The sequence below is a fragment of the Anaerobutyricum hallii DSM 3353 genome (assembly GCF_000173975.1).
GTDB lineage: Bacteria > Bacillota > Clostridia > Lachnospirales > Lachnospiraceae > Anaerobutyricum > Anaerobutyricum hallii.
This window is the reverse complement of record NZ_ACEP01000088.1, coordinates 1-57,671: the sequence shown is the minus strand read 5'-3', so window position 1 is coordinate 57,671 and position 57,671 is coordinate 1. Positions and strand designations below refer to the sequence as shown.

Below are 57,671 nucleotides of genomic sequence, written 5' to 3'. Positions count from 1 at the left end.
GAATCTGGGCGTGGTATTGTCATAAACTTTACCACAGCACAGAAATCCGGGAATTAAATCATCTTCTCCCCGTGGAATGTCTCACTATTAACTGGGGTTCATATTCCAATCGCATTATCGGACGTTTCTTTTCTCTTTTACCATCTTTTTGTTCCATGCGGTTTTTCTGATTCATAAGCATTGATACGGCGTAAGCTCCTTTTTCCCCGATACAGTGGTCGATCGTGGTGAGGGAGATTCCTGAAAAAGAGGCTACAAGGGTATTATCAAATCCGCAGACGGAGAAATCTTCCGGGATTCGGTAGCCGAGGCTTGTAATTGCATCCATAATTCCGATTGCCACAAAGTCATTGGTTCCGACAAAGGCAGTAATATTTTCCAGACCTGTCTCTTTAACGTCTTCTTTATTTTCTATAGCGTGTTTTGATGAAATATCTTCTTGCTTTATTTTTTCAATCTTCTCCACTTTCTTTTTTTCTTTCAAAATTTGTACTGCTTCACTATCTTCTTTCTTTTTATATAAAAGTTCTTCTCGTTTTTTGAAATATTTTCTTGTAAGTCCATATCCGGTGTCATAATGCTTATTTCCTGTGATAGTTTCCTGGTCTTCTCTTTTTCCTGAAACGACATGAATCATAGCCGGATCAAAGCCCTGTCTTTCATATTCTTCCTGCATTCCTTCCAAACGTCTGCGTCTTGGCACTTCTATAGAGGATAAAGGGGTAGTCATATAACCAATATCCCGATGTCCTAATTCTAAAAGATGTGCAGCAATAAGCCGGCCGGACTTTTTACTGTCTAATTCTAATAATTCTATTTTTAAGTCTGAATTATGGTCGTTAATGAGGACTAACGGAACCTTTCCATGCAAATGATTCAGGGAAGTTACTGCTCTTGGGGCATAGGTATAGATCACACCATAAAATCCCGTGTCTGCCGCCATATTCAGATAATATTCTTCCCGTTCTTTGGAGCGGTTTGTGTATGCAGTAAGAGTACACAATCCATGTTCCTGTGCTTCCTGTGTGATAAATTGAATTAATGTTGTGTAATACTGTGTTGCAAGGGACGGACACATAATCATAATTGTATCATTCGTTCCTGTCTTTTTTCGTTTCGCTCTTGCCTTGTACTCGTATCCCATTTCTTTGGCAGTACGCTTTACTCGCTCAATTGTTTCTGGAGCAAAATGGATATCTTTTCTGCCGCTTAATATCATCGAAACTGCCGACTGGGATACAAAACATGCTTTTGCGATGTCTCTTGTTGTAGTTCGTTTTTTTTCGTTCATTCTATACTTCCTCTACATTATATTCTCTGTAAATTTATTTTACTTTAAGCAAAAACATTTTCCATATCTTCATGACATACTCTCCACCTGCAGGACACCTCTGAAAAAGGATAAATCAAAACTGTATTTCTATCTTTATTTCTCTTTGTACCGCATATCGCTAATCATTTTTTAAAAATTAATCAGAATCACACCGCTCTCCCATTTTCCTTTTGATTAGTAATCAAACCAACTGGTTTTCTCCTGTTTTTCCATGCATTTTTACTAATCATTTTCTTGATTAATTGTACTATGATTTTGATTAGTAATCAACGGTTTCCGCCCATATTGACGGATGATTTTTTGTGAGTATACTGAGAAATATCAAAACAACAACACAGTATTTACCCGTCATTTTAATCACCCCATTACATAATAGACAGGTAAAAAAACATACAAAACAATACATATGGAGGTTATTTATCATGGCAAAAAAAATCAATTTAAACGACTACTTAGGTCACAGCATGGATTGCACATGCGGAAAAGAACATAAGACAAATCTTAAAATTGTAGATATCGATAAAGATGCCGTAAGCCGTCTTCCAAAACACATTGAAGCGCTTGGATATAAGAAACCTTTCCTCGTTGCTGATGTAAATACATGGGCGGCTGCCGGAGCATTGGCAGCTGAAAAGTTAGATGTGGCTGGTATTTCCTATAAAAAATACATTTTTAATGAGAAAGAACTGATTCCTGACGAAAAAACTCTCGGTTCTTTAATGATGGCATTTTCCAGAGATTGTGACGTTATTGTTGCTGTTGGCTCCGGAACGTTAAATGACCTTTGCAAATTCTCCAGTTTCCAGCTTGGGCTTGACTACATGGTATTCGCTACCGCTCCTTCTATGGACGGTTTTGTATCAATTGGAGCTGCCCTCATCACAAATTATGTAAAAACTACTTACCAGGCTCATGTTCCTCTGGCAGTCATTGGAGATACGGATATTCTCGCTGCCGCACCGATGGAAATGATTACGGCAGGTCTTGGAGATATTCTTGGAAAATACACCTGCCTTTTAGACTGGAAAATGGCACACATTATCACAGGAGAATATTATTGCAGCCATATTGCAGATATGGTAAAAGAGGCTGTAGAAATCGTTGTGGAAGAAAGTACACGAATTAAAGACCGCAACCCTGATGCTGTAAAGGCAGTTACAGAAGCTCTCGTATTAAGCGGTATCGCTATGAGTTTTGTCGGCAATTCCCGTCCGGCTTCCGGAAGCGAACATCATCTTTCTCATTACTGGGAAATGAAGTTCCAGGCAGAAGGCAAAAAACCAATTTTACACGGTATCAAAGTTGGTATCGGTATGATTGCTGTCACAAAAATGTATGAAACCTTGGAAAATGAACAGTTTGATTTTGCCTCTTTAAAAGAACGCTCCTTTGATTATGCCGCATGGGAGAAAAAGGTAAAAGACTGCTATCAGGATGCCGCTCCCGGCATTATCGCTTTAGAAGAAAAAGCACAAAAAAATAATCTGGATAAACGAAATAAACGACTTGCTATCCTTGAAGAAAAATGGCCGGAAATCTTACGCACTATAAAAGAAAGCCTGCCTTCCTCAGCTGAAATGGAAAAACTGCTCGCAAGTCTTGGTGCACCAATTAATCCGGCACAGATTGGCGTATCTTCAGAACTCGTAGAAGATGCGGTTATCCTTGCAAAAGAAGTACGCGACCGTTTCACCTTATTGCAGGTTCTCTGGGACACAGGATTACTGGATGAGTATGCAAAAATGATTGCGGCTTATTTTGGGGAGAAGGCTAACTGTTAAGTTTATTAAGAGACGAAACTAAGGAATCAAAAACCATGTCTTGTAAATATTTTCGCGCTCTGATATTATTTATATACATACAAAAAATAACATGAAGGGAGAATGTACAAAATGAGTAAATATGCAATTGGGGTAGATTATGGAACACTTTCTGTAAGAGCACTGCTTGTAAACATTGAAACTGGCGAGGAGGCCGCTACTAGTGTTTACGAATATCCACACGGGGTTATGGAGGAACATCTTCCTACAGGAGAAAGACTTCCTTCTGGCTGGGCTTTACAGGAGCCACAGGACTATGTAGAGGGATTAATTATCACAATCCGTAACGTCCTTGCTGAAAAAAAGGTACTTCCAGAAGAAGTAATCGGTATCGGCGTTGACTTTACTTCCTCTACTGTTATTCCAGTAAAAGCAGACCGCACACCACTTTGTCACCTTGAAAAGTTCACACATAACCCTCATTCTTATGTAAAACTGTGGAAACATCACGGAGCAGAAGAAGAGGCTCTTCAAATTGACCGTATCGCAAAAGAACGTGAAGAAAAATGGCTTCCTCTTTACGGTGGAAAGGTATCCAGCGAATGGATGATCCCTAAGATTTTAGAAACTTTACATCACGCACCAGATGTTTATAAAGAAGCAGACCGTTTTATGGAAGCTCTTGACTGGATTATCTGGCAGATGACTGGAGAAGAAACAAGAAGTGCCTGCGGCGCTGGTTACAAAGCATTTTATCGTCATGACAGCGGATATCCAACAAAAGATTTCTTTAAAGCACTCGATCCTGCTATGGAAAATATCGTAGAAGAAAAACTCGATGCTCCAATTAAGTCTATCGGTGAAACTGCTGGATATTTAACAGATTCTATGGCAAGAGAACTCGGTCTTTTAGCCGGCACCCCTGTTGGAACAGGTATCATTGATGCACACTCTTCTCTTCCTGGCTGTGGAATCGGAACACCTGGCACCATGATGATTATCGTTGGAACTTCTTCCTGCCATATGATGCTTTCTGAAACAGAAGCAGGTATCGCCGGTGTTGGCGGACTTGTAAAAGACGGTATTATGCCTGGATACTTTGGATACGAAGCTGGACAGTGCTGTGTAGGTGATCATTTTGCATGGTTTACTGATAACTGCGTGCCAGAAAGCTATGAACAAGAAGCACGCTCCCGCGGTATCTCCATCCATCAGCTTCTCACAGAGAAATTAGCTGGTTACAAAGCTGGACAGAGTGGTTTATTAGCACTCGACTGGTTCAACGGTGTTCGTTCTCCATTAATGGACTTTAACTTAAACGGTCTCATTATGGGTATGAACCTTCTTACAAAACCAGAGGAAATTTACCTTTCTTTAATCGAAGCAACTGCTTACGGTACCCGCATGATTATCGAACAGTTTGAAGATGCTGGTGTTCCTGTAAACGCACTCGTATTAAGTGGTGGAATTCCTGCAAAGAACAAGATGCTCGTTCAGATCTACTCTGATGTCTGCAACAAAGAAATCCGTATTTCTGGCACAGATCAGGCAAGTGCACTCGGTGCTGCCATCCTTGGTATCGCTGCTGCTCCAGAACGCATTACTGGATTTAAAAATGCAAATGAAGCCGCAGAAAAACTTGGAAAGGTTCGCGATGAGGTTTATAAACCAAACCCAGATAATGTAGCGGTTTATGATAAGCTGTATCAGGAATATAAGACATTACATAAATATTTTGGAACTGGAGAAAATGATGTAATGAAGAGACTTAACAAAATCCGCGAAGACAGATTAAGTGAATAGATCCTTACTGATTTGTGAGTCTGCAAGGCAGACGAACTCCTAAAGCTAAATAGAGCATATTTGTGACTTTAGTCGCGGCAGTTTGAATGTTCGCTTATGCGCTCGCATTCAACGCGCCGCGACTAAAATCACAAATATGGCTTATGAAGTTCGCTGGCTTCGTCTGTAGTTCGCTTAATGAATTAAATAGTAATTCTATTAGCAATAGCTTTCCTGTTTGTGTATCTTGCCTTTTTTCACTGTTTCCTTTTTATTTTCTTTCTTCTGGACAACACTCACTCTCCTTTTTGCCTGCTTCGCATTCATGACAAGCATCTGCAGACGGTTCTCAATATTTGCAAAGCTTACGTCCGGATCATAGTCGAGTGGAAGTATCTGTACATCTGGGTAGATTTCTTTTAATTTTTTGGTGATTCCTCGTCCTACTACATGGTTTGGAAGGCATCCAAATGGCTGGAGGATGAGGAAGAATTTGCAGCCATGTTTGGCATGATGCAGAATTTCTCCTGGAATTAATACACCTTCTCCAGCATCGAAGGTATGGTGAATGATTGGGTCGCTGTCTTTTACGAGTTCATCCATTCGGCAGGCTGGTTCGTAGAGCGGATGTTCTTTGGCAATGGAGTCTGTCAATTTATGGGCAAAGTCAAAGATGGTATCTGCGGTACGGTACCATACCTTCTGGTCAATCGGTTTATTTAAGTGATATTCTTTTATCTGGGCATCCTGATAGAAGTAAGTTTTGCGAATAACATCTGTCATTCTTGCCTCAATAATTTCAAATCCATTTTCTTCTAAGTATGCTTCGATATCGTGATTTGCTCCCGGATGGAAGTTTAGGAGGTACTCTCCGACAATTAATACCTGCTGTTTTAAGTAGGTGCGGTCATATCGAACTTTTTTCATGATTGTGATTGCCTTTTTAAAGCCCTTTCTTGCTCCTGCAATTCCGTGTTTTTCAAGGCCTTCGATTACTTCATCTAAGGCTTTTTCAAATGCGACATCTGCATCTCCTTTTGTCAGTTCATATGGACGGATTTTTCGAAGAAGTTCCTCTAATACATCGATCATTGGCAGGGCAAATGCAATTCTTGCTGCGGATAAAATGTTCATTTTAAAGCCAGGATGCATATCATGGGAATCGGCATCATCGTTGGTCAGTATTGGAACATCGGCATATCCAGCATCATCTAAGGCTTTTCTTAATAAAGCGCCATAGTGTGTCAGACGGCAGTCTCCCACATATTTTCCCATACCGATGGCAACTTTCTGTCCATCATATTTGCCACTTCTAAGTGCCGCTAAAGCTTCGCCGATAACAATCTGTGCCGGGAAACAAATGTCATTATGTACATACTGTTTTCCAAGACGGATAGCTTCTTCTCGTCCAATATCTAATGGAATGGCCTTGATTCCCTGTGTGGAAAGTGCCGCAGACATGACACGGCAGAACGCGTGAGAAGTATTTGGCACAAGTACAACTCTTTCTTTACGGCTTTCTTTTGTAAATTTCACTGGATATGGCTCTGCTAATGGTTTTACTTCATGGACTAACTTTTTCTCTCGGCCCATTTCTACCGTTTCTAAGAAAGAGCGGACACGGATTCCCAAAGGTCCTTGAATATCACTTTCATCCACCTTTAAAATGAGCGGTGTTTTACCGGAAATTTCTTTCATCATACGGACAATCTCATCGGATAAATACGCATCATGACCGCAGCCGAAACTTACAACCTGCACATATTCAAGATTCTCGCTCTGCGCTGCTAAAATCGCAGAAGATAACATTCTCGCATGATAATTATTTACCACATCAATACGACTTCGGTGAAGGTCTGTGCGATTCACTTCTGGTAAAGAATCCGCGGTAAGTACTGGGATTCCCGCCTTTGTAAACATTAGCGGGAGGTCATGATTTACCAATGCATCGTTCTGATATGGACGGGAGGCCAGTACTACGGCAAACTTTCCTGCTTTTTGTACATCTTCAAGGACTTTTGCTCCTGCCTTTTTCAGTTCTGTATCAAAACTCTTTTGTGCCGCATCTCCTGCTTTTATGGCTGCTAAAGTTTCTTCTTTTGTAATTCCAAAAGTTTCACTCATATACGCAACAAGCTGTTTCTGGCGGTCTTTTTTCGTATACCAGTGAAACAATGGTGCGTCATATGGCACACCCCATTTTTCAGATGGATTATCTGAGTTTCTTATGACGATTGGATATCCTTTTACAACTGCACACATAGACTGGCTGGTTTCTTCCGTATTTTCCGTTGGAACTGTTGTTACGGATGGCATGAAGATTCGGTCTACTTTATGCTTTACAAGATTTCTTATATGACCATGTACCAGCTTTGCAGGGAAACATACGGTGTCCGATGTTACTGCAGAAAGTCCATCCTCATACATTTTTCTTGTACTTTTATCTGAAATGCGTACTGTATATCCCAATGCCTGCCAAAAGGTTTTCCAGAATGGCATGGTATCCCAGTAGGATAATACTCTTGGCAAACCGATGACTTCTGTTCTCTGCTTTGTGCTTTCTTTTCCATGTTCTTTGATGTTTTCCCCGACATGTTCTGTAGAATGTTCATTTTTATATGTATTCGAAAGATTATGTGGATAATCTTTAAATAACAGCTCTTCTCTTATCTTATAAAGGTTTGGCACTGCATTTACCTTTTGCAGTTTTTCTTTTACCTGCCGGTTTACTTCTTTATCCTTTGGATTACCGATAACCTCTCCACGCTCACAACGATTATTTGTCACCCAGGAATTTCCGTTAGAAAACTTCACAATCGTTCTGTTACAGTGGTTTCCGCAGAATGGACATGGGGAATTAGCATCCTGTGTATAAGAAAAAGTATCTAAGTTCTGTAAATCCCAGATTTCTTCTGTTTCTGGACTTTTCTCGTATTTTTCCTTTGCAATAAGAGCCATTCCAATCGCACCCATAATTCCAGGATAAGGCGCTCTTACTACATCTCTTCCCACATACTCTTCCATCGCACGAAGAACCGCATCGTTCTCAAAGGTTCCACCCTGTACAACAATCTTCTTACCAAGAGAATCCAGATTGGAAACACGGATAACTTTCGTAAATACATTCTCAATGATGGAACGGCAAAGTCCCGCCATAATGTCTTCAGAAGTTCTTCCATTTCGCTGTTCGGTGATAATACCGCTGTTCATAAATACGGTACAACGGCTTCCAAGTACCGCAGGATTCTTTGAAGAAAATGCAGTCTTTGCGATTTCTTTTGTTGGGATATGCAAAGAAGACGCAAAGTTCTCAAGGAAAGAACCACAGCCGGAAGAACAGGCTTCATTTAAAAGAATATTGGTGATAACACCATTTTCCAGCCAGATTGCCTTCATATCCTGTCCGCCAATATCCAGAATAAATGATGCATCCTGAATATATTTCTCTGCGGCTCTCGCATGAGCAACCGTTTCTACCGTATGATTCTTTATGTCAAATGCTTTAGAAAAGAGCATTTCTCCATAACCTGTTGTTCCTGCTGAAAGAATTTCAAGCTCCGCCCCTGCCTCTTTATAACGCTCTCTTAAATCAATCAGTGCCTGCTTTGCTACCTTTAATGGGTCACCCTCATTTGGTGCATAAAAAGAATCTAAGATTTCTTCATTATCAGAAAGGAGAACAAACTTCGTTGTCGTACTTCCGGCATCAATGCCAAGATAACCTCGCACAACTTCTCCTTTTTGTGGCTTTTTCCATGTAATCTTTTTCTTTTCATGCGCTTTTTCAAAGGCAGCCTTCTCTTCCACAGAAGCAAAAAATGGTCTGGCTTTCTCTTCATTTTCTAAAGAAATATTTATACCGTTTTTCTTGGCTTCTTCTTTTTGCTGCTGAATTTGTTCTAACTTCTTCAATATGTCTGCTATGGCAACTTTTTTACTGCCCGCAAACATTTCCTTTAATGATAAAGCAGCACCTGCCGCAATCATTAATTCGGGATGTTCTGGAATTAAAATATCTTCTTTTTCTAACTGTAATCTCTCAGAAAATACACGAACCAAGACCGGATTAAAAGTCAGCGGACCACCTTCAAACGCAACCGGACTCTCGATTTCAAGTCCCTGTGCCAGTCCACCGATTGTCTGCTTTGCAATCGCATGAAATGCAGAAAGTGCCAGATCTTCCTTCGCTGCTCCCTGATTCAAAAGCGGCTGAATATCCGTCTTTGCATATACGCCGCAACGACCGGAAATGTCATACACATGCTCACCCTTTGCCGCAAGTGCGTTAAATTCTTCTACCGGAACTTTTAGTACAGATGCAATTTCATCGATAAATGCTCCTGTACCACCGGCACAGCTTCCGTTCATTCGCATATCGGAAACACTTCTCATATGGTCAGTCTCGCTCTCTTTAAAGAAAATCATCTTTGCATCCTGACCACCAAGCTCAATTGCGGTTCCGACTTTCTCATACTTTTTCTGAAGTGCAATCGCATTCGCTGCTACCTCCTGTGCAAACGGAACACCCAAACTTTCCGCAATCGGCTTTGCCCCGGAACCAGTCAGACACACTCTGACTTTCTGCGCTGGCATTTTTTCATCGAACTTTTTCAATATCTCAAGTACACTCTTTAACTGATCCGCATGATGTCTCTCATAATTAGAAAATACGACTTTATAATCACTATTGCCTGTCTGCATAACCACAATCTTTGTTGTCGTGGAACCTACATCAATACCGACCAGAACTTCAGGCTGCTCTGCCTTTCTTCTTTCGTCTTTCATAAATAAATCCTTTCGTTTTATAAACATTTACTATCGCGTGTTTAAAAAATTCTTTCTGAAAGATGTGCGTTACAATTTGTGGAAGATTTCGCCTGAATGAGGACGGCGTAGCGGGCTACGTCAACTGAACGAATGCAAAATATACCGCAAATTGGGGCGTGCAGATTGCAGGAATGATTTTTCAAACACACTCTAATATAAATCTAACTTTTTGGATATTCTCAAATGTAATTTCAGTTAAAATCACTGTCGTAAAAATTGTTATAAAAATAAATAGCAGATGCCACAAAACATTGTCTGCAACCTCCACTATCAGATACAACATTGTATTATACTACGCCTTTAGAAAATATGTAAGTCTTTTTTTGTAAATTCTAGTTTGCCGCAGGCAATGAGACGCTCCCAAAGAGAGACATTTCATTCCCAGAGGGCGTCTATTTTGCCTGCGGCAAATCAGGATTTAAATCAAGGTTATGATTCCTTCTATAATAAACACTGCTGCACAGGCTCCTACCGCTACCACTATCAGGCTCTTTCTCTGATAAGCAAGCACAATAGCAACCGCCAGTCCTGCAATAGCAGAGATAAGGTTTCCTGTCGCAGTAAAAATTGCCGGAATTGTCATCGCAGCTAATACCGTATACGGGATGTAGTAGAGGAAGGAGTTAAAGAATTTATTTTTTATTTTATGTTTTACAAGTACAAGTGGAATCGCTCTTATTAAATAAGTGACGATTGCCATTACTAACAGGTATGGTAAAAATATTTTAAAACTCATCTTCGCTCACCTCCACTGGGAATAATACAGCCGCAATGAGGGATGCGACTACGGTACAGATAATGATTGCAAAACCACCGGAGAGGTCTGCAAATACCGGGATGTATTTTAAGGCTACGCTGATTGCGACGGCAATGCATACTGCTACAAACACATGGCTGTCATCTCTTGCTTTTGGTACGACAACAGCGATAAACATTCCGTAAAGTGCAACGCCTAATGCGTTTGTGATAATGGCAGGCAAAATGTTTCCAAGTAAAGCACCGCCTAATGTTCCGAGTGTCCATCCAATGATTGGAATAATGGTAAGTCCCATAAAATAGTTTCGTTTAATTTTGCCCGGATTCTGTATGGCTACGGCAAAGATTTCATCGGTGATGGCAAAGCCGAGAATCCAGCGCCAGATTCCTTTGAAGTCGTCATCGACTTTCTGCGATAATGAAATTGCCATCAGCATATATCTTAAGTTGATGATGAACTGGGACAAAGCCATCTCAACTAATGTTCCAAGTTCTGCTATAATTGTAAGTCCTGCAAACTGACCGGCAGAGGTCAGGTTTGTAAGTGAGATTAATACTGCCTCACTGACAGTTAAGTCTTTGTCTACTGCGAGAATCCCGAATGCGAAGGAAACGGCGGCATAGCCGAGTCCGATGGGGATTCCGTCTCTGATTCCCTGTTTAAAGTTCATACTTTCCCCCAACAACGACAGAGACTGCCAGCTTTCGCCCTGCAGTCTCTGTTACTACGCATATTTTTATGCTTCTACATCGTCAATCGCTTTTCCAATATCATGACGCATATATTTATTCTCGAAAGTTACCCACTCAGTTGCTGCGTAAGCATTCTTTCTTGCTTCTTTTAAATCAGAACCTTTGGCTGTTACACCGAGTACTCGTCCGCCGTTTGTAACGATGCCTTCATCTGTACGTTTTGTTCCTGCGTGGAAGCAGTAATATCCGTCATGTTTCTTGAATTCATCAAGTCCGTTAATAACATATCCTTTTTTGTAGGATACTGGATATCCATCAGAAGCAAGAACAACACAAACAGCTGCGTTATCTTCAAACTGAAGGTCGATTTCATCTAAGCGGCCATCAATGCAGGCTTCCATAACATCGATGATGTCATTTGTCATACGAGGAAGAACAACCTGTGCTTCTGGATCACCGAAACGAGCATTGTATTCGAGTACTTTCGGACCGTCTTCTGTGAGCATCAGACCTGTAAAGAGGATACCGACAAATGGTCTTCCTTCTGCAGCCATCGCATCCATCGTTGGCTGGTAAATGTATTTCTCACAGAATTCTTCTACTTCTTTTGTGTAGAAGGGACTTGGAGAAAATGTTCCCATTCCACCCGTGTTTAAGCCCTGATCACCGTCTTTGGCGCGTTTGTGATCCTGTGCGCTTGTCATGCACTTGATGGTCTTTCCATCGCAGAAAGCGAGGACTGAAACTTCGCGTCCTGTCATGAATTCTTCGATAACCATACGGTTTCCGGCATCGCCGAACTTCTTATCTTCCATGATGGTCTTTACACCATCTTTAGCCTCTTCTAATGTATTACAGATTAATACACCCTTTCCAAGTGCCAGACCGTCTGCTTTTAATACAATTGGGAACTTTGCAGTTTCAAGGTAAGCAAGTGCTGCTTCGTCAGAATCAAAGTTCTCATATTCTGCTGTTGGAATGTTGTATTTTTTCATTAAATCTTTAGAAAATGCTTTGGAACCTTCGATGATTGCCGCATTCTTTCTTGGACCAAATACGCGAAGTCCTTCTGCCTCAAAGGCATCTACAACACCGCCTACTAATGGGTCATCCATACCGATAATTGTGAGGTCGATTTCTTTTTCTTTTGCAAATGCAACCAGTTTGTCAAATTCCATAGCTCCGATGTTCACGCATTCTGCATATTCTTCAATTCCTGCATTACCCGGTGCACAGTAAATCTTATCTGCCTTTGCACTTTTAGAAACTGCCCATGCGATTGCGTGTTCTCTTCCGCCGCTGCCTACGATTAATACTTTCATCGGACTTCCTCCATTTTATGTACAATATACTCTCAAAATTCTCAACATATCTGTTCTTAAAACAATTGTTAGTTTTGAAAATTCACTACGTCTCTTCCGTTATATTCTATTTTGAAAATATTACTATTTATCAATTGTAACAACTCTGCCGTCTACATGTACCTTTCCATTCGCAATCAGATTGATTGTTTCTGGTAGGATGTTCCATTCTGCCTGTTCCATGATGCGGCGCTGTAATACTTCCGGTGTATCTCCCTGTTCTACCATAACAGGCTTTTGCATAATGATTGGACCGGTATCGGTTCCCTCATCTACAAAATGAACGGTTGCACCAGATACTTTTACGCCGCGTGCCAATGCTTTTTCGTGAACATGAAGACCATAACAGCCTTTTCCACAAAAGGATGGAATTAAGGATGGGTGGATATTAATGATCCGGTTCTCATATTCTTTGATAACACATGGAGGTACAACGACAAGATAACCAGCAAGAACAACAAGATCAATGTCTCTTTCTTTTAAGGCCTCTAAGAGTTTCTGGTTAAACTCTTCTCTTGTCTCAAAGCTCTTTGGAGACAGAAGCAGTGCTTCCGTCCCATAGTTCTTTGCACGTTCTAATGCGTAAGCACCTTCATTGTTACTGATTACGACACGAATTTCTGTATTGGTAATCTTTCCACTGTCTACCGCATCAAGAATTGCCTGCAGATTCGTACCGCCTCCAGATACTAAAACTGCAACTTTTAGCATAATGTTACTCCCTTTTCTCCTGCTTCAACAGAGCCAACAACGTAAGCTTCTTCACCAACAGCTTTCAATGCCTCAATTGCTTTCTCTGCATCTTTTGGATCAAGTGCGAGCATCATACCGATACCCATGTTGTATGTATTGTACATCATTTCTTCTGCAATATTGCCTTCTTTTGCAAGGAGACGGAAAATAGCTGGTACTTCGTAGCTGTCTTTCTTTACAACAGCACGAGCACCTTCTGGAAGCATTCTAGGAATATTTTCGTAGAATCCGCCACCTGTGATATGACTGCATCCCTTGATTGTGATTCCAGCTTCTTTTACTGCTTTTAACGCTTTTACATAAATCTTTGTTGGAGTGATGAGAGCTTCTCCTAATGTTTTTCCGAGTTCTTCTCTGTATTCGTTTAATGCTTCTTTTTCCATAGGGAATACTTTACGAACAAGAGAGTATCCATTACTGTGAATTCCAGAGGAAGCAATTCCCACAAGGACATCTCCTGCCTTAATATCTTTACCTGTAATCAGGTCTTTTTCGTCAACGATTCCTACTGCAAATCCAGCAAGATCGTACTCATCTTCCGGATAAAATCCAGGCATTTCCGCTGTCTCTCCGCCAATCAGAGCAGCTTCGGACTGCTTACATCCTTCTGCAACACCGCTTACGATGGAAGCAATCTTTTCCGGAAAGTTTTTGCCACATGCAATATAGTCAAGGAAGAATAATGGTTCTCCGCCTGCACACGCAATATCGTTCACACACATGGCAACACAGTCGATACCTACTGTATCATGTTTGTCCATAAGGAAAGCAACTTTTAACTTTGTTCCAACACCATCTGTACCAGAAACCAGTGTAGGATTCTCCATTGTCATAAACTTCTTTAAAGAAAATGCTCCAGAAAATCCACCGAGGTTTGTAAGTACCTCTGGTCGCATTGTTCCCTGCACATACTTCTTCATTAATTCTACTGATTTGTATCCAGCTTCAATATCAACTCCGGCGTTCTTATAGTCCATGACAGACTCCTTTCTTTTATCCTGTATATATTTTTTATTACTAATTATTATAATTCCCCGCCAACGAATAGCTTTCCTTCCCTTTATCGAATACTACATCTGCTTTAAATACTCTTCGTATCCAATCTCTTCAAGCTTATCGGCTTTTGCTACTACCTGATTCTTTAACTTTTCAGAGTAAGCTTTTAATCTTTCTAACAGTTCGGGATCGGATGTTGCAAGCATCTTTGCTGCAAGGATTCCGGCATTGGCTGCACCGTTAATTGCCACAGTTGCTACTGGAATGCCTGTTGGCATCTGTACGATGGAGTACAAAGAATCTACACCACCTAAATCAGATGTCTTCATTGGAATACCAATAACTGGCATTGGGAAGATTGCGGCACACATTCCTGGAAGATGTGCTGCCTTTCCAGCTCCAGCGATAATTACTTTGTAACCTTTTTCTTCTGCACCTTTTGCGTAAGCGAAAAATTCTTCTGGCTCTCTGTGTGCAGAGATGATTGTCATATCAAAGTCGATTCCAAGTTCCTTGAGTACATCGGCAGCTTTTGCCATGATTGGCATATCTGAATCGCTGCCCATTACAATACCTACTTTAGCCATTGTTCTGCTCTCCTTTATAATGATTTTACTTATTTTACAAAAGCGTTCTTTAAATCTTCCTTCATATCAAGGACTGCCTGGCGGCTGGCATCTGCATAGTCCACTGGACTAAACTTTTCTTTATAAGGGTCTTTCTGGTAAGCACAGATAATTCCACGGCTGGAGTTTACGATAGCTCCAAGTCCGTCTTCATTAAAGAATGGTGCTAAGTCCTTACCTTTTCCACCCTGTGCACCATATCCTGGTACAAGGATATAGTTCTTTGGCATAATCTTACGAAGGGCTGCTCCCATCTCTGGATATGTTGCTCCAACTACTGCTCCAACGTAACTGTAATCTTCACCCATCACTTCTTTGCCCCATTCTGCTACCTTCTCGGCAACAATCTCGTAAAGAGGCTTTCCATCAATCTCTCTATCCTGGAATTCTCCGCTGGATGGATTGGATGTCTTTACAAGGATAAATGCACCCTTATTATTCTCTTTACATACTTTTAAGAAAGGCTTTACTCCGTCAGAACCGAGATATGGGTTTACGGTTACAAAGTCTTCTGTAAATGGGGAGTATATATGCTCGCCAATCTTTACAGTTCCAACATGACCAATCGCATAGGCTTCAGAAGTAGAACCAATGTCTCCTCTCTTGATATCTCCGATGATAACAAGACCTTTGCTCTTCGCATAGTCACAAGTCTTTTTGAAGGCTTTCATTCCCTCAACACCAAACTGCTCATACATAGCAACCTGTGGCTTCACTGCCGGAATCAGGTCATAAGTTGCATCAATAATGCCCTTATTGAACTGCCAGATTGCTTCGCAGGCACCTTCTAATGTCTCTCCGTATGCAGCAAATGCATCCTTTACAAGATGCTCTGGCACATAAGAAAGCATTGGGTCAAGACCAACAACGATAGGTGCGTCTTTTTCTTTGATTCCTTTTACTAACTGATTAATCATAACTTCCTCCAGAATTGTACTGATATCTTTTTCATTCTAGCATAAATTTTTTCAGATGTACACTCACGATATGCCAAAAAACGACACGATTATTGTTAGCCGCGATATACAACTTTACCATCACAGATGGTATACTTCACTTTTCCGTATAACTGTGCACCAAGAAATGGAGAATTTTCCGCCTTCGATTCGAAAGATTCTACAGTGCGGACTTCATCCGGTGCAAAAATTACAATGTCCGCTGCCTTTCCTTCTTCTAAAGTTCCACAGTCAAATTTATAAAGTCTGGCCGGGTTCACTGTCATTTTTTCAAGAAGCTGCATCATTGTAAGATAACCTCTTTTTACAAGACTGGTAATTCCAAGAGAAAGGGAAGTTTCCAATCCGACGATCCCACTTGGTGCTTTTGTAAATTCCCTTTCTTTTTCTTCGATGGCATGAGGAGCATGATCAGTTGCAATCATATCAATCGTTCCATCTGCCAGTCCCTCGATTATCTTTGTTCTATCCCACTCGGTACGAAGTGGTGGGTTCATCTTTGCCATCGTTCCATAGTTCGGCACATCTTCTTCTGTTAATGTAAAATGATGTGGGGTTGCCTCCGCATATACTTTCGCGCCTTTCTTCTTTGCAAGGCGAACTAAGTCAACCGAACGGCCGGAAGAGATGTGCTGAATATCTACTTTAGCTCCTGTCTCAAGGGCAAGCATTACATCTCTGGCAACCATCACATCTTCGGAGATTGCCGGTGCTCCGCCAATACCCATTTTGTCAGAAATGACTCCCTTGTTCACACCATTTACTTCATTCAGTGTAGGGTCTTCTTCATGAAGTGAAATCGGCATATCGACTCTTGCTGCCGCTTCCATCGCTTTTTTGATAAACCCTGCATTGGTCAGAGGAATTCCATCGTCCGTAAATCCGCAGGTACCCGCTTCTACCATTGCATCAAAGTCTACTAATTCTTTTCCTTCAAAATTTTTTGAAACCGCTGAGGCCTGTTTTACATGGATTGGAAGGCTCTTTGTACGCTCTAAAATATCCTGAAGGACTTCTGGTGTGTCTACAATTGGTTTTGTATTTGCCATGCAAACAACAGTCGTAAATCCTCCAGCTGACGCTGCACGACTTCCTGTTTCTAAGTCTTCTTTGTACGTAAAGCCTGGGTCACGGAAATGGACATGAACATCAACAAGCCCTGGTGCAACAACACATCCTTCAGCGTTTAATTCCTCGGCTTCCTCTGCCCATTCTGGATGTTCTCCAAAGCCAATAATTTTTTCATCTTCTACCCAGATATTTGTCACTTCATCTCTTCCCGAAGCCGGGTCCATGACACGACCATTTTTGATTACTAACTTCATTGTATCTCCTCACTTTATTTTTACTTATCTTTGCAAAAATCACACTACTACTTGATTGCAACCTGCAAAGATTGTTTTTTTCAATAATTTAAAATTATTTTTCAGCACGACTTAATAACTACTCTAATAACTTTAATTACTGTATCTGTTATTTTCCCTCAAAAGGCTCATTTAACTTCAACGTACCCTCTAACACAAATCTTCCATCTAACAGAATCGGAATCTCTACGCGTTCCTCTGCTACATCATTCATAATTGGAACTTCAACAGTCTGAGCAGTAACTGCTGCAATTCTTGAAAGTTCCTCATAAGGAATCGTAATATCCGTATGACAATTAAAATACGCCTTCTTCGGATCTTCTTTTCGAAAGACGGAACATTCGTTTTCTTTTGCCACGATTTCTTTGCCATCCGGGTTATACACACGGACATCCTCGCAGTAAGAGTAGCATGTATCGCCAATAGCGATATGCGGTCCCATTTTCTCTGCGATAAGAATTGGAAGTTTCTCCATGATGCCATACTTCGCAGCCATTACATAGGCTGTTGTATTCGTTCCAATCGCACACTCTCCCATCGGAAGCGTCTCTCTGTTGTATAAAAGATTCTCCTTGATAAACTTACGTCCATCCTCTTTATCTGGGAAGTTCGCACACTCATAGTCATCTACCATACCATCTTTAAAGGTAATCTTTAAATCTTTATAACAAAGACCATTTAAATACACTTCTGTCACATGTAAAAGTCCGTTTGTCCCCTTCAATTTCGGAGAAGTAAATACTTCGCCAACTGGAATATTTACATCGGCAAGACAGTTTTCAAACTTTGTCTCTTTCTGTGCATCTTTCAAATCACAAAGAGCAACGGTAAGATTTGTCATATTCCTTCCACGACCCATGATGTGTACGGATTCTGCCTGGTCAAGAATATTGATAATATTTTGCTGGATGCCTTTATATAATTCATTATCCAGCGTATTGACTTTACGGATTTCCTCAAAAATTTCCGGGAACTTTTCTCCAATAGATGGAACTGGATAGGCAATAATCGTAAAACTTCTTTCTTCCTGATTAATAAATTCATTTAACAATTCATTCGACAAAGAAGAATATTCTACAGAAAGGCTCTGCTGACGCTCACTCAGGCGATAGCTTTCCGGCTTATTGACCGGCTCAAATGGTTCTTCTCCAAACACTTCGAAACATGCTGGTCCTGCAAAACCTGCCGCTTCCTGTTCATACTCCTCATATGCCTTTCTCATACAGCTTATCTTACGATCAACCATACGCTTATCGAGATAAATCGCATTATCAAAGCGGTGGTCATAACCATACTGTGGATTTGGATCAGAGGAAATGTATCCAATACGGAGGTTCTGTCGCTTATTTAACGTATTTAATGCCTCTCTGTAAATAACCGGCTTCAATCCCATAGCTGCAAACTGCCTGATTGCTGCACGAATGACTCTCTCAAATCCAATTGGATAACGGATATTTACTGTATCTTTTTTAGAAACATCGACTCCCTTTAATTCAAATCCTCTCTGGTACCCTTCTGTAAATGTCGCTGCAATCTGCTCGATTTCTTCGTCTGAAAGTCCATTTAAAAATTCTGCAGTTTTCAGTTCTACTTCTGAAATATAATCTCCATAAGAATACAAATACCGCAAATCTCCTAAATCAGAATCCATAATAATAGAAGTTGCGAAATCAAGTGCCGGATCAACTAACTCTCTTACTCTATAACCTGCCCAGTCATCGGCATAATCATAGAGAAACCAGTAAATCGTATCTTTAATCTGCTTATAACTTACTGTCTCATCTTCAAACATACAGTAAATCTCTAAAAACAGTTCGTTTAAAATTGTAATCTTTTCAAGATTTTGCTCGAAAACAAACGCTCTCTCAGAACGTAATTCCGTATATAAAAAACTCAGAATCCGACCAAACTCTTCTCCTAATTCCTGTACTGCAAATGCAGGATTCGCAAAAGACTTTCCGTAATTCTGAGGTAAAATATCCTGATAGAATAATTCATTTTCACTCTTCATCTGCTCAAAAGAACAGGATTTCCACACATCAGAAGAAATGCATAAAAAATCTGACGCACATTTTTCTAAAAACTGTGCAGTCTTCTTAAAATAGCGGTGAACCTGTTCCTTCATACCGTTTTTCTCTCCGGCAGCAATCTCTCCAATTCTTTCTCTTGTTAATAAAAAACGTTCTTCTACTTCTTTATTGCTCTCTTTAAATAACTCTCTATAATCCATATAAGTCTTATCATCCTCTCTTTCTATACTTTTGCATAATTATCATCACATCATAATAAATGTAATTCCAATAAAAATCGCCACAATATTAATGCAGATTCCTGATATTTTGTATTTCTGGCTAGTTTTCGCATCATCGTAGCTCATTACGCCCCAGAGAACACAAAAAAATGCAAGAATCATGAGGATACAGCCAATTAATCCCCCAATAACATTCAGTCCTCCACCGGTCACGACAGACAATATTGTTAAAATCACAAAACCTATTAAAATGATAATCCCCATAACCAATGTAATTACAGCATTCTTTGAAACCTTTTTCTCAGAAAAGGAAATATTTCTTGTATTCATACTCTGGCCTTTCCTTTCACTTACTTTTCATCTTTTAATCTTCTTCTTTCTTTTTATTCTTTGCCTTCCATTTGTGATAAATAAATCTGATAATGCAATAGATGATCCAGCCAATCAGACCACCAACCGTATTCATCATCAAATCATCTACGTCAAACACACCAACCTTTGTGATAAGCTGTAATGTCTCTATGCAAAGGCTGAATAAAAAAGCATATATAATAATCCGGATACATCCGGTTTTCTCCAATCTCCATATCGGAACTAAAAAACCTATTGGGAAAAATACAAGCAGATTGCCAAATAAGTTTAGTAAAAATGCTCCGGCAGAAACATAATTCCTGTATATAATAAAACGGCGGATTTCCTCAAAAGGAACTAAGTTATAGCGATATGTGCTATAGCCATCCCCTCGTCCAAGCCGGTCGCTGAATAAGACAAAATATATTACGACACAGCCATATAAAATCAATAATAAAAGGCTTAGAGACCCTAACCTCTTTCTGTTTTCATTCATTCCTTTCCCAGCCTTTTTCCCTCAGAGCATATTTGAAAAATACTCTGGTTATTCTCGTTTCCATTCTTTTTGCTTTTATATTTCCTATAATACATTTTAAGGAACCGGTATGTAAACCGGTTCCCACCATTTTTAAATCATTATTTTCCCTTTTAATTTCAGGGCACGTGCTCCACTGACAATAGAAACCACGCCAACGCTGACTCCTACAATTACTGTGATAATTCCAACAACAATTCCTGAAGCACCAATCTGTCCCAATGTTTTAAAAATCTTTTCGTTCATACAAATCTCCTGTCAGAATATTACTTTACTCCATACTGGTCATAGTATGCATCAATGGCTGCTTTTAATTTATCATCAATGATGACTTTTCCTTTGTATGGTTTGTTGTAAAGATGTTCTACAACTTCTTCCATTGTAACGATTGCCGTTGTCTTCATTCCGTACTTTTCACTGATTTCTGTAAGAGCACTCTTCTCTCCCTGACCTCTTTCCATACGGTCAACAGAAACAACTAATCCTCCGACTTCTACATCGCCCTGCGCCTTAATAATCGGGAGTGTCTCCTGAATAGAAGTACCTGCTGTAGTAACGTCCTCGATAATGATAACTTTATCTCCATCCTGGATTGGGCTTCCAAGGAGAATTCCCTTATCACCGTGGTCCTTTACTTCCTTACGGTTACTGCAGTAACGGATATCCTTATCGTACTTTTCTGAAATAGCGATTGTTGCAGCAACACTTAATGGGATTCCCTTGTAGGCAGGTCCAAATAATACATCAAAATCAAAACCGAAATGGTCATGAATTGCCTGTGCATAATATTCGCCTAATCTCTTTAACTGAGAGCCAGTACGGTAAAATCCTGTGTTAACAAAAAATGGAGTCTTTCTTCCACTCTTTGTCACAAAGTCACCAAACTTCAGTACGTTGCAATCGATCATAAATTCTATAAACTCTTTTTTGTATTGTTCCATAACAACCTCCGATTTATCCTTTTGATTTCTATGTATTCTCGAAATTCTATTTATATCCTGTTTCAAGAATACATTCAGTTGTTCTGATTCTAACACAGTTTATTTGTATTTTCAACACGCTGGAGCGTGTTTGAAAAATGCTCTGGGAAAATGTATTCTGCAAATATGCTTATTTAATAAGTATATATTTTAGTCAATACATCCTATAATCTCGTTAATATCCTCGATATGGTATCTTTCCATATATGCCTTCATTCCGTCTAATACTTCCATTGTCGCACGAGGATTATGGAAATTCGCTGTTCCAACAGAAACCATTGTCGCACCTGCCATCATCATCTCGATGGCATCTTCTCCAGTGAGAATACCACCCATTCCGATGATCGGAAGCTTACATGCGTGGCTTACCTGATAAACCATACGAACAGCAACTGGCTTGATTGCAGGACCGGACATACCGCCTGTCTTATTCGCAAGCACAAACTTACGTCTGTGAATATCAATCTTCATTCCCGTAATCGTATTGATAAGAGAAAGTGCATCACATCCACCGGCTTCTGCTGCCTTTGCCATCTCTGTAATATCTGTAACGTTTGGGCTTAACTTCATAACGATTGGCTGTTTTGCCTTTGCCTTGATTGCCTTTGTAATTTCATATAAAGCATCTGGATTCTGACCAAAAGCGATACCACCCTCTTTTACATTTGGGCAGGATACGTTAATCTCTAATAAATCAACTGGTTCATCTGCGAGACGTTCTACAACTTCCACATAATCGGAAGTACTCCTTCCACATACATTGACAATAATAGATGCTCCTTTTTCTTTTAAATGAGGAATATCTCTCTTACAGAATAAATCGATTCCCGGATTCTGAAGTCCGACAGCATTCAGCATTCCACCATAAGTTTCTGCCACACGAGGGGTAGGATTGCCCTCCCACGGTACATTCGCCACACCTTTTGTTGTGACTGCGCCAAGTGCTGCAAGGTCTACGAACTGTTCATATTCTGCACCAGAACCAAATGTTCCTGAGGCAGTTGTCACAGGATTTTTAAATGTCTTTCCCGCTAATGTTACTTCTAAATTCATGCAAACACTACCTCCTTTGCATCAAATACCGGACCATCTTTACAGATTCGGGTATTGTTTACGTTTGTGTGATGGTCTTTTCCCTTTGTCTTGCAGATACAGCCAAGACAGGCGCCAATTCCACATGCCATTCTCTCTTCTAAGGAAATTTGTGCTTCCATTCCGTGTTCTTCGGCATAAACTGCGAGAGCTTTTAACATTGGCATTGGTCCACAGGCATAGATTACCTTTCCTTCAACACCATATTTTTCAATGGCATCAATAACGGTTCCCTTTGCTCCCTGACTTCCGTCTTCTGTTGCAACTTTTACATCACAGACAGCCTCAAATTCGTCTTTTAAGAAAGTGGAAGTTCTGTAACCAAGTACAACTGTTTTTTCTACATTAAGCTGTTTTGCAAGCTCTAACATTGGAGGAATCCCGATACCACCACCGATGATAATCGCCTTTTCCTCTTTTAAAGCAAATCCATTACCGAGAGGTCCCATAACTTCTAAGGTATCTCCCTCTTTCATCTCGGAAAATTCTTTTGTTCCCTCTCCGGCAACACGGTAAACTACTCTTAAAGTTCCCTCTTCTTTATTAATACCACAAATACTGATCGGACGAGGCAAAAGCTTACTCTTGTCGTTACAGTACATTGCAATAAATTGTCCTGGCTTTGCTAATGCTGCCCCCTTAGGGAAGGATAATTCCATGTCGAATATCCCCTCGTCAATCTGCTGCTGACGAACAACTTTTGCAGTTTCTTTTATCATCTCCATCTCTTTTCCTCCTTCTAAAAATAATGTACTCCCGAAAATTTCCCCGCAAAATCGAGTGCTGAAAACTTCCAAACAACCTACTTCTTATCTTACCATAAAATCTGCCGCACTGGCATATGAATATCTAATTTTATGAAAAGAAAAAATTTCCGTCAAAAAAGCAGATAAAACAATACTCTATCCGCACACTATTTTATGCCGTTTCATTCTTTAAAATATAAACCGGCAGCGGCGGATTATTGGGTTTATTATAAAAAGCTTCCACAAGTACAGTATATTTATCATCCGTCAATTCTCGAAGCCATGCAAGTACCTGCTTCTTCTCTTCAAAGCCACTGTCTCCCCCGCTATAAATAAGCAGGGAAATCATGCCTCCCTCATGAAGCAGATTCAGTCCCTTTTCAAGGGCCTCGATTGTTGTATCTGCCTTTGTGGAAAGGCTGTGATCCCCTCCAGGAAGATAACCGAGATTAAACATGATAAGAGAAACACTGTCTTTTTGAGCATACTTATCCATATGTGCATGACTGTCTAAAACAACTTCTGCCCTATCAGAAAGCCGTTCTTTTAAAAGCCGTTTTTTTGTCTGCTCTATCGCCATTTCCTGGATATCCATAGAAATTACTCTGCCCTTTTCTCCTACAAGCTTCGCCAGAAAAACGGTATCCTTTCCGGTTCCTGCTGTTGCATCAATGCAAAGAAGGGGTTCCTTTATCATCTGCTGTATCCGTTCATGACAATATTGTGTGATTGGCGTTCTTCTCTTCATTTTAATCTTGACTCTCCAATTTTTATTATATTACTATTTAATTCAAGTAAATTTAGCTACTGTCAGCCCTCAGGAAGATACCTGCTCCATATTTGTAATCTCGGAGCAAAGGTTGGATGCAAACGCATAAGCGAACATTCAACCTGCAGCGACTAAAATTACAAATATGGAGTAGGTATCTTCCTGAAGGCGTCTGTCCTTAATAAATTAATCTTTATTTAACGAAAAGGAAATAAGCAGCAACAACAATACCTAAAACAATACGGTATACACCAAATGCCTTAAAGTCATTCTTCTTAATATATCCTAACAGGAACTTGATTGCTACGATAGAAACGATGAAGGCAACTAGCATACCAACCACAAGGATTGTCACTTCCATTCCTGTATAATGGAAACCATATTTTACAAGTTTTAAGAAGCTTGCTCCAAACATGACCGGAATGGATAAGAAGAAAGAATATTCTGCTGCCACAAAACGGGAAGTTCCAAGAATCATCGCTCCAATAATTGTTGCTCCTGAACGGGAAGTACCTGGAATAAGAGCAAGTACCTGAAAACATCCGATAATCACTGCAATCTTATATGTTAAATCAGATAATTCTCCTACTTGTGGTTCTCTGTGTTTATTATAGTTCTCAACGATAATAAATAAAATACCGTATAAAATTAAAGTAAAGGCTACGGTTGGTGCATTATAAAAAAGTGCATCAATTTTATCATTAAAAGCAAGACCAATAACTGCTGCTGGAAGACACCCCACGATTACCTTTCCCCAGATATCAACGGTCTCTCTCTTTTCTTTTGCAGACTTCTTCGGACTGAATGGATTCAGCTTATGGAAATAAATCACACATACCGCAAGAATCGCACCAAGCTGAATGACTACTAAAAACATTTCCATAAAGTCTTTGGGTACATTCAGCTTAATGAATTCATCCACAAGAATCATATGTCCTGTAGAACTGATTGGAAGCCATTCTGTGATTCCTTCCACAATTCCAAGCAGGATTACTTTTAACATTTCAATTAACATTTATTTGTTCCTCCTGTAATATTTATCGCTTCATTCTACCATAAGTTACCGTATTTGTCCCCCTATTGCCGTAGAAGATTTTTGCTATTTTCTAAAAATTATATAACTTTATAGAAAGATAGTGCACTGCTACTCTAATTCTAAAAGTCCCTGTTCCATCAGATATTTGATAGAAAACAGCCTCGGTTTCTTACTGTTATCAAATCTTATTTTTATCTTATCGTCTTTTAACTCAAGAATCGTGCCTTTTCCAATATTTTTATGAACCACTCTTCTTCCCTTTTTGAACTCCTTTTTATCATAACGAAGTTCGCCGATATAGCGGGATATCTGTGCGTCCTTCTGATAAAGTTCCTTTAAAGAATATAGGAAAAGATAGGTTTTAGCTCTTGTAACAGCAACATAAAAGAGCCTTCTCTCTTCCTCTAAATCTGCATCTTTTACTGCTTTTTTATGCGGAGTTGTCCCCTCATTAATATCCATAACAAAGACGACCTCATATTCCAGTCCCTTTGAGCTGTGCATTGTCGTGAGTGTCACCCCGCTTTTTTGCTGCTGCCGTCCTGCCTCCATCTGCTTTTCTAATTCCTCCCCATAAGAGTCTATGTAGGAAAACCATTCTTCAAAACTATGATATTCTTTCGCACTTTCCTGAATCTGGTTCAATACTTCCTCTAAATCATCTGGATTCATCCTTCGAAACTGTGCATATTCGTTCATATAGTCCTCATAACCAATCCCGTTACGAATATATTGTATGGCAGCATATGGTTCCATTTTTCGGAGCAGGCACAAATCCATCTCCAGCTTATCAATCTTTTCATAGAGCCATTTTTTGCCGAAGGTTTCCTGCTTTAACTTTTTCAAATCTACCTGGGGGTCAGTAAGCATACTTCTTGAAATATAACGTTTTGGGCGATTCATTATTTGTAAAAATAACTTTCTGTCTTTGTTTCCCATCGCAATCTTTATATACGTTAATATATTTCTTGCAATCCAGTGATCAAATATATTTGGAATCACATCTCGCATCTGAAATGGGATATTATACTCCATCAAGCGGCCGACAAGAAGTCTTGGCTGTGTATTTGTTCTGAAAATGACTGCCATTTCTTCTAGTGGAATTCCCTTTTTATGATAAAAACGTATTCCTTTTAAAATATCAGTGCATTCTTCTCCAGCATCTTTTAAATATCGGAATGTAATCGGTACCTTTTTGCCGCGGGCTGCCTGCATATTTTTCGGAAAACGCTTTGTGTTATGGCTAATGAGATGTTCCGCACTGTCCACAATCTCTGCACTACACCGGTAATTCGTATTTAAAATTACTTTTTTCGCATCGGGATAATCTTTTTCAAATCCAAGCATGATTTCCGGCCTGGCCCCACGGAAACGATAGATGGACTGATCATCATCTCCTACAATAAACAGATGATCTCCTTTTCCTGCTAACATCCGCACAATCTCATATTGTACTTTATTAATATCCTGAAATTCATCAATTAATATATACTGAAACTTTTGCTGCCACATGGCGAGGATATCTTTCCTCTCTTTTAAAAGTTCATAGCAAAAGACCAACATGTCATCAAAATCTATGAGATTCTCCTCTCGAAGTCTTCTCTCATACCCCTCATAAATCTGAGCAAATAGCTCATCAGAGCAATTACTGCTGTGATAGTAGGAAAGGGACATCATCTCTCCTTTTACATAACTGATTTCGTTAATGATGCCGGAAAGGAATTCCTTCTCATCTTCGATTTCCAGTTCCATATTCTCTGTTATCTCTTTGATATAACGCCGCTTTACATCTTCACGGATAATATTTCCTGCCGTATATCGGTATGCATAGCGAAGAATCATAAAGAAAATTGAGTGAAAAGTACCAAATGTTACCGGTGCATTCTCCATCCCATCAAAGGCAAAAAAACGCTTTCTCATTTCTTCTGCCGCTGCCCTTGTAAATGTAATAACTAATATATTCGATGGATGTACCCCCGCATTTTCAATAAGCCATTTTACGCGATAAGTAATTACAAGTGTCTTTCCTGAACCCGGACCGGCAAGAACCATTAACGGACCTTCTTTATGTGTGATCGCTTCTTCCTGTTCTTTGTTAAAAATTGCTGGCACTTCTCCTCCTCCTTTCTTTCTGTATGTACTCTCGGAATCTTTTTATATTATAAGGATTCTAAAAGTAATCCGAGATAACTCATCTATTTTTTAGAGTTTCTCCTGCTTTAAATGTATCTCTCTGCAGGAGTACATTATCATTAATGATAAAATAAATGTTTGCAAAATAAAAGGGTGTCTCTCAACACCCTTTTATCTTTAATGCAGTTAAGTTAAAATACTCTTCTGCCATTCTTTGCTATTAATGTTTTGCAACGCTCTTAAGATATGCTTCAACTTCAGCTTCTGTTGTCAAAGACATTGCCTTAGCTGCAACAGCATCTGCTTCTTCTTTTGTCCAGAGAGAGATTCCCTTTCTGGTTGCTAAGATAGAAGTCGCACTTACACTAAATTCATTCATTCCAAAGGAAATTAATAATGGAGCAAGTAATGGGTCTGCTGCTGCTTCACCACACATACCAACCATGATTCCCTCTGCTCTTCCGGCTTTGATAACACGTTCGATAGAACGAAGTACTGCCGGATTGTAAGCGGAATAGAGATATGCAACCTCTGCATTACCTCTGTCTACTGCCATAGTATATCCTGTAAGATCGTTTGTTCCGATACTAAAGAAGTCTGCTTCTTTTGCAAAAACATCTGCCATTAAGCTTGCTGCAGGTGTCTCGATCATAATACCAACTTTGATATTCTCATCGTATGCAACACCTTCTGCCTTCAGCTCCTCTTTCAGTTCTGCAATCATGTTCTTCACTGCACGAAGCTCATCTAAACATGTAACCATAGGAACCATGATACGGATATCTCCATATGCGCTTGCTCTAAGCAATGCTTTTAACTGAGGACGATATAAATCTTCTCTCTTTAAGCATAAACGAATTGCACGGAAACCGAGGAATGGATTCTCTTCTTTCTCAAGAGCAAGATAAGGAATCTCTTTATCTCCACCCACATCCAAAGTACGGATAATAACTGGTTTGCCCTCTAAAGTCTCAGCTACCTTCTTATATGCTGCAAACTGCTCTTCTTCTGTAGGAATCTGAGGACGATCCATGAAAAGGAATTCTGTACGGAATAAACCAATTCCCTCGCCATCACACTCTACTACTTTAAGGGCATCTTCTGGCTTACCAATGTTTGCACAAAGTTCAACCTTAACACCATCTGCAGTTTTTGTCTCCCTGCCAACAAACTGAGCAAGGGCAGCTTTCTCTTCTAAATATGCTACTCGTTTCTGTTCATACTCTGCCTGAAGTTTCTCATCAGGATTAATATATGTCTGACCTTCTGAGCCATCTAAAACGACCTTATCTCCGTTGGAAATCTTTTCTGTGATTCCCGGTATACTGAGTACAGCCGGAATTTCAAGAGCCCGCGCAAGAATTGCTGAGTGGGAAGTCTTACCACCAACCTCCGTAAGAATACCTGTAACATTCTTAGGGTTGATTCCTGCAGTCATAGATGGAGTTAAGTCTTCTGCTACGAGAACAGTTCCCTCTGGTACATTCGCCAGATCTACATCTTCTACATCCAGAAGTATCTTCAATAATCTTGTCTTTATATCACATACGTCTGTTGCTCTCTGCTGGAACATCTCATCATCAATAGAAGAAAACATCTGCATATAATAATCACAGATTTTCTCTACTGCTGCTTCTGCACACATCTTATCATCTGCAATGCTTGTCTCCATCTGCCCAGTCATCTCTGGGTCCATAAGGAGAAGGACATGTCCTTCCAGAATCTCTGCTTCTTTCTCCCCTACTCTTTCTTTCATATCATCTGCCATTGCCTGTGTTTTTGCAATACACTTGTCAAGGGCTTCTGCTAATCTCTTCTTTTCAGCGTCAACATCACTGACTGCTTTATTATCGTATGCAAGGGAAGGCTCTTTTACAATAACAGCGGAACCAATACCGATTCCTGCTGATGCACCAATACCAGTATACATTATCTTCACCTCAAATTTTGATTTACAATTATTCTCCTAAACCGGATTCAATCATTTCGATAGCAGTCTTTAATGCTTCTTCTTCGTCAGCTCCATCACACTGGATTTCTACTTCAGAACCGCATTTGATGCAAGCACCGATAATGTTAAGAAGGCTCTTTCCGTTTGTTGCTTTACCGTTGAAGTTGATTGTTACGTCACTGTCAAACTTAGCCATTCCTTTAGCGAATACTCCTGCCGGTCTCATGTGAAGTCCCTGTGGGTTGTTGATTGTAACTTTCTGTGATACCATAGTTAATTTCTCCTTTTCTTAATAGGTTAATATAAATTAAATAATAGCTAAAGAAAACAGGATACTGTGCTGCTGGCTGATGCATTCGGTTAGTATTATACCCTGCATTCATACCTCCCCTTGTTCCTTTAGTACTCATTATTTTACCATTTTTTATATACACTGTCAATATAACAGCGCTTAGAGCGGTTTGAAAAATACTCTGGATTACCCGTAACTTTTTTCTTGTAATTCCATTTAAATCCTTGTAGATAAAAAGATATATTCTTTCTTTCCTGCCTCATCATCAGGATAAAGTTCTACATATTTTTTAGCTGCCTCATACGCCCTATCGTACTCCTGCGCCTTCTCATAAATAACAATCTTTCCGTACATAAAACCGGCCTTCGATTCGCCGCCCTGTTCGATTCCTTTTTGTATATATTTGAGAGCATTATCATAATCTTTCTGCTCTACATAAATCTCGCAGATTTTCTCTAAAAAATCTGTGTCATTTGTGCTGTTCCATCCCTGTTCATATACTTTCACGGCAGCCTTCGCATCTCCAGATTTTGCAAGACATTCACCCTTTAATATATAATACTGTGCATTTTTGCTATCATTATTTATGAGTTTATCATATATTTTCTCTGCTTCATCATATTCTTTTAATTGATAATGACTCTCTGCTAAATAGCAGGTCATATCCAAATCAAGCTTACCTGCAAATACAGACTGAAGTTTTAACGCCTGTCCAAGATAAGAAATCGTTTTCGAATAATCTTCCTCTTTAAAATAAAGCAATGCCTCTTTACGGTATTCTACTTTCTGCTGATAGTTATGCCACTGAAAAACACCAATTCCGGCAAGTAAGATTACAGCAGCGATTACAACACGAATTATAATTTTACGCATAGAAAACCTCATTTCTCTTTCAACGAAAGAAAGGATGCCGCAGCATCCTTTCCAAAGAACTATTATTTTCTTAAACCTAACTGTTCGATTAAGGTTCTGTAACGTTCGATATCTTTACCTTTTAAGTATGCAAGAAGATTTCTTCTCTGACCAACCATCTTTAAAAGACCACGTCTTGAATGATGATCCTTAGGATTTGCTTTGAAGTGGTTCTGAAGGTCGTTGATTCTTGCTGTAAGAAGTGCTACCTGTACCTCAGGTGAACCTGTATCTCCTTCTGTTCTTGCATATTTTGTCATAATTTCCTGTTTCATTTCCTTTGTAATCATGTTACAATTCCTCCTATTATTATAATCACCTTTACGAAGATAAGGTCGGAGACTCCATACCCTGGCAAAGGTTCTAGCAAAAAGCATCTTTCATAGATTAGCATACTCTTGTTTTTTTGTAAAGTTTTTTTACGAATATTTTTCAAGAAGTTTTTGAAAATATTCCGGAAGCGGTGCTTCAAACTCTACATACTCACCTGTTCTTGGATGAATAAAGCCAAGTACTCTGGCGTGAAGGCACTGTCCGGTAAGCCCCATCGCATTCTTCGGCCCATAGGTTGTATCCCCCAAAAGAGGATGCCTTATACTTGCCATATGCACGCGGATTTGATGGGTTCTTCCCGTTTCCAACTGACATTCTATGTGATTAAACTGATGGTTCAGATGACTGAGCACTTTGTAATGTGTCACTGCACGCTTACCATTCTTCGGTTCCACCGCCATCTTCTTTCTATCTGCCGGACTTCTTCCAATCGGTGCATCCACTGTTCCCTCTTCCTGTGTAAAATTATTGTAGACAATCGCCTCATACTTTCTTGTAATGGAATGTTCTTTTAGCTGCTCTGCCAGACTTTTATGCGCCATATCATTCTTACATACAACAAGAACCCCTGTCGTATCTTTATCAATACGATGGACAATTCCCGGACGAAGTACCCCGTTAATTCCGGAAAGATTATCCCGGCAATGATATAACAGCCCATTAACTAATGTTCCCGTATATCGTCCCGGACACGGATGGACAACCATATCTTTTGGCTTATTGATTAAAATAACATCCTCATCCTCATAAATGATATCTAAATCCATCTTTTCTGGAAGAACTTCTAATTCCTTTAACGGAGGCACACAGATAACAACATTGTCCTCCACTTTAAGACGGCAGCCTGGCTTTTCTTTTTTATCGCCAACAGTTACCCGGCCTTCTTTTATAAGTTTCTGAATATAAGAACGCGAATGCTCTTTTAACTCTCCGGCTAAAAACTGATCAAGGCGCATTCCCTCCTGTTCTTCCATAACGGTATAATAATATTTTTGTTCTATATTTTGTTTTTGATTCTGCTGCATCATTTCATTTCTTTCTGCCATTTTCCCGTCCTGCCCTATTCCTGCTCTTTCTTTTTAGAAAATACTCTGTTAAGATCTTCTTCCTGATAGAAAAACAGTATCAGCACAACTAGCATAAATGCGGCAACCGTTACATAAATATCTGCCACATTAAATACTGGAAAGTTAATCAGGCTAAAATAAATAAAGTCTACTACATATTTCCGAAACACTCTGTCTATCATGTTACCAACCGCTCCTGCCCCCACAAAATACAGGCAGGCTTTCAGTGGTATAAAATGTTTTTCTTCCGGAATCTTCCCTGAAATCCACAGGAGACCGACAAGTACTGCTAATGTGATAATCAAAAAGAACCACTGTTTATTCTGCATAATGCCAAAAGCCGCTCCCCTGTTCTCCACATAGTATATTTCTAATACATTATGAATAATCTTAATACTTCCTATCGGTTTTAATATTTTTACCGCCCACAACTTTGTAAGCTGGTCAATCAGTAGTAATACAAAAAAAATGACTACTGACTTTGCTTTTTTTCCCATGATAATTTTATTCCTCCTGTTATTCTAGAGCGTGCAGGTTGCTGGAATGATTTTTCAAACACGCTCTAAAACCGTAAGCATCTCTTCTGGTGTTACATCCTGATAAATTGTAGCTTCACCCACCTTGTCTAAAAGGATAAACTTAATCTTTCCATGTTCCATTTTCTTGTCATGTCTTGTTTCTTTTACAATATCTTCTGCTTTAAGTTCTTCTGGTAATACCGGAAAATCAAAATATGCATATAATTCTTTTATTTCTTTATTTTCTTCCTCACTAATATAACCTCTTTGGCAGGATATATCCGCTGCCAGTAAGGAACCTACTGCGACACACTCTCCATGTGCAAGAGAAAAATTCATTAACTTTTCGATAGAATGACCCAATGTATGACCAAAGTTAAGCAATGCACGCACACCATGTTCCTTCGGGTCTTCCTCAACAACTGCCCGCTTAATCTCACAGCTGCCCTCGATCATATAAGCTAGTGCCTCATCTTCCCTTTTTGCTACTGCCTCTTTATTGTCTTTCATCCATTCAAAATATGCTTTATCGCGAATCAATCCATGCTTGATCACTTCTCCCAAGCCGCTGTGGTACTGTCGCTCAGAAAGTGTTTTTACCGTGTTTACATTAATATATACCAGCTTTGGCATATAAAATGCACCAACCATATTTTTATAGGCATGATAATCTACACCAGTTTTCCCTCCAATACTGCTGTCTACCTGTGCTAAAAGACTGGTCGGAATCTGCACGAAATCAATTCCTCTAAGATACGTTGCCGCTGCAAATCCTGTGAGATCTCCAGTAACACCTCCTCCAAGTGCAAGAAGCATATCTTTTCTGTCAAATTCATGCGTAATAAGAAAATGATACAGACTATCCACTGTAGATAAGTTCTTACTTTCCTCTCCTTCCTGAAAAATGTACACTTCTAACTTCGCACACTCTTTCTCTAAAAGACTGCACACTTCCTCAAGATAATAAGATGCAACCTGCCTTTCTGTTACGATGCAAAGTTTCCGTTCTTTTATTCCAAAAACAGAAAGTTCTTTTACTAATTGATTAAAATTATTCTCAATTACAATATCATATACCTTTTTACCCTCTGCAGTTACTTCTAATCTTTTTGTTTCCATTGTTCCCTCCAGAATAAATATTTACACAGAGAGGGGATATATGAACGGCCTCCACTCCGTCCATATATCCCCTCTGTCTTTTCTCGTTCAACTATTCTTTTATCATCTTTTATGTATTCGCTTTATGTATCTGACATCTATGTCAGCTTAAAACTTCGTAAGTTCCGGGGACAACATATCCTCGCTTACAATCTCGTCTCTTAAATCTCCAGATACTTCAATATTACCTGGTGCCACAATAAAGATATTATTAGAAATCGCTTTAAGAGAGCCATCTACTGCGAAACTTGCTCCACCGATAAAATCAATGATTCTCTGTGCCTGTCCGATTTCGATTCCCTCTAAGTTCACCACAATTGTCTTGCCTTCCTTTAAGAAATCTGCTACAATCTGTGCTTCATTAAATGTCTGAGGTCTGATTACTTTCACACTTTCACCTTCTTCTTCTTTTCCATGAAATGGGATTACTCTGCTCTGACCGTCCTCATCGTCTTCCTGTAATTCTGTAAGATCTTTCTTCTTACGTCTTAAGGAAAGAATCGGTTTATGAGGTTCTTCTTCCTTATCTTCCATCTCTTCTTCGTCATAACCTTCTTCTTCGGTTACTTCGTTATATTCCTCATCAAATGGTTCCGTCTCGTCATCAGCATCATTTAACTTCATCATGTTTAAGAACTTTTCTGCGAACTTCACCCCATGTACCTCCTGTTATTTATTATAATTCCGCGCCCCAAAGATTCCGGTACCAACTCGTACCATTGTTGCACCTTCTTCAATGGCTACTTCATAATCATTGGTCATACCCATAGACAAAATGTCCATAGATACATTATCAATGTTTTTCTCTCTAATGTCAACAAATAATTTGTGTAATTTCTTAAAATAACAGCGATTTTCTTCTGGATTTGCCACAAAAGGAGCACTTGTCATCAGTCCTCTGATGTGGACATGTGGAAATTTGCTGATTTCTTCTACAAGACTCATCACCTCTGGACCGTCGATACCAAACTTCGTATCTTCCTGCGCGATATTTACCTGTACAAGTATCTGTGCGTCCACACCTTTTTTTACCGCTTCTTTCTCAATCTGTTTTGCCAAATGAAGGGAATCTACAGAATGAATCAATTCTACTTTATCAATAATATATTTCACTTTATTTGTCTGTAAATGTCCAATCATATGCCAATGTACCGGTTTTGAAATATTCTCATATTTATCACACAGTTCCTGTACATAATTTTCTCCATATTCAAGCTGTCCTGTCTCTAAAAGTTCCTCAATATCAGAGAGAGGTTTCATCTTACTTACCGCAACAAGCGTAACTTCCTCCGGTTTTCTTCCTACACGTTCACATGCTTTTTTTATGTTGTTTTGTACATTTTTTAAATTTTCCTTCAGCATCAGTAAATCACCTGGCCTTCCTTCACTGTATCACTATTTAAAATAATTCTATCATAAAGTTCTATTTTACTGCCGGAAGTAGAAACAATGCAATAATCTCCATTCCTTTCAACCATATCCACCAGAGCAAAAACCGCATAACCCTTATTTACCATATATACCCCCAGAATCTCTACCTTATCGCTGTCTTTTATGGTATATATCTTTTGTTTATCCGTCTCAGATATAATAATTGCGGTCTTCAAATCTTTCGATACAACATAGGCATATTTATCATTTGTTTTATAGACAATGGCTGAAGTCTGTCTTAATACTTTTTCTCCCTTTTTGTTTGTTTCCATAATATTAAGCTGGTCTTTTTCAGCAGAATTGCCTCCGTGCACAAGAAAACTTTTCGGGATTCTGTAAACACTCTTTTTCACAAGAGAACTGGACGGAATTTTCAATCCATTCGTTTCTGATAATGTAAGTGATACAGACAGATACCGCTGATTTAAATAGCGCTGTATATAATTATCAAATGACAGTATCACATAATACTTTCCATTCTGTTTCAGGCAGCGGTAGGATGTTGTTGTCGTAAAATTATCTTTTTGAAACGTAACCTGTATGGATGAATTATCCTCTGCTCTTTTTTTGAGGCGGTTATAACCATTTTGTCCAACCGGCACCATCAGCTGCCAGTCCTGCCCTTTTATAAAACGATATACCGGAGAACCGGCTTTTTGCTTCTTATTCGTTCTAAGATCACTCATCTTCGCCTTACTAAGAAATGTTTCTTCTGACACCTGGCTCTGCTTTAAATTCTCCTGCCCATCAGACACAAAGGAAACCAGTCCCTCCTGTGCAGAGGTTACTTCAACGTAAGAATCTTTCCCATATTTTTCTTCCAGTTCTGCTTTATGCTCTGTCAACATCGCATCCGTATAATCTAACAATGTATTGTTTATGTCATTCTGCGTTTCATAGGATAGGGAAAAATGATTATCCGTATATCCCTCACTAAAAATTTTTAACTTTTCTATGATCTGTTCTTTTTCATCAAGACTCATTGTATTCTTTTTTTCGAGTACTTTTTTTAAATAATCCTGAATCTCACCGGTAGTATCTATCATATATACTACACCGTTTTTATTTACCATCGCACCATCCTGGACATAGTAATTAATATATCCATCCTGCGCTGTATTGACCAGATTTTCCTGGCGAAGAATTACTCCGGTCCCTTCTATGTTATCCACAATATCGCTTGCACTCACCTCATAAATAGCAAGCTTATCTTTTCCAATATAGGTAAGCATATATGCCATCAGATATACTACAATAACAAGAAACACCAGTGTTCCAAGATTGATGTGTATATGTAGCTTTCCCTTTTCTTTTCCGGCCATATTACATCTCCCATCTATTTAGCGCCGCGCCATTTAGATAATCACAGCGTATCCCCTGAACATACTGCCGTTCTTCCATAAGTGCTTTCCACTCATCTGTAAGCTTCCACCAACTGTTTCCCCAATTTGAAAAGGCAGAATCTTTTTCCGGTATTCGGCTAAATAGTCTCTCTACAACAATATCTTTTCTTAAAAGAGAGATAAATTCTGCCAGGCGTTCTATATACTCCTGTTTTGAACATATCTGTATATTGCCCGCTTCATATTCTTTATATAATGCACATTCCTTTGGAATATATAAAGAATGTAACTTTACCATAGAAACTGGCAGTGCAGATAATACTCTTGCAGACTCTCTGGCATCCTCCATCGTATCTCCTGGAAGATTCAAGATCATATGCACACAAACTGGAAAATGATATGGCGCAATCAATAATACAGCATTAATAAATTCCGCCAGACCATGTCCTCTGTTCATAGCCGATAATGTATGATAATTCACTGTCTGAAGTCCTAATTCTATCGAAACTTCAATACCCGTCCGCTCACGGAAATTCTGAAATGCTTCCAAATAATCCTGTCTTATGCAATCCGGCCTTGTTGAAAGAGAAATTTCAACGATATTCTCCATTCCAGCGGCCTCTTCCATATATTGAAGCAAGGCAGGCAGCGGCAAAAACGTATTTGTATAATTTTGAAAATACACAATAAACTTATGAGCATGATACCTTTTCTCTACTTTTTCCCTGGAGGACTGTAACTGCTCTAACACAGGCATCGTACTTTCTTTTGCTTCAAATCCTGTTCCTGCATCTGCACAAAAGAGACATCCGCCTCCCTCTTTTCTATTCGGACAGGTAACCGGAAGATTTACCGGAAGCTTATATACCTTTTCTCCATATTTTTCTTTTAAATACTTTGAATATGCGTAATAATATTGTTTTTCCATTTTAGCTTAAACCATAAAAAGGCAGCCTCATAGTATTATGAGGCGCCTTAAACCTTTTCGTATCTTATTCAAATTCCAGATATCCGCCATGTATGTATATTACCGGACGGTTCTGTATCAGATAACATCGGATTATAATGCGTGAGAAACGTATTTCTGTACAGATTCCGGCATATTTTCTTTATCTACGGAAGCGCTGATTACAAAACTTACTCCAAACTTCTCGGATAAAGCATCCAGTTTTTCAACTGCATAGTCAAGGTTGTCTTTGATACAAGCTGTTGTAAGGAAACTGTCAAGATAAATCTTATCTAAGTCATGATCCTGAGAGATAATTCCTGCGATAAATCCGAGGAACATATCTGTATCTGTAACATTAAATTCAGGAACTACGATAAGACGAATCTGATTGCTAAGCTCATACATATGCTTATTGTTCTTATCAAGGTAAACGATCGTGCCTTTTGTCAGCTTAATGTCATCATTTACCTGCTGAATTAAAATTTTAGTTTTTCCTTTTCCTTTCGCTCCTGCAATAATATCAATCATGTGAATATCCTCCTTTAGATATGTTATTGGACCGTAGTCCTTTCTTTTGTAATATGAAAGGCTCGTGCCACTTTCTTATATGCTATATTATAATTTATATCATATAAAAGCACAACCTTTAATTTGCAGTTTTCTCTAACAACTGTGACATAGATGAGTACAGCATATCTTTTGTTTCTGCTCCAAGTACTACAGAAAAGAAACGCTCTCCCTTTTTATTCTTTGTCATTAGGATCAGGCAGGACTTAGCCATGGAAGTAGTTCCTGTCTTTCCACCATACATAACAACGCCCTCCGGCACTGGGAATTCATTCAACAGATAGTAGTTTGTACTCTGCATATACTCATTAATTTGTGTTTTCTTCGGCGTAGTGTATGTCATTGTATAATCTTTAGAAGATACCGTATCAACAAAAGTATCATACTTTACAGCTTCTTTAAATATCAGATAAAGATCATACGCCGTTGTATAATGATTATTATCATGAAGTCCATTCGGATTTACGAAATGGGTATGCGTCGCTCCTAATTCTTTGGCCTTTGCATTCATCATGTCAATAAATTTAGATTCGGAGCCAGCCACATACTCTGCAAGTATCACTGCACAGTCATTCGCTGATTTGATAAGCATTGTATGAAAAACCTGCCCTACCGTAACAGTGTCTCCCTTCGTAAGTGTACTGATAACCGCTCCATTCTCCGTCAGATTAATATCATGTTTTAACGTAATTTCATCATCCATATTTCCATGTTCTAATGTTAATAAAGCTGTCATGACCTTTGTAATACTCGCTGGATACAATCTATCAAAACAATGATAAGATTCTAATACTTCATTGGTGCTGTCATTGATGAGCAGATCCGCATAATCATTACTCTGATAATTTGGATCGGTCGCTTCTGAATCAGATAACACTGCCAGATCCGATGCCATGCCTTTAAGATCTGACCCCACCTCTTCTTTATTTTTTGCATAATAAGAGGCAAAAGAATCTGTAATCTTAAAAGGCGCTGTACTGCATCCACTACATAATGCTGCTGCCAAAACCAAAATGCTTATTGTGCATATTAATTTCTTTTTCATAGTCACTCTTTTCTTTTTGTCCTATCTGTACATCTCACGCCACTCAAGATCTCCTCTTTCAAGTGCCTTAACTAATAATTCGGCAGTTGCAAGATTCGTTGCAAGTGGAATATTGTGTACATCACATAAATGCATAACATTGAAGATATCTGGCTCATGAACCTGCTGGTTCTGTGGATCACGCAGAAAGATAACCATGTCTATAAGGTTATGTTCAATCTGTGAAGCCATCTGCTGTTCTCCGCCAAGCGGGCCTGCCAGATATTTGTGTATTGTAAGGTTGGTCACTTCCTCAATCAGTCTTCCGGTCGTTGCTGTAGCAAACAACTCATGCTTATTGAGAATTCCTCGATACGCAATACAAAAGTTCTGCATCAGTTTCTTTTTTCCATCATGTGCGATTAATCCAATATTCATATATTTCCCCTCCTAGTAATGTCTTTGTAATCCTATATTTAGTACAATCCCTATACCTGCCATATAACTTAAAAGTGATGTTAATCCATAGCTTACGAATGGTAACGGCAATCCTGTATTCGGAAGAAATTCCGTTGCCACTCCAATGTTTATAAATGATTGAAAGCCTATAAGCGCCGCCATTCCCGAGGCAATGAGCCGCCCGCTCATATTCTTTGCCACATATGCCGTCTTTAAACATTCTATCACTATTATAGCCAATAATGCAATAACAATAACACTTCCAACAAAACCGGTTTCCTCTCCTACTACCGAGAAAATAAAGTCCGTCTGCTGTTCCGATACAAAACCGGTATCTGCTACAGTAACATCGGCTATGGTATTATTATTTAATCCCTTTCCGTACAGCTTTCCTGAACCGATTGCCATAACAGAATTATCCTGCTGATACGCTGATGTGGATGAGTATTTTGACGGTTCTAAGAAAGTCATAATTCGGGTAACCTGATAATCATGCAGTAAGATCTGATTCGGTGTCTGAATATACCATATGAATAAAAATCCAAGTGGTATCATTACTGGTATAATGATCTTCAACCATTTCTTAATTAAAGCCATTGAAAATCCACCTACAAAAATGACAGACAGTAAAATAAATGTAATGTCTAATGTTGTAGACAAGTTCGGTTCTATTACTACCAGAAAAAGAGGCAGGGCACATAAAAGAGCAAGTTTAAGCAGTACTTTCCACTCCATGAGATCTTCCTCATGCTCCTGTATGTATACCGCCACAAATATAATCATAATAATCTTAGTCAGCTCTGATGGCTGCAGTCTGGTAAATCCAAGATTAATCCATCTTTGTGCACCATTTACACTAACACCGACAAGCTTTACGAGAACAAGGAGTACAATATTAATCATATATAAAACTCTGTTGAAACCACATACAAAATTAAAATTTACAACAGACAAAAACAACATTACTCCTGTACAAAATATAAGTCCAACTAGCTGCTTGCTCGTGTAGCTGCTGTCCGCACTATTGATAAACAATACTCCCATTCCACTCAAGATGAGAACCGCGCCTATCAATACCCAATTATAATTTTTAAATTGGTATTTCTGCTTTAACATGTTTGTCCTCCTGTATTCGCTACCTTGGAGACCGCAACTCCTTAATCGGAATATTAGCATAAATTGCCGGAACATTTCCGTGTCCGCCATCCGATTCCATCTGCGTTATCTGAATATCTAATCCGTCTGTATCAATCTCCATGTACTTCGAAATCACTTTTATTATGTCGTTTTTTATTAATTCCATCGTTTCCGGCGAGCAGTTTGCACGATCCGACACTAAAACGAGTTTCAACCTGTCCTTCGCCGTATTTCCCGATGTTTTTTTTCTAAGAAAGCCATCCATGAACCCCATTAGATTCTCCCCCTTTAATAGCCACGCTTAAATAAGTTTGCTATTTTTTTCAGAATGCTTTCTGTCTCGAATTCCATAATTGGCACTTCTTCTCCAAGCACTCTATGACAAATATTAGCAAACGCTTTTCCAGCCTGTGTATCAGAACCAACAAGAGGTTCTCCTTCATTTGTTGCAATAACAATACTCTCATCATCTGGGACAACCCCAATTAAATCAATAGCCAGAATATCAACAACATCTTCTACAGACATCATGTCTCCACGCTTGACCATATCCATGCGGATTCTATTGATAACTAATTCAATCTTTTTCAGCTCTTCTGCCTCTAAAAGTCCGATAATCCTGTCTGCATCACGAATTGCTGAAACTTCCGGAGTCGTTACAATGATTGCTCTGTCTGCACCTGCAATCGCATTCTTAAAGCCCTGCTCAATTCCTGCCGGACAGTCAAGAAGAATATAATCAAAGTCTTTTCTTAATTCATCTACTAACTTTCTCATCTGCTCTGGACTTACTGCACTTTTATCTCTTGTCTGCGCCGATGGAAGCAAGAAAAGATTAGAATATCTCTTATCTTTGATTAATGCCTGTTTTAAACGACAGTTTCCTTCCACAACGTCTACAAGATTATATACAATGCGATTCTCAAGTCCCATAACCACATCGAGGTTACGAAGTCCGATATCTGTATCAATCATAACAACTTTCTTTCCAAGTTTTGCAAGCCCCGTTCCAATATTGGCCGTTGTAGTGGTCTTCCCAACTCCACCTTTTCCAGATGTAATAACAATTACCTCACTCATCTCTGTTCTCCTTTATATTCATTAACTAATACTGATTTCGCTAATCAACGACCTCGTAATCGTCTCAATGAAAATACTGTCATTCTCCACGAATGCAAGCTTTGCCAGCAGTTCCTGACGATTCTTCTTTTTGGCATTCTTCTTTGTATTTTTCACCCTCTGATCCGGCGAGCGCGCAATATAACTGCCAATCTGAATCTGCATTGGTTCCATCATAAGTGCCGCTACAAAAGCACTATTATCCTCTGGATAGCCTGCATGTACCGTTCCTTTAAGGCAGCCTAATACAACAACATTGCCACCTGCAACAATCTGCGCCCCCGGATTAATATCCCCAAGAATTACTATACTTCCATCTACTTCTATCTTCTGTCCGGAACGTAATGTTCCACGGTAAAACTGTCCATTCTTTGCAATGCGGTTTTCCGGAAAAGACTCTGCTTCCTGACGTTTCTTTTCCTTCTTTTCTTCTTCTCTTATCTCATTAAGTACCTTTGCGAACTGCGTCTCATATACTTTTGCACCATCAATCACACAACTGATATTCAGTCCGCTGTTTTCAGATATTGTATCAACCAAAAGATTCTGTTCTCCTGACGTGAGCTCACGTCCTGTAAAACTGACTGCAATCGGTTTATTTAAATCGAAAAAATGAGTAGATTCCTTAAACTTGTTCCCGACTTCCCGAAGAAGTTCTTCAAAAGGAAGTGTCGGATTCAATACAATCTGAAATCCATATTTATTCCCTTTAATAATGACGGAACTTTTCATATCTCCTCCTGTTTTCTAACATGTGCTCCCGGAATCTTTCTGTACTTGAATTTGTGAGAGTACATCATTAATCATTACTTCCATCTGAACCTGTAGGCAGTAATGCTGTTGTTGCTTTTTTCTCTGCCTTGCTGGCCTTTCCAAAATAGTACTTATAGATATCTCTGGCAATCTCTGCCGCATTTGCTGAAGTATAACCATTTGGCACTACTACAGTCATGGTAATATCTGGATTGTCATATGGAGCATAAGATATAAATAATGCATGGTTCGGACGCTTTTTATTTTCCTGTGCCGTACCAGTTTTACCTGCTACCTTCATACCCTGTTTCTCATACAGATATTTGATAGAACTGTCCTTACCATTTACCACTCCAATCATACCCTTTTTGATCAGATCAAATGTGGAAGACTTTATGTCTAACTTCTCTTCTGTTCTCTTCTTATATGATGTAATTACACTGCCCGAAGAATCTGTTGTCTTCTCTATAAGAGAGAGGTCTATTAAATTCTTATGATTTACAAGAGAAGTTACATATCTTGAAATCTGACTTGGTGTATAACTGTGTGTACCCTGTCCAATTGCAGAACGAATCGCATCTTCATCAGAAATATGTGGTTCGTATTCTGTAATCTCTACTCCGGATTTACGATTAAAACCGTACATAGATGCATATTTCTTTAACTTTGTCAGACCTCTCTGGCTATTATACGTTCCATTCACTGTACCAAGATTATATCCCATCTGATAGAAGAAGAAGTTACAAGATACTGCGATTGCCCCACTTACATTAAGAGATCCATGTGCATTCGGATAAATCCAGCATTTAGCTGCCGGTGAAATCTTATCAAAAATCCCTGTACACTTCACATATGTAGAGGCATTCGCTACCCCCTCTTCTAAAACTGCTGTGGAAGAAATTGGCTTAAATGTAGATCCAGGTGCTGTCCTTGACTGCGTTGCCCTGTTTAGCATTGGAGAAGATAAATCCGTATTAAGCGATGCATAATAGGAAGAGTCAATTCCATTCGCAAGGCGGTTATTATTATAACTTGGATAAGAAACCATTGCCTTTACCTCCCCTGTATCTGGATCTGTGATAACAACGGAACCAGAACATGGATCAAGTGCGAGCTGAGCCGGCGTAATCTCTATATTCTTTATCTTCTTATACATAAAGTTATAGGCAGACATTTTACCTGTATACAAACTATTATAGTCCTTATCTTTCTTTTTATCAAGAACTCCCTGATCATACAAAAGCAGGCAGACCTTCTTGCCGCTTAAATTGCCGTTTTTAATCATATACTCATATAGAATTTTATCAAAGTCTTCCTCAGATTTCAATGCATCAACAATATAATTTATCAATTCATCATAAATTTCATCTGCATCATAATAATCGGACTTTATGTTAAAAGAACTGATATTAATCCACTCATTATTAATCGCATGTCTTAAAAATTTACGGAACGTAATCTTCTCATCTTTCCAGTCAAGGTATACCTGATCATTCTCGTCAATTGAAGAAGCAACAAGAATACCATCGTTCTCAAGCATCTTGTAAATATAGCTTACATAGTCTTGTTTTTCTTCACTTAAGTTCTTACGGATTGTCGTGCCGCTCTGCAAATCTTTTCGAAGAGTACTAAGAACCGTTTCCTGCTTTTTCCTGTAAATCTGATAGACATCTTTTTCATTCGTTTTGGCCTTTTTCCTTGAAAGCTTGGAAATATTAATAATATTATTATCAATAAGTGCATAATACACATCTTTTATTGGAACTCTCTTTTCAGAACCTGCTGTGTCTGCTGTTGTCAGATGTGCAAGCAGAATTCCTGCAAGACGTCTCTCTAAAATATTATATGCATATTTTTGTAAATCTGCATCAATCGTCAGATAAACATTATTTCCGGCAGATGCCTTTGTTGTCTTTACTGTCTTAATAACCTTACCAAGATTATCTACCAAAACATCTTTCTGGCCTTTCTTACCCTGGAGAGTACTTTCCATTGTTTTTTCAATTCCGGTTTTTCCTACAACATCGTTTGCTTCATACTTGCCGCCATTGCCATTCAGTTCTTTTAATTCACTTTCTGAAACAACACCTGTATATCCTAAAACAGAAGAAAAATATTTGGCATCATTATATTTACGAAGAGAGTCTGCCTTAATTGAAACTCCCGGATATTCATCATCATGTTCTGAAATTGCCGCGATACTTTTATCGCTGATATTCGTTGCTACGGTAATCGGCGTTGTCTGAGAATAACGATTCATAAATACATCATATCTTACAGACATAATCTTTAATGTATCCTCTGTAGAATAACTATCTGCGATTCCAAACATATTACCTGTTCCCTGCGGTCCGTTCTTTCCACTTCTTAAATATTCATATACCTCTTCTGGTGTAGAATTCAAATACTTCTCCGCTTTCTTTTTCTCGTCTCCTGAAAGATTATCAATATTGGTAATACCATAAATATCTTTTTTAAATCTGGCCAGCGAAGAACCTGATACCGTAAACTTCAGTTTTCCCTTACTGTTTACTGTCATAGGAAGACTGTAGTTTATCGTATCTCCATTCGTTTCAAGCACCTTGATCAGCTTGTAGATTACTTCGTTCTTAACATCATTCTCTGTTACTTTCTGACCATTCTTCCCATTCGCATTCGTTCTCTCACGAGCAATTCGGCTTGTCTCGTCCGTATTTTCCAATGTCACCGTATAAGCCAGCTGGTTATAGGCTAACGTTTTTCCATTACAGTCATAAATATTACCTCTTGCACCACTGATTTCTATCGTCTTTTTTATTTTGTAATTAAAGTTTGCTAAATGTTCGTCACCCTGTATAATCTGCAAAACAAAAAGACGATAAATAAGGAGGCAGAATAACACCATCAGCAGTACTCCCATGATTATAATACGATTTGAAAGCAGCTCTATAATCTGTCCTCTTAATTTTGTTTTATCTTTTTCCTGCTTTTTCTTGAACTTAAACAAAATCTGCACCCCTCTTTTCGTTCTTTTCCAGCCAATCATTTATCCTTAATAAAATCTGGTAGCATACAAGCCCTACCGCTACGGTATATACCATTTCCGGGAGAATAATATTCTTAAGGTAGTAAATAATCCGCAAATGATTCTGTAAAAGTCCGCAGAGAATATACATAATAAATCCATAAATCAAATCATTCACTCCGATTAAAACGAGAGGAAGAATATTATCATCAGAATAATAAATCCGATTAAAAAATCCATCTACGAAACCGAATACCATATATAAAAAGGCAAATCCACCGATTGTCGAACCGTAAAAAATATCCATCAGCAGACCACTGAAGAAGCCAACAATCATTCCTGGTTTCTGTCCGCGCATTACCGCTACTGAGGAAATAAGAATAAGTAAAATATTTGGCGTGATTCCTGCTAACTTAATCAACTCAAACACAGATGTCTGTAATATAAAACAAATAAATACCAGCACTGCTGTCACAATTCCTCGTTTCATAATAAATCCCTTCTTACACAAATGGCGGAAAGAGAAATATCTGTACGATACTCTTATTTCCGCCTGATTTATCCTTTAATCTGCACTGTCGCTGTCTGCGGGAACTTCTTTTAACTGTGTGATGACCAACACATCCTCGATATGCTGAAAATCCACAAATGGAGTTACCTTAGCAGACTTTGTAAGATTGGAGGAGTCTGTGGAAATCTTGCTTACTGTTCCGATTTTGATTCCCTCTAAGTACTTAGAACTGATATGTGACGTAATCAGCTCCTCTCCCTCTTTCATATCTGCATCTTTACTAATATAGGTCACATCAATTGTGCCATCTTTTTGCACAGACTCGCTGTTTCCCTGTACAACACAGGTGTCTCCTGCCTGTGAAGACTTTGCACTGACACTACTGCTATCATTAATGATAGAACATACTTTAGCATAGGTACGGCCAGTCTCTGTCACAATTCCTACCAGCCCGCCATCCGCTATAACGTTCATATTCACCTTAATTCCATCTTTGGAACCTTTATTAATAACAAATGTGTTATACCAGTTGCCGCTTCCTTTACTGATGACTCTTGCGCCAACCTTCTTGTACTGAGAATAGGCCTTGTCTATCTTCAAGAGCTTCTGCAGATTATTTAATTCTTTTTCGTTGGTACTTAAAGTTTCGTTTTCCTGTGTTAACTCTCTGACTTTTTCATTAAGCTTTGCATTCTCTTTTTTTAGTTCTTTCATACTCTTAAAAGAGCCAGCATGATCGCCTACCCATACACCAAAAGAGTTAATTCCGTCCTGCATTGGGATTACTACTGTTTCTGCAACCGCAGAGAGAGGTTTCACTGCATCTTTTAATACTGCACTGACTGACAGAAGCAATATGCAGATGATTGTCAGAAAGACAAGCATCGTTTTGGGTGAAAACTCAAAATTATGACGATTTTTCATAGTACCACTCCCTGATTAGTGAAAATCAGAATCCTGTAAATTATGAGCCAGTCTTTCATAATCCGGATTTTCCATGATCATTCCAAGTCCTTTTACTACAGTAAGTTCTGGCTCTTCCATCTTCATAATAGAAAGACCTGTCTCCTGCTGAATAAGAAGATCAAGATTCTTGATATGTGTAGAACCACCAGTCATACATACACCATCATGCATGATATCCATAGATAATTCTGGCGGAGTTTTCTCTAAAATAAACTTGATTGCATCAATGATAGAAGAAAGGCTTTCTGACATTGCCTCAAAAATCAGATGATTTGTAACAGTTACCTTATTAGGAAGTCCCGTAATAAGATTACGTCCCATTACATCATAGGTAATCTCCTCATCCTCTTTGATACCGCTGGCAAGCTGCATTTTCAGTCTCTCTGCACTCTTCATACCAATCACAAGATTATGCTTTTTCTTTACAGTCTGCTGGATTGCCTCATCAAACTTTGTTCCACCAATTTTTAAGAGACGGCTCTGCACGATTCCTCCAAGACTGATCAGACTGATTTCTGTTGTATCTGCTCCAATATTAACAATAAGACGGCCGGTTGCATCCATTACGTCAAGTCCTGCACCAAGTGCATCTGCAATTGGCTTCTCCACAATACGAATCTTCTTTGTCTTTAAAGAAGAACTTGCGATCAGGTCATAGAATGCACGTTTCTCTACTTCTGTAATATCAGATGGTACTGCGATATAAAACTCTGCGTTACCGCCGGCAGCAAGACCTTCTGCAAACTTTTTGCCATGCATTCCTTTAAAATAAAGCTGGATCATCGTCTGCATCGCTGTAAAATCAGCAATAACACCGTTGATGATTGGCTGTTTTACTTCAATGTTCTTCGGTGCTTTCTCATACATAGAATATGCTTCATCACCTAATGCTAATGGTTCTTTTTTCTTCACCATAGCAATCATGTTCTTCTGATGTAAAATTACTCCTGCGGCTTTCTGGTAAATTTTGATGGAATTCGTTCCCATATCAATTCCATATATTTTTTCAGACATTGGTATGTCTCCTTTCGTTAGCATTTATACATGAAACAAATGCGGCATTACCGCATTTGTTTCTACTCTTTGTCAGCGTACTTTTAAAATCCTTTATACCTGATTTTAAAAGTACATTTATCCTCACATCATCTGCTGTTCTCTTAAGCTGGTATAACACTTATCCCCTATAATGATATGATCAGAAAGCGGAATCCCCAGGAGTTCTCCCGCCTCTTTTATCTGTTTTGTAATCACAAGATCTTCTCTGCTTGGTTCTGGACATCCCGACGGATGATTATGAATCAAAATCATGTAAACTGCCTCGTACCGAAGCGCCTCCACAAAAATGGTCCGAACCGGAACCCAGGAACTGTTCGCTGTTCCTTTCGACAGTAAAATCTCTTTCATCAGCCTGTGCCGTCCATCCAAAAGAAGAAGCATTACCTTTTCAACACAAAGATGCCGCATCTCTTCCATATAATAGGACGCAATATACTCTGGCGAGCTAAAATCACTCTCTTCTTTAATAGAAGCTCTTGCCAGACGTTTCGACAACTCCAGTGCACACAAAATCTCAATTGCCTTGACATTCCCTATTCCCGGAATCGTCTTTAACATCTCCATATCCAGATGATACAAGCCTGCCAATCCTTTATAAACAGGATGTCTGTCCAAAAGTGCAAATGCAAGTTCTAATGCCGAGTAGTTCTTCGTTCCACAACGGATAAGTACGGCAAGTAATTCTCCGTCTGTAAGGCTCTCTGCTCCTGCCTTCAAACACTTCTCATATGGACGTTCTGTTTCCGGGCGCTGCTTCATCGTTACTGACTGTCTTTCCATATTGGTCCCTCCTGAATTCTCTCCAGACACGGACACGCTGATTGAAAATATTTTACCATAAAAACAAACTTTTGTATATAGGGTTCAAGGGTAGGTTTCGTTAACTTTCTGTGTCATTTATTAAGATATTTTTAAGTTTTCCTGTCTCATATATTTTTTGCAGAGACATCATAATTCCATATTTGGCATGTTCCCATGTAAGTCCGCCCTGGAAATAAACGGCATATGGTTCTTTCATCGGACCATCTGCACTAAGTTCAATCGAGGAACCGGAAACAAATGCTCCCGCAGCCATAATTACCTGTGCATCATATCCTGGCATATCCCACGGTTCTGGACGAACAAAACTGTCTACCGGTGCGGCCGCCTGAATTCCCTCACAGAAAGCTACCATAAGTTCTGGATCATGGAATTCTACTTCCTGAATAATATCATGACGGCTCTCCTTGCTGTCAGGAATTACTTTAAATCCTAACTTTTCATAAATATTTGCCGCAAAAACCGCACCCTTTAACGCGCCCTTTACAACTGTTGGTGCTAAGAAAAGTCCCTGTGTAAGTGAAGTTGTAACGCCAAGCGTTGCTCCCACCTCTTTGCCAAGTCCAGGAGAAGTCAGACGGTAAGCTGCCCTGTCGATACATTCCTTTGTTCCACAAAGATAACCGCCGATCGGAGCAAGTCCGCCACCTGGATTCTTAATCAGAGAACCGACAATCAAGTCTGCTCCTACCTGTGATGGTTCCTCAATCTCAACGAACTCTCCATAACAGTTATCTACCATACAGAGTACATCTGGTTTTCTTTCCTTAATAAAATGAATCAACTCTCCAATTCTTTTTACAGAAAGAGTCGGGCGGGAGGCATAGCCTTTGGAACGCTGAATAGTAACAAGCTTTGTTTTTTCATTTAATGCCTTCTCAATACCATCCCAGTCAAACTCACCATCTGGCAGCAAATCTACCTGATGGTAACTGATGCCATATTCTGCAAGAGAGCCATTGGACGGACGAATCCCTATAACTTCTTCCAACGTATCATATGGCTTGCCTACAGGGGATAACAGTTCATCTCCTGGTCTAAGCTGGCTCATTAATGCAAGCGCAAGCGCATGTGTTCCACAGGTAATCTGTGGTCTTACCAATGCATCTTCTGTTCCAAATACATCAGCATAAATCTTTTCTAATGTCTCTCTTCCAATATCATTATATCCATAGCCAGTTGTCGGTGCAAAGCAAGCCTCACTTAAATGATTTTTCTGCATCGCACGGAGCACCTTCATCTGATTACATTCTGCAGTTTTATCTATAGATAAAAAGCGGTCTTTTAATTCTTCCTCTACTTTCATGCAAAAGTCGTAGACCGGCTTTGCGATTCCCATCTGTGCATAATACTCTTCCAGTATCTTATCTCTTTGTTCCATTACAGATTCCTTTCTCTTTTATTATATTTAAAACAGAATCAAGCAGGTTCTTTTCCTGTTCATATTCCTTTTTATTCAGCCAGACAACTTCTTTTTCCCGTCGAAACCAGGTAAGCTGTCTTTTTGCAAAACGTCTTGTATCTCTTTTGACTTTATCGACAGTCTCCTCTAAAGACATCTCCCCATCAAAATAATCAAAAAACTCTTTATAGCCAAGTCCCTGCATGGATACAAGATCCTTTGTGTATCCTTCTTCTATCAATCCTTTTACTTCCTCAAGAAGCCCGTCCTCCATCATCAGATCGACACGTCTGTTGATGCGGTCATACAGCACTTCTCTATCGTGATATAATACAAAATACGCAAAATTATAAGGGGAGTCTTTCTGCCTTTGTTCCTTATTATGCTCCGATAACTTATGTCCGGTCTCTTTATGGTATTCGAGTGCCCGGATTACTCTTTTTACATTATTAAAATGTACAATCTGTGCATATTCCGGGTCAACTTCCTTAAGAATTTCGTAAAGATATTCTTTTCCTTTTTCTTTCGCAAGCTGTTCTAATTCCTTTCGGTAACTCTCCTTTCCTTCATGCTCTGAAAAGTCAATATCATAAAGCAACGCCTGAATGTAAAATCCAGTTCCCCCGACAATAATCGGGATATGACCTGCAGCATAAATCTTCTCCATCGCAGCTTTCGCTCTTTCTACAAAAACAACGACGTTGAATTCTTCTGATGGATCAAATTCATCTACCAGATAATGCGGCACTCCGTCCATTTCTTCCGGACGAATCTTTGCTGTACCGATATCCATCTTTTTATACACCTGCATGGAATCTGCACTGATAATCTCTCCGCCAATACTTTTTGCCAGACCAATAGAAAGCTTTGTCTTTCCGGCGGCTGTCGGTCCGGTTAATATAATAAGAGGTTTTTTCTGTTCCACAACCATCCCCCTCTACTGTACTCGCTTAAACTTTTTTTCTAATTCATACTTTGTCATAGAAATAATCGTTGGACGGCCATGTGGACACTGATATGGATTATCGAGCTTCATAAGCTGATCCATCAGTGCATCCATTTCCTGATAAGACATGGCTGTATTACCCTTTACGGCTGCCTTGCAAGCCATCGTTGCCAATCTGTCTGTGATCATTTCTAAATTCATCTTACCACTGTTTTCCTCTATCTGGTCAAAAATTTCGATAAACAGCTCCTGCGGGTCAATTCCGAGCAGATTCGCCGGAACCCCACGAATACAATACTCGTTTCCGCCGAATTCTTCAATAAGAAATCCAAGTTTTTTGAAAGATTCTTCACAAATCTTAAACTTCTGCTGTTCTTTTATGCTAAAAGTAAGAATGACCGGAGGGGCAACCATCTGCTGGACAATTGTATTATTTTCCAAATCTTTCTTTAACTTCTCATACATTACCTTTTCATGTGCCGCATGCTGATCTACAAAAAACAGCTTCTCATCAAATTCTACCAGCCAGTAGGTGCGGAACACCTGCCCGATGATACGGTGCTTTGGACGGGCTTCTTCGGAAAGGAGCGGAACATCGGCGAAGCTCATTTGGGTGCCTTTTCCGTAAGTATCTGCTTCTTTCAGGAGTTCTTTCTGTCCACTTGGCTTTTTATCCTGTTTTATTTGTCTGTCATCACTTTCCGAATATTCTTCAGCTTTTGCAGTACTTTCATCCATTGATTTTGGAATCACATCATCAATCTCTTTTTTGATTGCGTTGTTCTCTCCGACATGCAGTCGGGCAATTCTTTCTTCTATCGAACTTCTTCGATTTGAAATTTCTGTTGCATTTTCTGAATTTTCACCGTGTACACCTGAATAACCATTAACACTTCCAGACATATTTCCCGTAGTGTTTTGGGCAGGATTTTGAATAGGATTTTGTGCATTATTCCCGTCATTGCCCTGGACAGAATCTCGCACATTATTTTCCATACTATTTTTTGCTAAAACAGATACCCTTTGCTCTGCAGCATCTCCCTGCTCTTTTCTCTTCTCAATCTCTCGAATCTTTTCTTGAGAGAGAGAGGAAAAACGCTCTTCAATCGCCCGTCTCTTTCTTTCGAATGGCTCTGGAATCTTCTTTACGCTTTCTTTTTCTTTCTTATCATTACCGATTCCTACTTTTGGAATCAGTTCTTTTTTTACAAAGCTGCTTCGGACTGCACTCATCACAGAGGAATATAGTTCTTCCGCATTTCGAAAACGCATCTCCATCTTTGCCGGGTGAACATTGGCATCAAAACAATGCGGGTCCATCGAAATCATTAAAGCTGTAAACGGGAACTTATGCACCATTGCATGTCCTTTATAACCTTCCTCAATCGCCTTGCTGATGATATTATTTTTCAGATAACGGCCGTTTACAAAATAATTCTCATAATTTCGATTTCCTCGGGAAATAACCGGCTTTCCGATATAACCGTCTACCAGAATTCCGTTTTCATTTCCCTTTACAGGAAGAAGATTCATCGCCACATCTCTTCCGAAAATGTTGTAGATCACATCTTTTAGATTTCCGTTACCGGAAGTAGATATTTTATTTTTATTATCACAGATAAACTTAAAAGAAATATCTGGATGGCTCAAGGCAAGACGCTGGATAAAGGATTCTACATAACCTGCCTCGGTCATTTTTGATTTTAAGAACTTTCTTCTTGCCGGTGTGTTAAAGAAAAGATTACGGATGATAAAAGTGGTTCCTTCAGGACATCCAATTTCATCATAGCTCTTTTCTTCTCCACCCTCTATCACATAGCGAATACCAGAAATTCCTTCATCTGTTTTCGTTACCAGTTCTACTTTGGCAACCGATGCGATGCTCGATAAAGCTTCGCCTCGAAAACCAAGAGACACAACGGTCTCTAAATCACTCGCAGAGCGGATCTTGCTGGTCGCATGCGGAAGAAAAGCCTTTCGAACCTGTTCTTTCTCAATGCCGCAGCCGTTATCTGTAATTCGTATAAAATCAATACCGCCGCCTTTGATTTCTACGGTAACTGCTGTAGAGTTGGCATCTACAGCATTTTCCACAAGCTCTTTTACAATAGAGGACGGTCGTTCAACAACTTCTCCGGCAGCAATCTGATTAATCGTACTCTGGTCAAGAACTCTTATCTCTGGCATAATTTCTCCCTTCTGACATTTCTATCTTTTCTCTATTATTCCATCACTTTTTATTTTTATGATCTCAATGCATTCATTATTATAGATATATCACTATGTTTGTATTAGGGAATAAACATACTATGTAACAGTCAATTTACTTACACTTCTTCTGCAACTCGTAAAGCTGATTCATTGCTTCCATCGGTGTCATATTACTGATATCTAACTTCTTCAATGTTTCTTCTACTTCACTTTTCTTTGGCTGTTCCGCAACCATTCCCATCGTATCAAACAGGGAAATCTGTACTGGTTCTACCTCTTCTGTATGTTTCTTTCCAATATTTTTTGTATTCGCTGTAATATCAGACTCTTCTAGTTCTGCTGCGATTTCTTTTGCTCTTTCTATAACAACTTCTGGAACGCCTGCAAGCTTGGCAACCTGAATACCATAACTCTTATCAGCACTTCCCTTAATAATCTTACGCAGGAAAATAATCGTATCACCTTTTTCCTGTACGGCAATGCAGTAATTATTAACACCTGGAAGCTTACCTTCTAATTCAGTAAGTTCATGATAGTGAGTCGCAAATAGTGTTTTCGCACCAGATAGTGAAGAACCAGCTATGTACTCTACAACTGCCCACGCAATAGAAAGTCCATCAAAAGTACTTGTTCCTCGTCCGATTTCATCAAGAATCAGGAGACTGTCCTTTGTCGCATGACGCAAAATATTGGCAACCTCACTCATTTCCACCATAAAGGTACTCTGCCCAGACGCTAAGTCATCAGAGGCACCTACTCTTGTGAAAATACGGTCCACGAGACCAATGTTAGCAGACTTTGCCGGAACAAAAGAACCAATCTGTGCCATCAGTACGATAAGCGCAGTCTGTCTCATATAGGTAGACTTTCCTGCCATATTCGGTCCGGTAATAATATCCACACGATTCTTTTTATGGTCAAGCAGCGTATCATTGGCCACAAAAAGTTCCCCAGACATCATTTTTTCTACAACTGGATGGCGGCCATCTTTAATGTCGATAACTCCTCTCTGATTCAGTGTTGGTCTTACATACTGGTTTGTCTCTGCGACAAGCGCAAGAGAAGCAAACACGTCTGTCCATGCAATCACACTTGCTGTCTTCTGGATTCGCTCCATCTCAGCAGCAAGTTTTTCACGGATTGCCACATAGGTCTCATATTCTAAAGCGTACAACCTATCTTCCGCTCCAAGAATCGTTCTTGCAAGTTCGGACAGTTCTTCTGTTGTATAACGTTCTGCATTGGCAAGTGTCTGACGGCGAATATAGTACTCTGGCACTAAATCTTTATAAGAATTGGTTACCTCTATATAATAGCCAAACACTTTATTATAACGCACACGGAGATTTTTAATTCCTGTCTTTTCACGCTCTCGTTCTTCTAACTCGGCAAGCCAGGTTTTTCCATCGGTCTTTGCCTTCTTCAAATGATCAATTTCCTCATCAAATCCTTCTTTGATGATGCCGCCTTCCTTGATTGGGATTGGTGGGTCTTCCTCAATTGATGCCTCCAGTAACTCATGAAGATCTTCTAATGTATCCAAATCCCCGGCCATTTTAGCAAGAACCCCTTTACTGAACTGTGCAAGAATATCCTTGATATATGGCAGATACTGAATCGATGTCTTAAAAGAAATCAAGTCTCTTGGGTTCGCACTGCGATAACTTACTTTCATTGTAAGACGCTCTAGATCATAGATAGAATTCATGTACTCACGAAGTTCTTCACGCGCCATAAGATTATCTTTTAACATTTCCACCGCATCCAGTCTGTCCTGAATCGCTGTTTTATGAATCAGTGGCTGTTCGATCATCTTACGGAGCATTCTCGCTCCCATCGCTGTTTTTGTCTTATCAAGCACCCACAAAAGACTTCCTTTTTTTCCTTTTTCTCTCAACGTCTCACAAAGCTCTAAGTTTCTTCTCGTAGAACTATCGATCACCATATAATTTTCTGTGGAATACACTTTTAATTCCATTAAATGTGAAAGAGAATTCTTCTGAGTTTCATGAAGATACTGTAATAACGCACCACTTGCAATCACACCAAACGGATAATCCGTAAGACCGATTCCTTCTAAATTCGCAAGATTATACTGTTCTTTAATTAACATTTCACAATTATCTTTTTCAAAATAATAACTTGCAACCGGAGAAATAACTGCGCCGACCTTATCCTTGATAAAGTCAAAGTCCATGCCGCAGATACAAAATGCATCATTGCAGATAATCTCTGATGGCTGGAACTTATTCATCTCATCAAAAAGTGCGTCCTGATGTTCAACCTGCGTTGTTCGAAATTCACCGGTAGACAAATCACACACACCGATTCCGAACAGGTCATCTTCACAGAACACACTCATAATGAAATTATTTTTTGACTCATCAAGGCTCTGGGTCATAACATTGGTTCCCGGTGTAACTACACGGATAACATCCCTCTTTACAATTCCTTTGGCAGCCTTTGGATCCTCCACCTGCTCACAGATGGCAACACGAAATCCTTTCTCTACTAACTTATTAATATATGGTTCACAGGAATGGAAAGGCACCCCGCACATAGGCGCCTTTTCTTCCTGGCCACAATTTTTCCCAGTAAGAGTGATCTCTAACTCTCTTGACGCGGTAAGCGCATCCTCATAAAACATTTCATAGAAATCTCCCAGACGGTAAAACAAAATACAATCTTTATATTTATTCTTTATCTGGAAATACTGTTCCATCATTGGAGTTAGTTTAGCCATTGACGCTCAACCTCCCCAGATAATAGAATCCTTTGGATTCCTCTAATACAACAGGAACAATCTTTCCAATTAAAGAAGCATCTCCCTTAAAATGTACGACGCTGTTATTAGATAATCTTCCGGTAACCATTGTATCATCTTTCTCATCAATTTCTTCTACTAACACCAGTTCTGTATTACCAGTAAGCTTACCATTTTGCTCTTTTGCCGCCTCATTTACTACTTTTAATAAGCGGTCAAATCTTTCATGTACCACATCGTCTGGCACCTGGTCTGGCATTTTTGCCGCCGGAGTTCCAGAACGTTTAGAATAAATAAAGGTAAATGCACTATCGTATTTTGCCTTTCTCACGACATCAAGTGTCTCCTGAAAATCTTCCTCTGTTTCTCCCGGAAAACCTACGATAATATCTGTTGTAATCGCAATATCAGGCACAGCGGTACGAATCTTATCTACCAGCTCAAGATAATGCTCTTTTGTATATTTTCTATTCATTAACTTCAAAATACGACTGCTTCCTGACTGTACTGGCAAATGAAGATGCTTACAAATCTTCTTGGAATGTGCCATTACCTCAATAAGCTCATCAGACAAATCCTTTGGATGAGAAGTCATAAAACGAATTCTCTCGATTCCCTCTACCTCTTCTACCATTGTAAGAAGCTTTGCAAAACTGATTGGATTCTCCAAGTTCTTACCATAGGAGTTTACATTCTGTCCAAGAAGCATGACTTCCACAACACCCTCGGATGCTAACTTCTTCACCTCTGCTACAATATCTTCCGGCTTTCTGCTTCGCTCTCTTCCTCTTACATAAGGAACGATACAGTAACTACAGAAGTTATTACAGCCAAACATAATATTTACGCCAGCCTTAAATCCAAACTTACGGTCACTTGGCAGGTCCTCAATAATCTGGTCTGTCTTCTCCCAGACATCAAATACTCTCTTTCTTCCAGAAAGGCATTCATATAAAAGCTCTGCCAGCTTAAAAATATTGTGAGTTCCAAAAACCACATCGACAAACTTGAATGTTGTCTTTACCTTTTCCTGTTCCTCCGGCTCCTGCATCATACAGCCACACATGGCAATAACCATCTCTGGATTCTTCTTTTTATAATTCTTTAAAGCACCAAGTCTTCCATAAACACGAACATTCGCATTCTCACGAACTGTACAAGTATTATAGTAGACAAAGTCAGCCTTTTCTGTGTCCGCTTTCACATAACCGATATCCTCAAGAATACCATTTAACTTCTCAGAATCCTTAAAATTCATCTGGCATCCAAAAGTCTGATCATAGAATGTCAGCTTACGTCCAATCTCTAATTCTCTTTCCTTTATAATCTCTCTACACTTTGCAATAAAATACCGCTGTCTCTCCGGTTCCTGTTCCGGTGCAGGCGCGGTCGTATCAATTAATTCATAGTTTATATTCGTCATTATAATTATTTAACCTCCAAGTGTGTAAAATCAACTTTTTACGCAGATAGAGATATTATAGGATAACTTTTTTTATTTTTCAAGAAAAAAGTACTTGATTTTTATTTTTGTCTGTGCTATATTAGACAAGTCGCAACGATATGGTCGATTGGTCAAGCGGCTAAGACGTCGCCCTCTCACGGCGAAAACAGGGGTTCGATTCCCCTATCGACTATTTATTTTTTAAAACAAAATAAAAAAGTACTTGATTTTCACTTTGACTTGTGATATAGTAGTCAAGTCGTAACGACATGGTCGATTGGTCAAGCGGCTAAGACGTCGCCCTCTCACGGCGAAAACAGGGGTTCGATTCCCCTATCGACTATTTATTTTAAAAGGTTTGTCTGTCTAGGCAAACCTTTTTTGTTTCATAAATAAAATCCTTTCGTTTGCCATAGGCGGAAACCCACTACCTTT

The 57,671-nt window shown here is 39.3% G+C and carries 50 protein-coding genes, 2 tRNA genes and 2 pseudogenes; 5 read left to right on the top strand and 49 right to left on the bottom strand.

All coding sequences use genetic code 11. From position 1 onward, the window contains the following. Positions 1-58: 58 nt before the first annotated feature. Positions 59-1,291 carry a LacI family DNA-binding transcriptional regulator gene (locus EUBHAL_RS08660; protein WP_005348127.1) on the bottom strand — a complete coding sequence of 411 codons (1,233 nt, stop codon included), beginning with the start codon at positions 1,289-1,291 and terminating at the stop codon, positions 59-61. Positions 1,292-1,755: 464 nt separating this feature from the next. Between EUBHAL_RS08660 and EUBHAL_RS08655 the strand changes: the two genes are divergently transcribed. Both EUBHAL_RS08655 and EUBHAL_RS08650 read left to right on the top strand, forming a co-directional pair. Continuing rightward, positions 1,756-3,114, top strand: a complete 1,359-nt coding sequence (locus EUBHAL_RS08655; protein ID WP_005348126.1) for a sn-glycerol-1-phosphate dehydrogenase — start codon at positions 1,756-1,758, stop codon at positions 3,112-3,114. A gap of 111 nt (positions 3,115-3,225) precedes the next feature. Continuing rightward, positions 3,226-4,896: a ribulokinase gene (locus EUBHAL_RS08650; RefSeq protein ID WP_044922742.1), complete on the top strand. Its 1,671-nt coding sequence runs from the start codon at positions 3,226-3,228 to the stop codon at positions 4,894-4,896. A gap of 198 nt (positions 4,897-5,094) precedes the next feature. Here the strand turns inward: EUBHAL_RS08650 and EUBHAL_RS08645 are convergent, their stop codons facing one another. Next, positions 5,095-9,660, bottom strand: a complete 4,566-nt coding sequence (locus EUBHAL_RS08645; protein ID WP_044922739.1) for an acyl-CoA dehydratase activase — start codon at positions 9,658-9,660, stop codon at positions 5,095-5,097. 41 nt (positions 9,661-9,701) lie between these two features. Continuing rightward, a pseudogene (locus tag EUBHAL_RS16850) lies at positions 9,702-9,785 on the bottom strand (DUF6783 domain-containing protein); the annotation flags it as partial. On the opposite strand from EUBHAL_RS16850, the pseudogene EUBHAL_RS16845 reads away from it, so the two are divergent. Beyond that, positions 9,753-10,031, top strand: a pseudogene (locus EUBHAL_RS16845) (DUF6783 domain-containing protein). The pseudogenes EUBHAL_RS16850 and EUBHAL_RS16845 overlap by 33 nt on opposite strands. Positions 10,032-10,120: 89 nt before the next feature. On the opposite strand, the gene EUBHAL_RS08640 reads toward EUBHAL_RS16845, so the two are convergent. The 46 genes from EUBHAL_RS08640 to miaB all read right to left on the bottom strand — a co-directional run bounded on the left by EUBHAL_RS08640 (position 10,121) and on the right by miaB (position 57,215). Then, positions 10,121-10,438 (bottom strand): AzlD domain-containing protein, encoded by a 318-nt coding sequence (locus EUBHAL_RS08640; RefSeq protein ID WP_005348113.1) that lies wholly within the window; start codon positions 10,436-10,438, stop codon positions 10,121-10,123. Further along, entirely contained in the window at positions 10,428-11,129 is a 702-nt protein-coding gene (locus EUBHAL_RS08635) for an AzlC family ABC transporter permease (RefSeq protein WP_005348111.1), read from the bottom strand. Before EUBHAL_RS08635 ends, EUBHAL_RS08640 begins: the two co-directional genes overlap by 11 nt. A gap of 66 nt (positions 11,130-11,195) precedes the next feature. Beyond that, positions 11,196-12,473, bottom strand: coding sequence for a phosphoribosylamine--glycine ligase (purD, locus tag EUBHAL_RS08630; protein ID WP_005348109.1), 1,278 nt, complete (start codon positions 12,471-12,473; stop codon positions 11,196-11,198). Positions 12,474-12,596: 123 nt separating this feature from the next. Next, complete coding sequence (gene purN, locus EUBHAL_RS08625) at positions 12,597-13,223, bottom strand: phosphoribosylglycinamide formyltransferase (protein WP_005348107.1); 627 nt, start codon at positions 13,221-13,223, stop codon at positions 12,597-12,599. Continuing rightward, positions 13,217-14,242 (bottom strand): phosphoribosylformylglycinamidine cyclo-ligase, encoded by a 1,026-nt coding sequence (gene purM, locus EUBHAL_RS08620; RefSeq protein WP_005348106.1) that lies wholly within the window; start codon positions 14,240-14,242, stop codon positions 13,217-13,219. Before purM ends, purN begins: the two co-directional genes overlap by 7 nt. Positions 14,243-14,335: 93 nt before the next feature. Next, positions 14,336-14,848, bottom strand: coding sequence for a 5-(carboxyamino)imidazole ribonucleotide mutase (gene purE / locus EUBHAL_RS08615; protein WP_005348104.1), 513 nt, complete (start codon positions 14,846-14,848; stop codon positions 14,336-14,338). A gap of 29 nt (positions 14,849-14,877) precedes the next feature. After that, entirely contained in the window at positions 14,878-15,804 is a 927-nt protein-coding gene (pyrF, locus tag EUBHAL_RS08610) for an orotidine-5'-phosphate decarboxylase (protein ID WP_005348103.1), read from the bottom strand. A 95-nt stretch (positions 15,805-15,899) separates the two neighbouring features. Further along, complete coding sequence (locus EUBHAL_RS08605; protein WP_005348101.1) at positions 15,900-17,168, bottom strand: dihydroorotase; 1,269 nt, start codon at positions 17,166-17,168, stop codon at positions 15,900-15,902. 148 nt (positions 17,169-17,316) lie between these two features. Further along, on the bottom strand, positions 17,317-19,437 hold the full coding sequence (locus EUBHAL_RS08600; RefSeq protein WP_005348099.1) for an aminopeptidase: 2,121 nt from the start codon (positions 19,435-19,437) through the stop codon (positions 17,317-17,319). 45 nt (positions 19,438-19,482) lie between these two features. Beyond that, on the bottom strand, positions 19,483-19,788 hold the full coding sequence (locus tag EUBHAL_RS08595; RefSeq protein WP_005348097.1) for a hypothetical protein: 306 nt from the start codon (positions 19,786-19,788) through the stop codon (positions 19,483-19,485). Positions 19,789-19,822: 34 nt separating this feature from the next. Then, a complete protein-coding gene (locus tag EUBHAL_RS08590) occupies positions 19,823-20,305 on the bottom strand; it encodes a VanZ family protein (RefSeq protein WP_005348095.1) in 483 nt (160 codons plus the stop codon). A gap of 132 nt (positions 20,306-20,437) precedes the next feature. Beyond that, positions 20,438-20,590, bottom strand: a complete 153-nt coding sequence (locus tag EUBHAL_RS15920; protein WP_005348091.1) for a hypothetical protein — start codon at positions 20,588-20,590, stop codon at positions 20,438-20,440. Between the two features lie 20 nt (positions 20,591-20,610). Then, positions 20,611-21,285: an orotate phosphoribosyltransferase gene (gene pyrE, locus EUBHAL_RS08580; protein ID WP_022169808.1), complete on the bottom strand. Its 675-nt coding sequence runs from the start codon at positions 21,283-21,285 to the stop codon at positions 20,611-20,613. A 189-nt stretch (positions 21,286-21,474) separates the two neighbouring features. Beyond that, positions 21,475-22,377: a dihydroorotate dehydrogenase gene (locus tag EUBHAL_RS08575; RefSeq protein ID WP_005348088.1), complete on the bottom strand. Its 903-nt coding sequence runs from the start codon at positions 22,375-22,377 to the stop codon at positions 21,475-21,477. Next, positions 22,374-23,141: a dihydroorotate dehydrogenase electron transfer subunit gene (locus tag EUBHAL_RS08570; protein ID WP_044922735.1), complete on the bottom strand. Its 768-nt coding sequence runs from the start codon at positions 23,139-23,141 to the stop codon at positions 22,374-22,376. The genes EUBHAL_RS08575 and EUBHAL_RS08570 overlap by 4 nt, the downstream gene beginning before the upstream one ends. A gap of 193 nt (positions 23,142-23,334) precedes the next feature. Then, complete coding sequence (gene mnmM, locus EUBHAL_RS08565; protein WP_005348084.1) at positions 23,335-23,910, bottom strand: tRNA 5-(aminomethyl)-2-thiouridylate-methyltransferase MnmM; 576 nt, start codon at positions 23,908-23,910, stop codon at positions 23,335-23,337. 214 nt (positions 23,911-24,124) lie between these two features. Next, complete coding sequence (locus tag EUBHAL_RS08560; RefSeq protein ID WP_005348082.1) at positions 24,125-24,946, bottom strand: undecaprenyl-diphosphate phosphatase; 822 nt, start codon at positions 24,944-24,946, stop codon at positions 24,125-24,127. A gap of 129 nt (positions 24,947-25,075) precedes the next feature. After that, entirely contained in the window at positions 25,076-27,079 is a 2,004-nt protein-coding gene (locus EUBHAL_RS08555) for an ATP-dependent helicase (protein ID WP_005348080.1), read from the bottom strand. Positions 27,080-27,320: 241 nt separating this feature from the next. Then, entirely contained in the window at positions 27,321-29,030 is a 1,710-nt protein-coding gene (gene ptsP / locus EUBHAL_RS08550) for a phosphoenolpyruvate--protein phosphotransferase (RefSeq protein ID WP_005348078.1), read from the bottom strand. A 28-nt stretch (positions 29,031-29,058) separates the two neighbouring features. After that, the gene (locus tag EUBHAL_RS08545) at positions 29,059-29,322 is read right to left on the bottom strand and encodes an HPr family phosphocarrier protein (RefSeq protein ID WP_005348076.1); all 264 of its coding nucleotides are present in this window, start codon (positions 29,320-29,322) and stop codon (positions 29,059-29,061) included. A gap of 237 nt (positions 29,323-29,559) precedes the next feature. After that, complete coding sequence (locus EUBHAL_RS08540; protein WP_005348074.1) at positions 29,560-30,216, bottom strand: tetratricopeptide repeat protein; 657 nt, start codon at positions 30,214-30,216, stop codon at positions 29,560-29,562. Positions 30,217-30,278: 62 nt separating this feature from the next. Further along, positions 30,279-30,545, bottom strand: coding sequence for a 30S ribosomal protein S15 (gene rpsO, locus EUBHAL_RS08535; protein WP_021907117.1), 267 nt, complete (start codon positions 30,543-30,545; stop codon positions 30,279-30,281). Positions 30,546-30,674: 129 nt separating this feature from the next. Then, positions 30,675-31,634, bottom strand: a complete 960-nt coding sequence (locus EUBHAL_RS08530; RefSeq protein ID WP_005348070.1) for an RluA family pseudouridine synthase — start codon at positions 31,632-31,634, stop codon at positions 30,675-30,677. A 14-nt stretch (positions 31,635-31,648) separates the two neighbouring features. Then, a complete protein-coding gene (lspA, locus tag EUBHAL_RS08525; protein ID WP_005348067.1) occupies positions 31,649-32,152 on the bottom strand; it encodes a signal peptidase II in 504 nt (167 codons plus the stop codon). A 54-nt stretch (positions 32,153-32,206) separates the two neighbouring features. After that, the gene (gene aroB / locus EUBHAL_RS08520; protein ID WP_005348066.1) at positions 32,207-33,292 is read right to left on the bottom strand and encodes a 3-dehydroquinate synthase; all 1,086 of its coding nucleotides are present in this window, start codon (positions 33,290-33,292) and stop codon (positions 32,207-32,209) included. 147 nt (positions 33,293-33,439) lie between these two features. Continuing rightward, on the bottom strand, positions 33,440-33,985 hold the full coding sequence (locus tag EUBHAL_RS08515) for a cell division protein SepF (RefSeq protein WP_049940647.1): 546 nt from the start codon (positions 33,983-33,985) through the stop codon (positions 33,440-33,442). A gap of 15 nt (positions 33,986-34,000) precedes the next feature. Continuing rightward, on the bottom strand, positions 34,001-34,693 hold the full coding sequence (locus EUBHAL_RS08510) for a YggS family pyridoxal phosphate-dependent enzyme (RefSeq protein ID WP_005348063.1): 693 nt from the start codon (positions 34,691-34,693) through the stop codon (positions 34,001-34,003). Continuing rightward, positions 34,693-36,084 (bottom strand): biotin/lipoyl attachment domain-containing protein, encoded by a 1,392-nt coding sequence (locus tag EUBHAL_RS08505; RefSeq protein ID WP_005348061.1) that lies wholly within the window; start codon positions 36,082-36,084, stop codon positions 34,693-34,695. Before EUBHAL_RS08505 ends, EUBHAL_RS08510 begins: the two co-directional genes overlap by 1 nt. Position 36,085: 1 nt before the next feature. Next, positions 36,086-37,033, bottom strand: a complete 948-nt coding sequence (mnmL, locus tag EUBHAL_RS08500) for a tRNA modification radical SAM protein MnmL/YtqA (protein ID WP_005348058.1) — start codon at positions 37,031-37,033, stop codon at positions 36,086-36,088. Positions 37,034-37,165: 132 nt separating this feature from the next. Further along, entirely contained in the window at positions 37,166-37,582 is a 417-nt protein-coding gene (locus EUBHAL_RS08495) for a hypothetical protein (protein ID WP_005348056.1), read from the bottom strand. A 118-nt stretch (positions 37,583-37,700) separates the two neighbouring features. Continuing rightward, positions 37,701-38,666 carry a D-alanyl-D-alanine carboxypeptidase family protein gene (locus EUBHAL_RS08490; RefSeq protein WP_005348054.1) on the bottom strand — a complete coding sequence of 322 codons (966 nt, stop codon included), beginning with the start codon at positions 38,664-38,666 and terminating at the stop codon, positions 37,701-37,703. A 21-nt stretch (positions 38,667-38,687) separates the two neighbouring features. Then, a complete protein-coding gene (gene mgsA, locus EUBHAL_RS08485; RefSeq protein ID WP_005348053.1) occupies positions 38,688-39,083 on the bottom strand; it encodes a methylglyoxal synthase in 396 nt (131 codons plus the stop codon). A 12-nt stretch (positions 39,084-39,095) separates the two neighbouring features. Beyond that, positions 39,096-40,220: an FtsW/RodA/SpoVE family cell cycle protein gene (locus EUBHAL_RS08480; RefSeq protein WP_005348051.1), complete on the bottom strand. Its 1,125-nt coding sequence runs from the start codon at positions 40,218-40,220 to the stop codon at positions 39,096-39,098. Between the two features lie 19 nt (positions 40,221-40,239). Continuing rightward, entirely contained in the window at positions 40,240-40,515 is a 276-nt protein-coding gene (gene minE / locus EUBHAL_RS08475; protein WP_005348049.1) for a cell division topological specificity factor MinE, read from the bottom strand. A 14-nt stretch (positions 40,516-40,529) separates the two neighbouring features. Then, entirely contained in the window at positions 40,530-41,321 is a 792-nt protein-coding gene (gene minD, locus EUBHAL_RS08470) for a septum site-determining protein MinD (protein ID WP_005348047.1), read from the bottom strand. Positions 41,322-41,342: 21 nt separating this feature from the next. Beyond that, positions 41,343-42,092, bottom strand: coding sequence for a septum site-determining protein MinC (gene minC / locus EUBHAL_RS08465; protein ID WP_005348046.1), 750 nt, complete (start codon positions 42,090-42,092; stop codon positions 41,343-41,345). A 67-nt stretch (positions 42,093-42,159) separates the two neighbouring features. Then, positions 42,160-45,108 carry a penicillin-binding transpeptidase domain-containing protein gene (locus tag EUBHAL_RS08460; protein WP_005348045.1) on the bottom strand — a complete coding sequence of 983 codons (2,949 nt, stop codon included), beginning with the start codon at positions 45,106-45,108 and terminating at the stop codon, positions 42,160-42,162. Continuing rightward, positions 45,092-45,607 carry a rod shape-determining protein MreD gene (gene mreD / locus EUBHAL_RS08455; RefSeq protein WP_005348043.1) on the bottom strand — a complete coding sequence of 172 codons (516 nt, stop codon included), beginning with the start codon at positions 45,605-45,607 and terminating at the stop codon, positions 45,092-45,094. The genes EUBHAL_RS08460 and mreD overlap by 17 nt, the downstream gene beginning before the upstream one ends. 75 nt (positions 45,608-45,682) lie before the next feature. Then, entirely contained in the window at positions 45,683-46,552 is an 870-nt protein-coding gene (gene mreC, locus EUBHAL_RS08450) for a rod shape-determining protein MreC (RefSeq protein ID WP_005348041.1), read from the bottom strand. A gap of 15 nt (positions 46,553-46,567) precedes the next feature. Then, on the bottom strand, positions 46,568-47,608 hold the full coding sequence (locus EUBHAL_RS08445) for a rod shape-determining protein (RefSeq protein ID WP_022169824.1): 1,041 nt from the start codon (positions 47,606-47,608) through the stop codon (positions 46,568-46,570). A gap of 123 nt (positions 47,609-47,731) precedes the next feature. After that, a complete protein-coding gene (gene radC, locus EUBHAL_RS08440; RefSeq protein ID WP_022169825.1) occupies positions 47,732-48,430 on the bottom strand; it encodes a RadC family protein in 699 nt (232 codons plus the stop codon). Between the two features lie 100 nt (positions 48,431-48,530). After that, positions 48,531-49,850 carry a methionine gamma-lyase family protein gene (locus tag EUBHAL_RS08435; RefSeq protein ID WP_005348035.1) on the bottom strand — a complete coding sequence of 440 codons (1,320 nt, stop codon included), beginning with the start codon at positions 49,848-49,850 and terminating at the stop codon, positions 48,531-48,533. Further along, the gene (gene miaA / locus EUBHAL_RS08430) at positions 49,834-50,802 is read right to left on the bottom strand and encodes a tRNA (adenosine(37)-N6)-dimethylallyltransferase MiaA (protein WP_005348034.1); all 969 of its coding nucleotides are present in this window, start codon (positions 50,800-50,802) and stop codon (positions 49,834-49,836) included. The genes EUBHAL_RS08435 and miaA overlap by 17 nt, the downstream gene beginning before the upstream one ends. A gap of 6 nt (positions 50,803-50,808) precedes the next feature. Continuing rightward, on the bottom strand, positions 50,809-53,004 hold the full coding sequence (gene mutL / locus EUBHAL_RS08425) for a DNA mismatch repair endonuclease MutL (protein ID WP_005348032.1): 2,196 nt from the start codon (positions 53,002-53,004) through the stop codon (positions 50,809-50,811). 136 nt (positions 53,005-53,140) lie between these two features. Then, positions 53,141-55,771: a DNA mismatch repair protein MutS gene (mutS, locus tag EUBHAL_RS08420; RefSeq protein WP_005348030.1), complete on the bottom strand. Its 2,631-nt coding sequence runs from the start codon at positions 55,769-55,771 to the stop codon at positions 53,141-53,143. Beyond that, positions 55,764-57,215: a tRNA (N6-isopentenyl adenosine(37)-C2)-methylthiotransferase MiaB gene (miaB, locus tag EUBHAL_RS08415; RefSeq protein WP_005348027.1), complete on the bottom strand. Its 1,452-nt coding sequence runs from the start codon at positions 57,213-57,215 to the stop codon at positions 55,764-55,766. The genes mutS and miaB overlap by 8 nt, the downstream gene beginning before the upstream one ends. Positions 57,216-57,357: 142 nt before the next feature. Between miaB and EUBHAL_RS08410 the strand changes: the two genes are divergently transcribed. Next, positions 57,358-57,429, top strand: a tRNA-Glu gene (locus tag EUBHAL_RS08410). A 78-nt stretch (positions 57,430-57,507) separates the two neighbouring features. Further along, a tRNA-Glu gene (locus tag EUBHAL_RS08405) sits at positions 57,508-57,579 on the top strand. Positions 57,580-57,671 lie beyond the last annotated feature (92 nt).

Coding starts and splice junctions, on each gene's coding strand:
- mnmL (WP_005348058.1), bottom strand. CDS start 37,033: ATGGAAAAACAATATTATTACGCATATTCAAAGTATTTAAAAGAAAAA.
- EUBHAL_RS08660 (WP_005348127.1), bottom strand. CDS start 1,291: ATGAACGAAAAAAAACGAACTACAACAAGAGACATCGCAAAAGCATGT.
- mutL (WP_005348032.1), bottom strand. CDS start 53,004: ATGCCAGAGATAAGAGTTCTTGACCAGAGTACGATTAATCAGATTGCT.
- EUBHAL_RS08490 (WP_005348054.1), bottom strand. CDS start 38,666: ATGAAAAAGAAATTAATATGCACAATAAGCATTTTGGTTTTGGCAGCA.
- mgsA (WP_005348053.1), bottom strand. CDS start 39,083: ATGAATATTGGATTAATCGCACATGATGGAAAAAAGAAACTGATGCAG.
- EUBHAL_RS08645 (WP_044922739.1), bottom strand. CDS start 9,660: ATGAAAGACGAAAGAAGAAAGGCAGAGCAGCCTGAAGTTCTGGTCGGT.
- EUBHAL_RS08530 (WP_005348070.1), bottom strand. CDS start 31,634: ATGGCAGAAAGAAATGAAATGATGCAGCAGAATCAAAAACAAAATATA.
- miaA (WP_005348034.1), bottom strand. CDS start 50,802: ATGGTTGTGGAACAGAAAAAACCTCTTATTATATTAACCGGACCGACA.
- purM (WP_005348106.1), bottom strand. CDS start 14,242: ATGGACTATAAGAACGCCGGAGTTGATATTGAAGCTGGATACAAATCA.
- pyrF (WP_005348103.1), bottom strand. CDS start 15,804: ATGATTAATCAGTTAGTAAAAGGAATCAAAGAAAAAGACGCACCTATC.
- EUBHAL_RS08650 (WP_044922742.1), top strand. CDS start 3,226: ATGAGTAAATATGCAATTGGGGTAGATTATGGAACACTTTCTGTAAGA.
- EUBHAL_RS08495 (WP_005348056.1), bottom strand. CDS start 37,582: ATGATTGATATTATTGCAGGAGCGAAAGGAAAAGGAAAAACTAAAATT.
- EUBHAL_RS08510 (WP_005348063.1), bottom strand. CDS start 34,693: ATGCTGAAGGAAAATTTAAAAAATGTACAAAACAACATAAAAAAAGCA.
- lspA (WP_005348067.1), bottom strand. CDS start 32,152: ATGGGAAAAAAAGCAAAGTCAGTAGTCATTTTTTTTGTATTACTACTG.
- minD (WP_005348047.1), bottom strand. CDS start 41,321: ATGAGTGAGGTAATTGTTATTACATCTGGAAAAGGTGGAGTTGGGAAG.
- minE (WP_005348049.1), bottom strand. CDS start 40,515: ATGGGGTTCATGGATGGCTTTCTTAGAAAAAAAACATCGGGAAATACG.
- EUBHAL_RS08575 (WP_005348088.1), bottom strand. CDS start 22,377: ATGAATTTAGAAGTAACATTAGCGGGAAAGACATTTAAAAATCCTGTG.
- EUBHAL_RS08445 (WP_022169824.1), bottom strand. CDS start 47,608: ATGTCTGAAAAAATATATGGAATTGATATGGGAACGAATTCCATCAAA.
- mreD (WP_005348043.1), bottom strand. CDS start 45,607: ATGAAACGAGGAATTGTGACAGCAGTGCTGGTATTTATTTGTTTTATA.
- purN (WP_005348107.1), bottom strand. CDS start 13,223: ATGCTAAAAGTTGCAGTTTTAGTATCTGGAGGCGGTACGAATCTGCAG.
- minC (WP_005348046.1), bottom strand. CDS start 42,092: ATGAAAAGTTCCGTCATTATTAAAGGGAATAAATATGGATTTCAGATT.
- mutS (WP_005348030.1), bottom strand. CDS start 55,771: ATGGCTAAACTAACTCCAATGATGGAACAGTATTTCCAGATAAAGAAT.
- EUBHAL_RS15920 (WP_005348091.1), bottom strand. CDS start 20,590: ATGAACGAAAAGATTTTTAAAACATTGGGACAGATTGGTGCTTCAGGA.
- pyrE (WP_022169808.1), bottom strand. CDS start 21,285: ATGGAACAATACAAAAAAGAGTTTATAGAATTTATGATCGATTGCAAC.
- EUBHAL_RS08655 (WP_005348126.1), top strand. CDS start 1,756: ATGGCAAAAAAAATCAATTTAAACGACTACTTAGGTCACAGCATGGAT.
- EUBHAL_RS08635 (WP_005348111.1), bottom strand. CDS start 11,129: ATGAACTTTAAACAGGGAATCAGAGACGGAATCCCCATCGGACTCGGC.
- mnmM (WP_005348084.1), bottom strand. CDS start 23,910: ATGAAGAGAAGAACGCCAATCACACAATATTGTCATGAACGGATACAG.
- EUBHAL_RS08605 (WP_005348101.1), bottom strand. CDS start 17,168: ATGAAGTTAGTAATCAAAAATGGTCGTGTCATGGACCCGGCTTCGGGA.
- mreC (WP_005348041.1), bottom strand. CDS start 46,552: ATGAAAAATCGTCATAATTTTGAGTTTTCACCCAAAACGATGCTTGTC.
- rpsO (WP_021907117.1), bottom strand. CDS start 30,545: ATGATTACAAAGGAAATGAAACAGGAAATTATGACAAAATATGCAAGA.
- ptsP (WP_005348078.1), bottom strand. CDS start 29,030: ATGTATACTGGTATTGGTGCATCAGCAGGAATCGGTATTGGTTCCGCT.
- aroB (WP_005348066.1), bottom strand. CDS start 33,292: ATGGAAACAAAAAGATTAGAAGTAACTGCAGAGGGTAAAAAGGTATAT.
- purD (WP_005348109.1), bottom strand. CDS start 12,473: ATGAAAGTATTAATCGTAGGCAGCGGCGGAAGAGAACACGCAATCGCA.
- EUBHAL_RS08595 (WP_005348097.1), bottom strand. CDS start 19,788: ATGAATACAAGAAATATTTCCTTTTCTGAGAAAAAGGTTTCAAAGAAT.
- purE (WP_005348104.1), bottom strand. CDS start 14,848: ATGGCTAAAGTAGGTATTGTAATGGGCAGCGATTCAGATATGCCAATC.
- EUBHAL_RS08570 (WP_044922735.1), bottom strand. CDS start 23,141: ATGGAGATGATAAAAGAAACTGCAAAAGTTGTTCGTCAGCAGCAGATT.
- EUBHAL_RS08640 (WP_005348113.1), bottom strand. CDS start 10,438: ATGAGTTTTAAAATATTTTTACCATACCTGTTAGTAATGGCAATCGTC.
- EUBHAL_RS08435 (WP_005348035.1), bottom strand. CDS start 49,850: ATGGAACAAAGAGATAAGATACTGGAAGAGTATTATGCACAGATGGGA.
- radC (WP_022169825.1), bottom strand. CDS start 48,430: ATGGAAAGACAGTCAGTAACGATGAAGCAGCGCCCGGAAACAGAACGT.
- EUBHAL_RS08545 (WP_005348076.1), bottom strand. CDS start 29,322: ATGGTATCACAGAAAGTTACAATCAACAACCCACAGGGACTTCACATG.
- EUBHAL_RS08560 (WP_005348082.1), bottom strand. CDS start 24,946: ATGTTAATTGAAATGTTAAAAGTAATCCTGCTTGGAATTGTGGAAGGA.
- EUBHAL_RS08505 (WP_005348061.1), bottom strand. CDS start 36,084: ATGGCCGGAAAAGAAAAGGGAAAGCTACATATACACATCAATCTTGGA.
- miaB (WP_005348027.1), bottom strand. CDS start 57,215: ATGACGAATATAAACTATGAATTAATTGATACGACCGCGCCTGCACCG.
- EUBHAL_RS08600 (WP_005348099.1), bottom strand. CDS start 19,437: ATGGATTATAGAGAGTTATTTAAAGAGAGCAATAAAGAAGTAGAAGAA.
- EUBHAL_RS08590 (WP_005348095.1), bottom strand. CDS start 20,305: ATGAATGAAAACAGAAAGAGGTTAGGGTCTCTAAGCCTTTTATTATTG.
- EUBHAL_RS08540 (WP_005348074.1), bottom strand. CDS start 30,216: ATGCGTAAAATTATAATTCGTGTTGTAATCGCTGCTGTAATCTTACTT.
- EUBHAL_RS08480 (WP_005348051.1), bottom strand. CDS start 40,220: ATGTTAAAGCAGAAATACCAATTTAAAAATTATAATTGGGTATTGATA.